57 protein-coding genes and 1 tRNA gene (2 of these 58 only partly in view) are annotated in these 55305 nt (G+C 61.7%); 36 read left to right on the top strand and 22 right to left on the bottom strand.

Annotation, left to right across the window (positions count from 1 at the left end):
- Nucleotides 1–56 carry the 5' portion of a hypothetical protein gene (locus LGT41_RS04310; RefSeq protein WP_274128839.1) on the bottom strand. The gene continues 412 nt to the left of window position 1, outside the view, so only the first 56 of its 468 coding nucleotides appear in the window; it begins with the start codon at nt 54–56; the stop codon falls past the left edge of the window.
- A gap of 89 nt (nt 57–145) precedes the next feature.
- On the opposite strand from LGT41_RS04310, the gene LGT41_RS04305 reads away from it, so the two are divergent.
- On the top strand, nt 146–2323 hold the full coding sequence (locus LGT41_RS04305) for a hypothetical protein (protein ID WP_274128838.1): 2178 nt from the start codon (nt 146–148) through the stop codon (nt 2321–2323).
- Nucleotides 2320–3522: a twitch domain-containing radical SAM protein gene (locus LGT41_RS04300; RefSeq protein WP_274128836.1), complete on the top strand. Its 1203-nt coding sequence runs from the start codon at nt 2320–2322 to the stop codon at nt 3520–3522. The genes LGT41_RS04305 and LGT41_RS04300 overlap by 4 nt, the downstream gene beginning before the upstream one ends.
- Before the next feature lie 19 nt (nt 3523–3541).
- Here LGT41_RS04300 and LGT41_RS04295 read toward each other — a convergent pair whose 3' ends face one another.
- Both LGT41_RS04295 and LGT41_RS04290 read right to left on the bottom strand, forming a co-directional pair.
- Entirely contained in the window at nt 3542–4177 is a 636-nt protein-coding gene (locus LGT41_RS04295) for a glutathione S-transferase (protein WP_274128835.1), read from the bottom strand.
- A 21-nt stretch (nt 4178–4198) separates the two neighbouring features.
- Entirely contained in the window at nt 4199–5086 is an 888-nt protein-coding gene (locus tag LGT41_RS04290) for a YihY/virulence factor BrkB family protein (RefSeq protein WP_274128833.1), read from the bottom strand.
- A gap of 170 nt (nt 5087–5256) precedes the next feature.
- Between LGT41_RS04290 and LGT41_RS04285 the strand changes: the two genes are divergently transcribed.
- Together LGT41_RS04285 and LGT41_RS04280 are read left to right on the top strand one after the other, a co-directional pair.
- Nucleotides 5257–6663 (top strand): mechanosensitive ion channel family protein, encoded by a 1407-nt coding sequence (locus LGT41_RS04285; RefSeq protein ID WP_274128832.1) that lies wholly within the window; start codon nt 5257–5259, stop codon nt 6661–6663.
- 99 nt (nt 6664–6762) lie between these two features.
- A tRNA-Thr gene (locus tag LGT41_RS04280) sits at nt 6763–6838 on the top strand.
- Between the two features lie 74 nt (nt 6839–6912).
- On the opposite strand, the gene LGT41_RS04275 is transcribed toward LGT41_RS04280, so the two are convergent.
- The 4 genes from LGT41_RS04275 to hemC all read right to left on the bottom strand — a co-directional run bounded on the left by LGT41_RS04275 (nt 6913) and on the right by hemC (nt 11346).
- On the bottom strand, nt 6913–8406 hold the full coding sequence (locus LGT41_RS04275; protein ID WP_274128831.1) for a heme biosynthesis protein HemY: 1494 nt from the start codon (nt 8404–8406) through the stop codon (nt 6913–6915).
- Nucleotides 8403–9638 carry a COG4223 family protein gene (locus LGT41_RS04270; RefSeq protein WP_274128829.1) on the bottom strand — a complete coding sequence of 412 codons (1236 nt, stop codon included), beginning with the start codon at nt 9636–9638 and terminating at the stop codon, nt 8403–8405. The genes LGT41_RS04275 and LGT41_RS04270 overlap by 4 nt, the downstream gene beginning before the upstream one ends.
- Before the next feature lie 99 nt (nt 9639–9737).
- Entirely contained in the window at nt 9738–10421 is a 684-nt protein-coding gene (locus LGT41_RS04265) for a uroporphyrinogen-III synthase (RefSeq protein ID WP_274128828.1), read from the bottom strand.
- A complete protein-coding gene (hemC, locus tag LGT41_RS04260; protein ID WP_274128826.1) occupies nt 10414–11346 on the bottom strand; it encodes a hydroxymethylbilane synthase in 933 nt (310 codons plus the stop codon). Before hemC ends, LGT41_RS04265 begins: the two co-directional genes overlap by 8 nt.
- A 52-nt stretch (nt 11347–11398) precedes the next feature.
- On the opposite strand from hemC, the gene tsaD reads away from it, so the two are divergent.
- Genes tsaD through LGT41_RS04235 form a run of 5 tightly spaced genes read left to right on the top strand, consistent with a single transcriptional unit; the run spans nt 11399 to nt 14879 of the window.
- The gene (gene tsaD, locus LGT41_RS04255; protein WP_274128825.1) at nt 11399–12481 is read left to right on the top strand and encodes a tRNA (adenosine(37)-N6)-threonylcarbamoyltransferase complex transferase subunit TsaD; all 1083 of its coding nucleotides are present in this window, start codon (nt 11399–11401) and stop codon (nt 12479–12481) included.
- Nucleotides 12478–13446, top strand: coding sequence for an NAD(P)H-dependent glycerol-3-phosphate dehydrogenase (locus tag LGT41_RS04250; RefSeq protein ID WP_274128824.1), 969 nt, complete (start codon nt 12478–12480; stop codon nt 13444–13446). The genes tsaD and LGT41_RS04250 overlap by 4 nt, the downstream gene beginning before the upstream one ends.
- Complete coding sequence (locus tag LGT41_RS04245; RefSeq protein ID WP_274128822.1) at nt 13447–13866, top strand: EVE domain-containing protein; 420 nt, start codon at nt 13447–13449, stop codon at nt 13864–13866.
- Between the two features lie 20 nt (nt 13867–13886).
- A complete protein-coding gene (locus LGT41_RS04240; RefSeq protein WP_274128821.1) occupies nt 13887–14294 on the top strand; it encodes a DUF1761 domain-containing protein in 408 nt (135 codons plus the stop codon).
- A 3-nt stretch (nt 14295–14297) separates the two neighbouring features.
- On the top strand, nt 14298–14879 hold the full coding sequence (locus LGT41_RS04235; RefSeq protein WP_274128820.1) for a DMP19 family protein: 582 nt from the start codon (nt 14298–14300) through the stop codon (nt 14877–14879).
- 121 nt (nt 14880–15000) lie between these two features.
- Here LGT41_RS04235 and LGT41_RS04230 read toward each other — a convergent pair whose 3' ends face one another.
- Nucleotides 15001–16047 (bottom strand): M42 family metallopeptidase, encoded by a 1047-nt coding sequence (locus LGT41_RS04230; RefSeq protein WP_274128819.1) that lies wholly within the window; start codon nt 16045–16047, stop codon nt 15001–15003.
- Between the two features lie 389 nt (nt 16048–16436).
- The gene (gene ahcY / locus LGT41_RS04225; RefSeq protein ID WP_274128817.1) at nt 16437–17828 is read right to left on the bottom strand and encodes an adenosylhomocysteinase; all 1392 of its coding nucleotides are present in this window, start codon (nt 17826–17828) and stop codon (nt 16437–16439) included.
- Nucleotides 17829–17929: 101 nt separating this feature from the next.
- On the opposite strand from ahcY, the gene LGT41_RS04220 reads away from it, so the two are divergent.
- The 5 genes from LGT41_RS04220 to LGT41_RS04200 all read left to right on the top strand — a co-directional run bounded on the left by LGT41_RS04220 (nt 17930) and on the right by LGT41_RS04200 (nt 21197).
- Nucleotides 17930–18748 carry a hypothetical protein gene (locus tag LGT41_RS04220; protein WP_274128816.1) on the top strand — a complete coding sequence of 273 codons (819 nt, stop codon included), beginning with the start codon at nt 17930–17932 and terminating at the stop codon, nt 18746–18748.
- Between the two features lie 46 nt (nt 18749–18794).
- A complete protein-coding gene (locus LGT41_RS04215; protein ID WP_274128814.1) occupies nt 18795–19361 on the top strand; it encodes a hypothetical protein in 567 nt (188 codons plus the stop codon).
- Nucleotides 19362–19442: 81 nt separating this feature from the next.
- Nucleotides 19443–20345: a thioredoxin gene (gene trxA / locus LGT41_RS04210; protein ID WP_274128813.1), complete on the top strand. Its 903-nt coding sequence runs from the start codon at nt 19443–19445 to the stop codon at nt 20343–20345.
- Between the two features lies 1 nt (nt 20346).
- A complete protein-coding gene (locus LGT41_RS04205) occupies nt 20347–21006 on the top strand; it encodes an LON peptidase substrate-binding domain-containing protein (protein WP_274128811.1) in 660 nt (219 codons plus the stop codon).
- The gene (locus LGT41_RS04200) at nt 21003–21197 is read left to right on the top strand and encodes a Trm112 family protein (RefSeq protein ID WP_274128809.1); all 195 of its coding nucleotides are present in this window, start codon (nt 21003–21005) and stop codon (nt 21195–21197) included. The genes LGT41_RS04205 and LGT41_RS04200 overlap by 4 nt, the downstream gene beginning before the upstream one ends.
- Here the strand turns inward: LGT41_RS04200 and LGT41_RS04195 are convergent.
- The 5 genes from LGT41_RS04195 to htpX form a co-directional block, all read right to left on the bottom strand.
- Nucleotides 21194–22318 (bottom strand): MFS transporter, encoded by a 1125-nt coding sequence (locus LGT41_RS04195; protein WP_274128807.1) that lies wholly within the window; start codon nt 22316–22318, stop codon nt 21194–21196. The two genes, LGT41_RS04200 and LGT41_RS04195, sit on opposite strands and share 4 nt — an antisense overlap.
- A 1-nt stretch (nt 22319) precedes the next feature.
- Nucleotides 22320–23909: a bifunctional phosphoribosylaminoimidazolecarboxamide formyltransferase/IMP cyclohydrolase gene (purH, locus tag LGT41_RS04190; RefSeq protein WP_274128805.1), complete on the bottom strand. Its 1590-nt coding sequence runs from the start codon at nt 23907–23909 to the stop codon at nt 22320–22322.
- A 42-nt stretch (nt 23910–23951) separates the two neighbouring features.
- Nucleotides 23952–25679, bottom strand: a complete 1728-nt coding sequence (locus LGT41_RS04185; protein WP_274128803.1) for a heparinase II/III family protein — start codon at nt 25677–25679, stop codon at nt 23952–23954.
- 69 nt (nt 25680–25748) lie between these two features.
- Entirely contained in the window at nt 25749–27047 is a 1299-nt protein-coding gene (locus LGT41_RS04180; protein WP_274128801.1) for an RsmB/NOP family class I SAM-dependent RNA methyltransferase, read from the bottom strand.
- On the bottom strand, nt 27044–27964 hold the full coding sequence (gene htpX, locus LGT41_RS04175; protein WP_274128800.1) for a zinc metalloprotease HtpX: 921 nt from the start codon (nt 27962–27964) through the stop codon (nt 27044–27046). Before htpX ends, LGT41_RS04180 begins: the two co-directional genes overlap by 4 nt.
- Before the next feature lie 67 nt (nt 27965–28031).
- Here htpX and LGT41_RS04170 point away from each other — a divergent pair, with 67 nt between their 5' ends.
- The 11 genes from LGT41_RS04170 (at nt 28032) to LGT41_RS04120 (ending at nt 40061) form a co-directional block, all read left to right on the top strand.
- On the top strand, nt 28032–28217 hold the full coding sequence (locus tag LGT41_RS04170) for a DUF1674 domain-containing protein (RefSeq protein ID WP_274128799.1): 186 nt from the start codon (nt 28032–28034) through the stop codon (nt 28215–28217).
- 69 nt (nt 28218–28286) lie between these two features.
- Nucleotides 28287–28652: a nitrogen regulation protein NR(II) gene (locus tag LGT41_RS04165; protein ID WP_274128797.1), complete on the top strand. Its 366-nt coding sequence runs from the start codon at nt 28287–28289 to the stop codon at nt 28650–28652.
- A gap of 147 nt (nt 28653–28799) precedes the next feature.
- Nucleotides 28800–29426, top strand: a complete 627-nt coding sequence (gene rimP / locus LGT41_RS04160; RefSeq protein WP_274128796.1) for a ribosome maturation factor RimP — start codon at nt 28800–28802, stop codon at nt 29424–29426.
- Between the two features lies 1 nt (nt 29427).
- Nucleotides 29428–31053, top strand: a complete 1626-nt coding sequence (gene nusA, locus LGT41_RS04155; RefSeq protein WP_274128794.1) for a transcription termination factor NusA — start codon at nt 29428–29430, stop codon at nt 31051–31053.
- Between the two features lie 20 nt (nt 31054–31073).
- Nucleotides 31074–31745 (top strand): RNA-binding protein, encoded by a 672-nt coding sequence (locus LGT41_RS04150; RefSeq protein ID WP_274128792.1) that lies wholly within the window; start codon nt 31074–31076, stop codon nt 31743–31745.
- Nucleotides 31746–31764: 19 nt separating this feature from the next.
- Nucleotides 31765–34257, top strand: coding sequence for a translation initiation factor IF-2 (gene infB, locus LGT41_RS04145; protein WP_274128790.1), 2493 nt, complete (start codon nt 31765–31767; stop codon nt 34255–34257).
- Between the two features lie 106 nt (nt 34258–34363).
- Nucleotides 34364–35467 (top strand): class I SAM-dependent methyltransferase, encoded by a 1104-nt coding sequence (locus tag LGT41_RS04140; protein WP_274128788.1) that lies wholly within the window; start codon nt 34364–34366, stop codon nt 35465–35467.
- 71 nt (nt 35468–35538) lie between these two features.
- Complete coding sequence (gene hslV, locus LGT41_RS04135; protein ID WP_274128786.1) at nt 35539–36111, top strand: ATP-dependent protease subunit HslV; 573 nt, start codon at nt 35539–35541, stop codon at nt 36109–36111.
- Nucleotides 36104–37186 (top strand): hypothetical protein, encoded by a 1083-nt coding sequence (locus tag LGT41_RS04130; RefSeq protein ID WP_274128784.1) that lies wholly within the window; start codon nt 36104–36106, stop codon nt 37184–37186. The genes hslV and LGT41_RS04130 overlap by 8 nt, the downstream gene beginning before the upstream one ends.
- Nucleotides 37183–38493 carry an ATP-dependent protease ATPase subunit HslU gene (hslU, locus tag LGT41_RS04125; RefSeq protein ID WP_274128783.1) on the top strand — a complete coding sequence of 437 codons (1311 nt, stop codon included), beginning with the start codon at nt 37183–37185 and terminating at the stop codon, nt 38491–38493. The genes LGT41_RS04130 and hslU overlap by 4 nt, the downstream gene beginning before the upstream one ends.
- Before the next feature lie 77 nt (nt 38494–38570).
- Nucleotides 38571–40061, top strand: coding sequence for a DUF2125 domain-containing protein (locus LGT41_RS04120; protein WP_274128782.1), 1491 nt, complete (start codon nt 38571–38573; stop codon nt 40059–40061).
- A gap of 42 nt (nt 40062–40103) precedes the next feature.
- On the opposite strand, the gene LGT41_RS04115 is transcribed toward LGT41_RS04120, so the two are convergent.
- The 3 genes from LGT41_RS04115 to LGT41_RS04105 are packed head-to-tail and all read right to left on the bottom strand — an operon-like array spanning nt 40104 to nt 42417.
- Entirely contained in the window at nt 40104–40706 is a 603-nt protein-coding gene (locus tag LGT41_RS04115; RefSeq protein WP_274128781.1) for a Smr/MutS family protein, read from the bottom strand.
- Entirely contained in the window at nt 40703–41764 is a 1062-nt protein-coding gene (gene mltA, locus LGT41_RS04110) for a murein transglycosylase A (RefSeq protein WP_274128780.1), read from the bottom strand. The genes LGT41_RS04115 and mltA overlap by 4 nt, the downstream gene beginning before the upstream one ends.
- Entirely contained in the window at nt 41761–42417 is a 657-nt protein-coding gene (locus tag LGT41_RS04105; RefSeq protein ID WP_274128779.1) for a Tim44/TimA family putative adaptor protein, read from the bottom strand. The genes mltA and LGT41_RS04105 overlap by 4 nt, the downstream gene beginning before the upstream one ends.
- Nucleotides 42418–42516: 99 nt before the next feature.
- Between LGT41_RS04105 and LGT41_RS04100 the strand changes: the two genes are divergently transcribed.
- Complete coding sequence (locus tag LGT41_RS04100; RefSeq protein WP_274128777.1) at nt 42517–42972, top strand: FxsA family protein; 456 nt, start codon at nt 42517–42519, stop codon at nt 42970–42972.
- A 55-nt stretch (nt 42973–43027) separates the two neighbouring features.
- Complete coding sequence (gene secB, locus LGT41_RS04095; protein ID WP_274128775.1) at nt 43028–43537, top strand: protein-export chaperone SecB; 510 nt, start codon at nt 43028–43030, stop codon at nt 43535–43537.
- On the opposite strand, the gene dnaQ is transcribed toward secB, so the two are convergent.
- Genes dnaQ through LGT41_RS04075 form a run of 4 tightly spaced genes read right to left on the bottom strand, consistent with a single transcriptional unit; the run spans nt 43534 to nt 46265 of the window.
- The gene (gene dnaQ, locus LGT41_RS04090) at nt 43534–44226 is read right to left on the bottom strand and encodes a DNA polymerase III subunit epsilon (protein WP_274128773.1); all 693 of its coding nucleotides are present in this window, start codon (nt 44224–44226) and stop codon (nt 43534–43536) included. The two genes, secB and dnaQ, sit on opposite strands and share 4 nt — an antisense overlap.
- The gene (coaE, locus tag LGT41_RS04085) at nt 44219–44827 is read right to left on the bottom strand and encodes a dephospho-CoA kinase (RefSeq protein WP_274128771.1); all 609 of its coding nucleotides are present in this window, start codon (nt 44825–44827) and stop codon (nt 44219–44221) included. Before coaE ends, dnaQ begins: the two co-directional genes overlap by 8 nt.
- Nucleotides 44824–45669 carry a shikimate dehydrogenase gene (locus tag LGT41_RS04080; protein WP_274128769.1) on the bottom strand — a complete coding sequence of 282 codons (846 nt, stop codon included), beginning with the start codon at nt 45667–45669 and terminating at the stop codon, nt 44824–44826. Before LGT41_RS04080 ends, coaE begins: the two co-directional genes overlap by 4 nt.
- Nucleotides 45666–46265 carry a Maf family protein gene (locus LGT41_RS04075; RefSeq protein ID WP_274128768.1) on the bottom strand — a complete coding sequence of 200 codons (600 nt, stop codon included), beginning with the start codon at nt 46263–46265 and terminating at the stop codon, nt 45666–45668. The genes LGT41_RS04080 and LGT41_RS04075 overlap by 4 nt, the downstream gene beginning before the upstream one ends.
- Between LGT41_RS04075 and LGT41_RS04070 the strand changes: the two genes are divergently transcribed.
- From LGT41_RS04070 to LGT41_RS04030, 9 genes are all read left to right on the top strand, one after another.
- Nucleotides 46253–46630, top strand: a complete 378-nt coding sequence (locus LGT41_RS04070) for a hypothetical protein (RefSeq protein WP_274128767.1) — start codon at nt 46253–46255, stop codon at nt 46628–46630. The two genes, LGT41_RS04075 and LGT41_RS04070, sit on opposite strands and share 13 nt — an antisense overlap.
- Nucleotides 46621–47658, top strand: a complete 1038-nt coding sequence (gene hemE, locus LGT41_RS04065; protein ID WP_274128765.1) for a uroporphyrinogen decarboxylase — start codon at nt 46621–46623, stop codon at nt 47656–47658. The genes LGT41_RS04070 and hemE overlap by 10 nt, the downstream gene beginning before the upstream one ends.
- 4 nt (nt 47659–47662) lie before the next feature.
- Nucleotides 47663–48118: a protoporphyrinogen oxidase HemJ gene (gene hemJ, locus LGT41_RS04060; protein WP_274128763.1), complete on the top strand. Its 456-nt coding sequence runs from the start codon at nt 47663–47665 to the stop codon at nt 48116–48118.
- Between the two features lie 108 nt (nt 48119–48226).
- The gene (gene rho / locus LGT41_RS04055; RefSeq protein WP_274129660.1) at nt 48227–49510 is read left to right on the top strand and encodes a transcription termination factor Rho; all 1284 of its coding nucleotides are present in this window, start codon (nt 48227–48229) and stop codon (nt 49508–49510) included.
- 32 nt (nt 49511–49542) lie between these two features.
- The gene (gene mnmE, locus LGT41_RS04050; protein ID WP_274128762.1) at nt 49543–50838 is read left to right on the top strand and encodes a tRNA uridine-5-carboxymethylaminomethyl(34) synthesis GTPase MnmE; all 1296 of its coding nucleotides are present in this window, start codon (nt 49543–49545) and stop codon (nt 50836–50838) included.
- A 12-nt stretch (nt 50839–50850) separates the two neighbouring features.
- A complete protein-coding gene (mnmG, locus tag LGT41_RS04045; RefSeq protein WP_274128760.1) occupies nt 50851–52713 on the top strand; it encodes a tRNA uridine-5-carboxymethylaminomethyl(34) synthesis enzyme MnmG in 1863 nt (620 codons plus the stop codon).
- Nucleotides 52713–53342 carry a 16S rRNA (guanine(527)-N(7))-methyltransferase RsmG gene (gene rsmG / locus LGT41_RS04040; protein ID WP_274128758.1) on the top strand — a complete coding sequence of 210 codons (630 nt, stop codon included), beginning with the start codon at nt 52713–52715 and terminating at the stop codon, nt 53340–53342. The genes mnmG and rsmG overlap by 1 nt, the downstream gene beginning before the upstream one ends.
- Entirely contained in the window at nt 53329–54165 is an 837-nt protein-coding gene (locus LGT41_RS04035) for a ParA family protein (protein ID WP_274128757.1), read from the top strand. The genes rsmG and LGT41_RS04035 overlap by 14 nt, the downstream gene beginning before the upstream one ends.
- Nucleotides 54152–55045: a ParB/RepB/Spo0J family partition protein gene (locus LGT41_RS04030; protein ID WP_274128756.1), complete on the top strand. Its 894-nt coding sequence runs from the start codon at nt 54152–54154 to the stop codon at nt 55043–55045. Before LGT41_RS04035 ends, LGT41_RS04030 begins: the two co-directional genes overlap by 14 nt.
- On the opposite strand, the gene LGT41_RS04025 is transcribed toward LGT41_RS04030, so the two are convergent.
- Nucleotides 55042–55305, bottom strand: partial view of a YbaN family protein gene (locus tag LGT41_RS04025; protein WP_274128754.1) — the 3' portion only. The gene runs 111 nt beyond the window's last position; 264 of the gene's 375 nt are visible here — the last part of the coding sequence; the start codon falls outside the window, past its right edge — the gene reads right to left on this strand; the stop codon is at nt 55042–55044. The two genes, LGT41_RS04030 and LGT41_RS04025, sit on opposite strands and share 4 nt — an antisense overlap.

Genomic DNA, 55305 nt, shown 5'->3' with positions numbered 1-55305 from the left:
CGCGCCGCGCGGGCGGCCTCCAATGCGGCGGCAAATCTCTTGCCAAGTGCTGTCATGTGGCGCGGCCCCGGTTTGGTGTTTGGTCCTGATGGATTTCTGGCATAATATTGCAACAGGATGGCGCGACACATGGCCCGGGGCAAGTATGCATTTTGACATTATCGCGGTTGGTGATCTGCGCTTTCCCGGCGGTAGCTCGACCGCTTTGGCAGGCGAGCTGGCAGCACTTGCCAATGCGGGCTATCGTGTGGCGCTTATGGCGATGGCGGGCGAGGTGCTGCGCTATCCGCACCCGGTTCACCCCGAAATTCGCGCGCTGCTTGATGCGGGCAAGGCTTGGCTGGTGCCGCCCGATACCGCGGTCGAGGCGCGGCTTTGCCTTTTGCACCACCCGCAGGTTTTTACGCGCTGGCCGCAGACCCCGCCGCGCATCAAGGCCGGGCGAACCCTTCTTGTCGCCCATCATCCGCTGATGGATGCGACCGGCACCCCCTATTACGACTGGGCGCAGATCGATACGGTCACCACCGCGTTGTTTGGCGATGTTGAATGGGCGCCGGTCGGCCCAAAGGTGCGTGCGCAGTTTGCCCGCGCCGCCAATGCCCCCAAACTTCATGCGCAAGACTGGCTGAATGTGGTGGATTGCGATACCTGGGCGCTGCCGCGCGCGGGCTTCATGGGGGCAAGGCCGCGCATTGGCCGCCATTCGCGCCCCGATCCGATGAAATGGCCGCAGGACCGTGAAAGCTTTCTGGCCGCCTATCCCGATGATCCGCGCATTGATGTGCGGCTTATGGGCTGGGGGCCGGAGCTGGAGGCGATTGTGGGCCGGCTGCCGCGCAACTGGCAGGTTTCGCCCTTCAACGCCCAAAGCCCGCGCGCCTTTCTGGCGCAGGTCGATATGTTCGTCTACCACCACCATCCGCATTGGGTCGAGGCCTATGGCCGCTCGATTCTGGAGGCGATGGCCAGCGGTGCCGTGCCGGTTCTGGCCCCGCATTTCCGCCCGCTTTTTGGCGATGGCGCGGTTTACTGCACGCCGGATGCCGTGCGCGATACGGTGTTGGACCTGCATTCCAGCCCGCCGCGCTTTTTGGCCCAGGCCGAGCGCAGCACCGCCTGGGCGCGCGAATTTGGCGACATAAAGCTGCTGGTTGCGCGCGTCAAAAACCTGATCGGCCCGCCAAAAGGCCGGCAGGTGGCGGCACCGCAGCGGCCAGGCCGCGCGCCAAAGGTGATGTTCTTTACCTCAAACGGGGTGGGCATGGGGCATCTGACCCGCTCGCTGGCACTGGCACGGCGGCTGCCCGAACGGGTTGAACCCGTATTCCTGACTCTGTCCAAAGCCTTTGGCCTTGCGGCGCGCGACGGGATTCACGCCGAATATCTGCCCTATCACAAATCCATCGGGATGCCGTTCGAGGAGTGGAACATCCATCTGGAACGCGAGGTGCAGGCGGCGCTGACCTTTCACCGGCCCGATGTTTTCATGTTCGACGGCAATGTGCCCTATGGCGGAATGCTCGCGGCCCTGTCACGGCACGCGAATCTGTGGAAAGTCTGGATGCGGCGCGGCTTTTGGGCCCCCGGCACGGGCGAGGAGACGATTGGCCGCGAAGCAGCGTTTGACGCGGTGATCGAACCACAGGACATTGCGCAAAGCTGGGACAGGGGCATAACCACCAGGCACCGCGCCAAAACCTTTGCCGTGCCGCCGGTGCGCTATCTGAAGGATGAGGAGCTTCTCAGCCGCGCCGAGGCACGCGCCGCGCTGGGCCTGCCGGATGACGGTCTGGCTGTGCTGGTGCAGCTTGGCGCGGGCAATAATTTTGACATGTCGCGCGTCCGCGCCCATGTGCTGAACCGGCTGGCCGCAACCGATGGCCTGCATGTGGTTCTTGCCGATTGGCTGATCGCCGAGAAAACGCAAGATCTGCCCGCCGGTGTCACGCGCTTGCAGGAATTTCCGCTGCCGCGGCTGTTTGCGGGGTTTGACTGTTCGATCAGCGCGGTCGGCTATAACTCTTACCACGACCTTCTGGCCGCGGGCCTGCCCAGCCTGTTCATTCCCAACGAGGCGGGCGAGCAGGATGAGCAGGCCCGGCGCGCGCAATATGCCGCCATCAACGGCATGGCGCTTCATGCGTCGAGCTTTGACATTCATGCGGTGGATGACGGGTTGTCGGCATTGCTGGATGAGACGGCCCGCGCCGATATGCGCGCCGCTTGTGCGCGGCTTGGCAATGAAAACGGCGCGGAAATTGCCGCGCGCTACATTGCCGATCTGGCCTATACCCGCCGCCAGCACGAGGCGGTGGCATGAGTGACAGCAGCCCCAAACGCCCGCTTTGCGCCGCCCCCTTCGGGTCGATTTCGGTCAACGCGTCCGGGCAGGTGCGGCCCTGTTGTCTGTATGAGGGCGACCTTGGCAAGCTGCGCGATGGCGATATGGAAAGCCATTGGAACGGCAAACCCTTTGCCGAGCTTCGCGCCGCAATGGAGCGCGGCGAAAAGATAAAGGCCTGCTGGAAATGCTGGTCGGCCGAAGATGCCGGGCTGAACAGTTTGCGCATGGATTTCAACCGCAATTTTGCCGATATTCTGGAAGACGGGCAACGCCCGAAAAACCCCGTGCATCTGGACCTGCGTTATTCAAACCTGTGCAATTTTCGCTGCCGAAGCTGCCATCACGGCGCATCGTCGCGCTGGTTTGCCGATGCCAGGGCGCTGGGGATCAACCTGGGCGATACGCCGCTGCTTTCGGCGTTTTCCTCGGCTCAGGACGGGCTGGCGCAGTTCCAAAAAATCGGCAACGAGGTGCGCACGCTCTATTTTGCCGGTGGCGAGCCGCTGCTCGAACGCCAGAATGCCGACATGCTGCAATGGCTGATCGATGAGGGCCGCACCGATATCAACCTAGCCTATAACAGCAATCTTTCGGTGCTGGAGGTGGAAAAAACCCCGCTTCTGCCGCTGTGGAACCGGTTCAAGAGTGTCAGCATCGAGGCGAGCGTTGATGCCGCCCATGCGGCCGGTGCCCTTGTGCGCAGCGGGTTTGACTGGGCGCAATTCGTCGCCAATATCGCGCAATTGCGCAAGGCCTGCCCGCATGTCAGGCTGACGGCCGGGGTCACGGTTTCGGCGCTCAACCTTGCGCGGCTGGCAGAGCTGTTTGTGGCGCTTGAACGTGATTGCGGCATCAGCCATGACAAGGTGAAGTTCCACGCATTGCAACTGCCCGCCTTTTACGATGTGACGATCCTGCCCGCCGATCTGCGCGAAAAGGCGGCGGTGGATCTGGCAGCACTTGGGCGCGACCATGCCGCGCGCCATACCGGCAGCGTGATGCCCGCGCGGTTTCGCAAGTTCATCGCGCGGCTGGAGCCTGAATCCATCGGCTATTGGCCTGCGCATATCGACTATCTGCGCCGCGAATTCCGCAAGATGACCAAAAAGCTCGACGCATTGCGCGGCGAGGATACGGCCAGTGTCTTGCCGGAGCTGGCCGGGCTGCTGGCATAGACCGACTTTCGAGATTTGATCAGCCGCCAAACCATAGCGGGGCGGCACCCGGCCGCCAGGGAGCATATTTTGGCATGATCCGCGCAAAGGCATCGCTTGCCATGAAGCGGTTCAGATAGGCGTGCAAACCGGGCCAGGGCTGCGCCGCAAACCAGGCGCGGTCGATATGGGCGAATTGGCGCAAGAAGGGCAGGACAGCCAGATCGGCCATCGTGTCGCGCGCGCCAAACAATGCGGGCTTTCCTTGCAACCGCGCATTCAGATCATCCAGCACGGCTGCGGCCTTGGCACGTTCGGCGCGCGGGTCAAGATCGGGGTAGCGCACGGCATATTTGGTGTGGTCGAGCGCCGCCTTGAACGGGCCGTCATTGCGCGCAATCAACTGCCAGCCCTCGTCGGGCATGTCCAGCAGGCGCTGCGGGTCGCGCTGCTTCAGCGCCCAGACCATGATATCGAGGCTTTCATCCAGCACCTTGTCTCCCAGCCGCAAGGCCGGCACGGTGGCGCTTGGCGAGGTGTTTAGAAAGGCCTGCGGCTTGTCGCGCAGCACGATCTCGCGCAGTTCGACCTTCAGGCCCGCACCAAGAACGGCAAGCCGCGCGCGCATCGCATAGGGGCAGCGCCGGAAGCTCCAGAATATGGGGTGGTTGCACATTCCAAAGCCTTGCCAGCGAAGTCAGCTGCCGTCAACATCTGCGGTGGTCTGGAGGGCTGAACGCTCCAACTCGGCATTCAGGAGCGCGCCCAGCAGAACGATATAGGCGCTGATATAGAACCAGAACAGCAGCCCGACAATGGCCCCGAGCGAGCCGTAAACCTCGTTGAAACTGCCGAAATTCCGCAAATAGGTCGACAGGGCGAATGACCCGGCCGCCCAGACGACCAGCGCCAGAACCGCGCCCGGCGTAACAAAGCCCGGCTTTGCCGCGCGCCGGTTGGGCCCGAAGCGATAGAGCAGCCCAATGCCGAAAAACACCGCCACCAGCAAGACCAGCCATTTGGCGGTGGTGATGGTCATTTCCAGCCCGACCGGAATTTGCACATAGGCCAGAATTGCCGGAATGACCACCACGGCGGCAAAGGCCAGAAGGGCGATGAGGATCAGCAAAAAGGTCAGCCCCAGCGCCATTGCATAGCGTTTGAGCGCGGTATGATGGTCTGCGCGATAGATGACATTGAGCCCGCGAATGACCGTCGCAACCGCGTTGCGCGCTGTCCAGATGGCCAGCAGAATCGACAGGATACTGGCCAGTTGCAATGTCGAATTATTGGCGGCAATCAGGGCCGAAACCTGATCGTTCAGCAGCTTGAACGCATCATCGGGCAACAATTGGCGGGCCAGTTCCAACTGGTCTTGCATGACCAGCGGATCGGCCACAAAGCCCCAGATGCCGATGGTTGCGGCCAGCGCCGGAAAAATGGACAGCATCGCATAAAAGGCGACACCCGCCGCCAAGGGCCCCAGGTTGAACCGGTCTGCCGCCGCCATGACCCGGCGCAAAACCCGCCACCAGACCCTGGGGCTGACCTGCGGCTTGCGCCTTTTATGCTGCGATCTGTTCACGCGACGATGTCCTTGCACTGCCTGACGGCAGTTTGTGGGGTTGGCGCCATTATCACCACAAGCGCGGCGATGGCCACCAGCAAAGCAAAAACACTTCGGGCCCGCACAGCCCTGTGGTGACACCGCGCCAGCGTTTGGGCATAGTGGCGCAAAACAACGGGACGGTCTGAATGCCTATTCGCTTCTCTTTTCATAGCCTTGTCATGGTGGCCGCTGCGCTTTTGACACTTGTCGCCACACCGCTTGTTGCACAGGATGCCCCTGCCGAACCCGATGCCGAGATCACCGCATCCGATCAGAATGTCACGGTCGATCCGATTGCACCGGATCTGCGCATCGGCGCGCGCATCGCCGATATTCTGGCGGCGACCGGCTGGTATGATGCGCTGGATGTGCGGGTTGAAAACGGCATTGTCTTTCTGAATGGCACAGCGGGCAGCGAGGCGCAGAAGGCCTGGGCGCGCGATCTGGCCAATAAAACCGACGGGGTTGTCGCCGTTGTCAACCAGATCGAAATTGCCGCCGAGATTGACTGGAATTTCGACCCCGCCGTGAAGGAACTGCGCCGCCTGGTGGAAAGCAGCGCCGCGGCCCTGCCGGTTTTGCTGCTGGCCCTGGTCGTTCTGCCACTGGCCTGGTATATTGCCCATCTGGTGGCGCGGCTCATGCGCTGGGTTTTCGCGCGGCGGATCAGTTCGCCGTTTTTGCGCAGCATCGTGGCGCGGGCCATATCATTCCCGGTATTTCTGATCGGGCTTTACATTGTTTTGCAGGTGGCGGGGCTTACGCAGCTTGCACTGTCGCTGGTTGGCGGTGCCGGTATTCTGGGTATCGTCATCGGTTTTGCCTTTCGCGACATTGCCGAAAACTTCCTTGCCAGCCTGCTGCTGAGCGTGCAGCGCCCCTTCAAGCGCGGCGATTTCATCAAGGTCGATGGCCAGCAGGGCGTGGTGAAAAGCATGACCACCCGCAGCACCCTGTTGATATCGGTCGAGGGCAACCACATTCAAATTCCCAATGCGACGATTTTCAAAAGCACGATCGAGAATTTCACGGCCGATGCCCAGCGCCGGGGCGATTTCGTGATTGGGGTGGGTTATGATGCGGTGATTTCCGATGTGCAGCAGATCATCCTTGCGGTGTTGCAAGACCATCAGGCGGTGCTGAACGACCCGCCCCCGATGGCGCTGATCGACAATCTGGGTGCCTCGACGGTGAATATGCGGGTCTATTACTGGTTTGACGGGCACGCCTACTCATCGCTCAAGATCAAATCGGCGCTGTTGCGGATGATCATGGGCGCCTTGAGCGAAGCCGGCGTCTCAATGCCCGACGAGGCGCGCGAAGTGATCTTCCCGCAAGGGGTGCCGTTTATCAAGATGGATGAAGCCGCGCCCGGCGCCGCCCCGCCAACCGCCCCGTCAACTGCCTCGCCAACCGCCCCGGCAAAACCCGCCGCGCCAATGCTTTCAGAGGCGGAACAAGACCTGACCGCCGAAACCCAGGATATCGAAAGCCAGACCGTGCTGGACAAGCAGGATGCAAGCGAAGACCTGCTTGGCAATGGCGGAGCTTAGCAGGCCGGCGTGCAATGCCCCGGCAAGGCCCGGCCACCAGACCGCATCGGATTCCGCCTTGCACGGTGTGCGCGAAGCGTATAAACGAACAGCCGCAAAGCCCCAATAGCTCAGCCGGTAGAGCAACTGTTTCGTAAATAGTAGGTCGGCGGTTCGAATCCGTCTTGGGGCACCATTTTCCTGATACCGCACTGCCCGATATTGGCCCGATCTTGACCATTGCGCCGGTGGTTCCAGCAGCGCCCCGCGTCAGGTCTGCCGGTTCTCCGCCTCATCCGCGGCTGCGGTGCCATCGGAAGCCTCCGGCTCCTCATCCTCGGGCATGATCTCGGCATCGAGCGGCGTGTCTTCATCCGCAGCCTGAAGGGTCTGGCTTTTGGCCAGAAGGGCAAGCATCGAGGGGGAAAGCTCGGCGGCGCTGCCTTCCGGTGGCAGGGCCCAGTGCAGGGTGTCGAGCCCTTGGCAGTTTTCGCAAAGCGGCGCCCATTTGGCGTGCAGATGGTTGCAGCTTTCGCAGACCCAAGTTTCGCCGCGCGGGGCGGCAAGCGCGCGGGCGAGCCAGGCGCGCACCTCGTGTTCCTCACCGCCTTCGCCCTGCACGATGGCCGCCATCAGCGACAGAACGCGCCCGTTCGGGCTGGTGCTGGCAAGGTTACCAAGCGCACGGCGGGCGGCGGGAAAATCTTCGGCTGCAAGCTGCAATTCACAGTCCAGAATGCGCGATTCCGCATGGTCGGGGGCAAGCTTGAGCAGCGGTTGAAAGCGCGCAATACGCGCCTGAGCATCTGCATCATCGGCCAGACCATCCCAGGCGGCGGCAAGGTCGGGGTGGGGCTGCTGGCCCCAGGCCTTGCGCAAAGCGGCCGTGGCGGCGCGCATATTCCCATCGCCCGCATGAACTTGCGCGGCCAGCACGGCGGCGGGCACAAGGCCGGGGGCGGCGCGGTTGGCCGAAAGTGCGTCGGCACGGGCGCGCGGGCCATCGCCGGCGGCATGGGCCTTCATCGCATCGCCCAGCAGCAAAACCGCCTCGCGCCGCTGCGCAACATCGCGCGGCAATGTGCCGGATTTCACCTTGTAGCGCAGCGTTTGGCGCGCCCCGCCCCAATGACCGGCCCTGATTTGCAGATCGAACAGCGTGTCCTGCATCAGCTTGTCGCGCGGGCGCAGGGCAAAGGCGCGCTCGGCCAGTTGCAGAGCGGCTTTGGTATCATTTGCGGCCAGCCGCGCCTTCATCAGCCCGACAATGCCCACATAGCGGGTGGATTTATCGGCTAAAAGCACCTTGTAATGCTCTTGTGCGCCGCTGGTATCGCCCGAAAGCTCGGCCGCCTGGGCGGCCAGAATGCGGGTAAGCTCGGGCCTGGCAAGCAAACGGTCGGCCTTGGCGGCACGGGCCGTGGCACGCGCGCCATCGCCCGCAGCCAGCGCGATCATGCCATCTGACAGGGCCGCATAGCCGCGCCGTTCGCGCGATTTGTCGAAATAGCGGCTCAGCGCGGTTTCATCGCCGGTGAGAAAGCGCAACACGGCCAGCACCAGCCCGACAAGCTTGATGACCAGCCAGAAAGCCACAAACAGCACCAAAAGCGCGATGAGAAAGGCCAGTGGCGTCAGCTCACGCTCGCGCCCGGCAAAGGCGAAGGTGATCACGCCGGGCGTGTCCTGCACATAGGCAGCGCCCCAGGCGAGCGCGGCGGCAATGGCCACGAACAGCGCCATCTTGAGGATAGACCAGATCATTGCGCGCCCTCCAGCAGGGTGGATTTGAGCGTGCTGTAATCGGCCAGAACCGCCTGGCGCTGCGCGGCGGCCTCCATCCAGCCGGCAAACACAGCTTGCGCATGGGCGGGCAGACTTTGCATTTCACCAATTGCTGCGGCCAGATCATCGGCGCGCAAGGCAGCCTCGGCGCGGCTGAGGATGGCATCGACGCTATCGCCCTGCTGCGGGGTCAGCGAGCGGCTGGCGACCTGCGATTCCAGGAAGGCGCCAAACTGGCCAAGCGTCGTTTCAGCCCCGGTGCGGCGAATGTCGATGCGAATCGCCTCATGCGCCAAGCTGGGGAAACTGTCGAGCAATTCGGCGGTGCTGGTCACGCCACTGGCGGCCTGCGCGGCAAGTTCGGCCGGAATTTCGGCGCCCTGCATGGCGTTCAGCCATTCCAGCGTGCCCGCATAGGGCAGGCCATCGGCCAGGGCGGCTTCCAGCGCGATCAGCGCGGCCTGAAGCTCGGAACTGGCGCGCGCGGCGGTGGCATCGGCAATGGCGGTTTCCGCCTCGTTGCGGATTTCAGCGGTAATCGCATCCATGCGCGCGGCCTGAGCGGCAAGCTGTTCATCAAGGTCGGCAATGCGGCTGCGCAGCGCCTCGATCGTTGCGCCATAGGCGGTAATATCGGCGGCGGCCTGGCTGTCGCCCGCCATGCCCGCTGTCACCAGATCGCGCAGTTGCGTTTCAAGCCGGGCTTCCATCGCCTCGGCGGCTTCAAGGCGCGATTCGACAAGCGCAATCCGGTCATCCAGATCGGCGGGCAATGTTTCGAGCGCGCTCAGCTTTTCGTTCAGCGCCGCGATTTCTGCCGCCATGCCGGCCAGATTGGGGGAAGCCGCGATGCGCGCATCAATCGCGCCTGCATCAATTTGCGGGGCTTGCGCGGCGAGCCGGGCTTCAAACGTGCTGCGCAATTCGGCAACCTGTGCTTCGGCAAGGCTGGCGCCCGGGGTCAGCCAGCGGGCCACCGCCCCCATGCCGCTGGGCAGGTTCGGGGCAAGGCGCGGGCCGGCCCAAAGCGCCAGCGCGCCACCCACCACGAGAATGGCCAGAATTTGCAGGCTGCGCGCGGCCAGCGATACATGATGCTCGTCAAGCTCGCCCTCATCCTCGTCGATGTCATGATGTTCAACCGCCTGAACCTCATTCGCCTCTTGAACCACGTCTTCACCACGTGTGCTGGACTCGTCGCTTCCGCTCATTGCGCGCCTTTGCTCATCGGGCACGAATGTGCCGGTTTAGCTAAGTTTAGGGGCTAGGCCGCGCAGCAACAAGGCGGGGCTTGCGGCAAAACGCTGTTTTCAGCGAAATCGGCCCGCACTTGCGCCGATTATCGCCAATAGCGCCGCCGCGCTTGGTTCGGCGGCAACGCTGCTTGTGCCAAGGCCTTGCGCCGCATCTGCCACATTCTGCGACAAACAAAAGCAATGCAGCAAAGCGCCATCGGGCAGGGATTCGGCCAGAAGCCGCGCGGAACGGGGCGAAAACAGGGCAACCGCATGGATCTTTCCCGCCGTCAGGGCGCGCTGTGTCGCCGCATCCAGCCCACGGGCCTGCTGGTCGTAAATTGCGTGGCTTTGCAAGAAATGGCCGCTGCCCGCCAGCGCCTGTGCCAAATCGCCGCTGACATGCCTGCCATGCAGATAAAGCAGGTTTTGCGCGGGCTGTAGCGCCAACAGGGCGGCAAGGCTCGGCAAATCGCCCTGCGCGGCAATCGCACGCAAGCCAAGGCTTTCGGCCATGTCTGCCGTGGCCGGACCCACACAAAAGGCGGGCAAATCGCGCAGCGCCCAGCGCGATGCAAAGCTGCGCACGCCGTTTTGCGAGGTGAAGACCAGCGCATCAGCCTGTGCGAAATCGGGCGAAGCGGGCAGGTCGCGCATGTCCTGCATGGGTGCGATATGGGCGCGCCAGCCTTGGGGCAGGCGGGCGGCGAAGGCCTGCGAATCGGCCAGGGGCCGGGTTAGAAGCAGCGTTCTAGTCAAGGAAGCCCGGCCCGGCGCGCTGTTTCAGCTCTTGGCCAGCCGCTGCACCCATTGCGGCCGCCTCATCGGGGGCGCAGTCCCACACCCCGGCATGGCGGATACTGCCATCGGGGCGCAGAATTTCACCGTGAAGCTGCAACCTGTCGCCCACACGCTGCGCCAATGCGGCGATCGGCGTGCGGCAGGAACCATCGAGCGCCGCCAGAAACGCGCGTTCCGCCGCCAGTTGCAGCCGGGTTTCACCGTGGTCGAGCAAAGCAAGCAGCCTAAAGACAGGATCATCGCCAATGCGCTGTTCAATGCCAATCGCGCCCTGGGCAACGGCGGGCAGCATATCGCGCGCATCAATGGGTTTGGCGATTTCCGCCATCCCCAGCCGGTTCAGCCCGGCACAGGCCAGAAACGTCGCCTCGGCCACACCTTCATCGAGCTTGCGCAGGCGGGTTTGCACATTGCCGCGAAACTCCACCACCCGCAAATCGGGGCGACGGGCCAAAAGCTGGGCGCGCCGTCGCAGGCTCGATGTGCCAACCACGGCGCCCATTGGCAGCTCGGCAATGCCCGCAAACCGCCGTGAAATGAACGCATCGCGCATGTCTTCGCGCGGCAGATAGGTGCTGAGCGCCAGCCCATCGGGCAGAAATGTGGGCATGTCCTTCATCGAATGCACGGCGATGTCGATGCTTCCATCCAGCAGCGCCTCTTCGATTTCCTTGGTAAACAGCCCCTTGCCGCCAATTTCGCTCAGCGATCGGTCTTGCACAGCGTCGCCCGTGGTCTTGATCACCACAATCTCGAACTGCGCGGCCGCCATGCCATGCGCCGCCATCAGCCGGTCGCGGGTTTCATGCGCCTGTGCCAGCGCCAGCGGGCTGCCGCGCGTGCCGATTTTCAGAAGTCTGGATGTGTTGTATTGAATGCCCATAGGCTGGGTGTTACCCCGATAGTGACTTTGGTGCAATTGCCGGAATGGCCGCATGTTGATCAAGACGATCCTTGGCATTGAAAGCTCGTGCGATGACACGGCCGCCGCCCTTGTGCGCAGCGATGGCAGCGTGCTGGCCAGCATTGTGATGGGGCAGAATGCCCTGCACGAAGGCTTTGGCGGTGTCGTGCCGGAAATTGCCGCCCGCGCCCATGCCGAACGGCTGGATATTGCCACGCAGGCCGCGTTGGACAAGGCGGGGCTGAAGCTGGGCGATGTCGACGCGCTGGCCGTAACCGCCGGGCCGGGGCTGATCGGCGGCGTGCTGTCGGGCGTGATGTTCGCCAAGGGGCTGGCCGCGGCCACGGGCAAGCCGCTGATTGCGGTGAACCATCTGGCGGGCCATGCGCTGACCCCGCGGCTGACGCACCGGCTTGCCTATCCCTACCTGATGTTGCTCGTCTCTGGCGGGCATTGCCAGTTTATTGCCGTTAGCAGCGCCGAAAGCTTTCATAGGCTTGGCGGCACGATCGACGATGCCCCGGGCGAGGCGTTTGACAAGGTCGCCCGCCTGCTGGGCCTGGGCTATCCCGGCGGGCCATTGGTCGAGGCGGCGGCCAGGTCCGGCGATGCGACCCGCTTCAAGCTCCCCCGCCCGCTGGCCGACCGTGACGGTTGCGATATGTCCTTTTCCGGCCTCAAAACCGCTGTGCGGCGGCTGCGCGAAAAGCTGGAGGCAGACCAAGGCGGGCTTTACCCGCAAGACATTGCCGATATTTGCGCAGGCTTTCAGGCGGCTGTGGCCGAAAGCCTGGCCGCCAAAACCCGCGCGGCGTTGCAGGAATTTGAACACCGCTTTGGCAATGCGGCGCGGCTGGCCGTGGCGGGGGGCGTCGCCGCGAATGAAACCATTCGCGCCGCCATTGGCGCGGTTGCGGCCGAGGCGGGCGCCGGGCTTGTGTTGCCGCCGCTGCCGCTCTGCACCGATAATGCCGCCATGATCGCCTGGGCGGGCCACGAGCAGCTGGCCCGGCGTGGCCCCGATGGCCTGGCCTTTTCCGCCCGCCCGCGCTGGCCGCTGGACGCAATCGCCGCGCCCATGCTCGGCTATGGCAAGAAGGGGCCTAAAGCATGAGCATCGCGGTGATTGGCGCCGGCGCATTCGGCTCGGCCCTTGCCGTTGCCATAGCGCGCAACGGGGTGGATGTGCGGCTTTGGGGCCGAAATGCAACAGCTATGGCCGAAATGGCACAGGCGCGCGAAAATACCCGCTATCTGCCGGGTGTCAGCCTGCCCGCAAGCCTGAACCCCACCGCCACACTGGCTGATCTTGCGCAAACCAGGGCCATTTTGCTGGCGCTGCCCGCTCAGCAAAGCGATGGATTCCTTGCCGAACAGGCGCAGAACCTGCCCGATGCGCCGCTTGTGCTGTGCGCCAAGGGCATTGATGCAACACATTTCGCCACACAGACCGATATTGCCGCGCGCCATACCAGCGCGCCGCTGGCCGTGCTGACCGGCCCCGGCTTTGCAGGTGAAATCGCCCGTGGCCTGCCCGCCGCGCTGGTGCTGGCCTGTGCCGACAACGCGCTGGCGCACAGCCTGCAAACGCGGCTTTCAACCGACCGGCTGCGCCTCTACCTGTCGGCCGATACGACCGGCGCGCAGCTTGGCGGCGCGCTCAAAAACGTCGTTGCCATCGCCGCGGGCATGGCCATTGGCGCCGGGCTTGGCGAAAGCGCACGCGCCGGGCTTGTCACCCGCGGTTTTGCCGAAATGCGCCGGCTTGGCGTGGCCCTTGGCGCAGATGCGGAAACCTTTGCGGGCCTGTCCGGCCTTGGCGATCTCATGCTCACCTGCGCCTCGGCCCAGTCGCGCAACTTCGCCGCCGGTCTGGCGCTGGGCCAGGGCCTGCCGCGCCCGGCGGGCAAAACCCAGGAAGGTGTTGCCACGGCGCGCGCTGCCGTGGCACTCGGGGGCACATGCGGGGTGGAAATGCCTATCGCAGCCGCCGTCGCCGCCGTGCTAGAAGGACAGATCAACATTACCGGCGCGATGAGCGAGTTGCTCGCCCGCCCTCTCAAATCAAACGAGGCGTGAATGAACTACTGGCTGTTCAAATCGGAACCCGAGACATGGGGCTGGGATGCGCAGGTCGCGCGCGGCGAAGCTGGCGAGGAATGGGACGGCGTGCGCAACTATCAGGCCCGCAACAATATGCGCGCCATGCAGCTGGGCGATCTGGGGTTCTTCTACCACTCGATCAAGGAAAAGCGCGTGGTCGGGGTGGTCAAGGTCATCGCGCGCGCCCATCCCGACAGCTCCACCGATGATCCGCGCTGGGAATGCGTGGATATTGCCGCCGTCGGCCCCTTCCCCAAGCCGGTAACGCTTGATGATTGCAAGGCCGAACCGCGGCTGGCAAATATGGTGCTTGTCAACAACACGCGCCTGTCGGTGCAGCCGGTCACGCCCGAGGAATGGCAGATCGTCTGCGCTATGGGCGGCTATCGCGGTTAATAGTCTGAAAGGTATAAAGCATGGAATATATTATCGTTTTGGGTGCGGCTTTGGCCAGTTTTGCCTTTGGTGCCGTCTGGTATATCGCGCTGGCCAAACCCTGGCAGGCGGCTGCGGGCATCGACGTTGAAAAGCTGCGCGCCGAGGGCAAGGGCGGTGGCGCCTTCACCTTCGTGGTCGCCTTTTTGTGCAGCGTTGCGGTGGCCGGCATGATGCGCCACATCTTTTACGGTGCGCAAATCCAGACAATCGGCGGCGGCGCGCTCGCCGGGCTTGGCCTTGGCCTGTTTATCGCCACGCCCTGGACAGTGATGAACAACATGTTCGGCATGAAGCCGCGCGCCCTGACGCTGATCGATGGCAGCTATTCCACAATCGGCTGCATGATCATGGGCGCGGTTCTCGGCGCCTTTCCGGCGGTCGCATAGGGCATGAAACACCTGAAATCCGCCTTCAACCTGCTGATGGTCATCCCGGCAACCATTGGCCTGCTGCTGATGGTGCCCTTCATCATCATCCTGCGGCTGATCAATATCAAGCTGGTGAGACAGCCCGGCTATACCGATATCTACACCCCCTTTTACGACCAGCTCGACCCCTATCACGGCCCCGCGGCCTGGGAAGCATCCAAAGCCGGCGTGCCGCAAGCCGCGCTGGATCTCTACGCGCTGCACTGGGCTTTTACCGAGGTCACGGCGGGCGGGTTTTCGCAATTCTTCAACAGCCCCACCGGCCTTCTCGCGCCCGAGGCGCGCGACGGTTTTGCCGCCATCGGCATGGAAGAGGTTGCCGCAACACTTCAATCAGCAATGGACAGGCTCGCCACGCCCTTCCCGCTCGAACTTGAAGCCCGCCAGCAGCGCATCAAATTCGACACGGCGCGCATGAAGTTTGAAGAAACCGCCAGGTTCAAGGCCCAAACCGGCAACCATAACCTCATCGGCGGCGCCGCGCTCTACCTGGGGCCCGCCGATGCCTATGCCGCAAAACACCGGCAGACAAACCCCGCCTGATCATCTTTTGCTCTCAAATATCCCACGGGGGTCTGGGGGTGTGAAACCCCCAGCTTCCAGCATCGGGTCTGGGGGTGTGAAACCCCCAGCCTTGGTCGTGGGTCTGGGCGCTGAACAGCGCCTAATGCGCGCCCAGCCAGGCCGCCAGAATATCGCGCGCGGCCACCAGGTCGGATTTGGCCGCCATTTCCGTGACCGTGTGAATATAGCGGGTGCCAACCACAATCCCCATTGCGCGCGCACCGGCCGCGGCCTGCTGTGCCGCCGCGCCATCCTGCCCGCCGGCGCGCAAGATCGTGCGCTGAAACGGAATGTTGCGCGCCTTGGCCAGCGCCTCGACCTCTTCCACCAGCGCGATGTCGGAAATGAAGCTGCTGTCTTTCACATGCAGGCCAACGCCTTCGCCCTGCACGGTAACCGTGTCCTGCTTGGGCACGCCGGGTGTATCGCAGGCCAGGGTCACATCGATGCCGAAACCGATATGCGGCTTGATATGGTAGGCCGAGGTGCGCGCCCCGCGCAGGCCAACCTCTTCCTGACAGGTAAAGGCCACCCAGATTTCGCATTCATGTGTCGCCTGATCGGCCACCAGCTTGCGGATCACCTCGATCCCCAGCCAGCAGGCGATACGGTTGTCCAGCGCCTTGGACACCACCTTTTCGCCCATATCGACAAAGGGTTCCTCCATCACGACATAATCGCCGATCTGGATCTTGTCAGCCGTCGCCTTGCCCATGCCGCAATCGAGCATGAATTCCGAAACCTGAGGGATTTTCTTGCGGTCTTCGGGCGTGGAAATATGGATCGGCCGGCCGCCGGGATTCATCACGGCGGGGTAGTCGCCATCGGGTGTGCAAATGCGCACACGGCGCGAAAACAGGTTGCGCGGGTCGAACCCGCCAACCGGGTCGACATAGATGAACCCATCGGCATCGATATGGCTGACCAGAAAGCCGATCTCATCCATATGGCAGGCCAGCATTACGCGCTGCACCTCGCCATTGGCGGGTTTGGTCGGGGCGCGGCGGCACAGAAGGTTGCCCATCGCATCGGTTGTGACCTCGTCAAACAGGCCCTCGACCTCGCGCATGATCAGCGCGCGCACGCGGTCTTCGCGGCCGGGCACGCCGGGGGTTTCGCACAGGCTGCGCAGAAGTTCGATATTCATAATGGCTCCGCTATCTGGAAAATTCCGCCCAGCCTAGCGCCGCGCCCAAACGGGTGCAACCAGCCGCAAATGAAACGGGAGAGCGCGGCCTACGCGCCCTCCCGCACCCCAGCACCGCCATCAAAAGCTGGTGCCTCGCCCACGTGAATGCCCCTTGGGGCAAATGGCGTAAAGGATTTGTAACTTTGGGGATTCTCCCGATGGGCTTCACCCATCAACCGGTTGCCCGGCCCGAATTCTTCGGCATCTAGGCCCGTTTATCGCGCAACTGCCCGCAAATGCACAAGCAGATTATAGGCAGCATTTGACGCAAATATGCGGGCCGTTTTTAACCCGAAGTAAACAAAAGGCCGGGGCAGTTTCCCACCCCGGCCGCAGTGCTTGCCCGCTTAATAGCGGTAATGTTCGGGCTTGAACGGCCCTTCGGGCGATACGCCGATATAATCGGCCTGTGCCTTGTCAAGCCTGGTCAGCTTCACGCCAATCCGGTCCAGATGCAGGCGCGCAACCTTTTCATCCAGATGCTTGGGCAGGATATAGACCTCGTTCTTATAGGCATCGCCATTGGTCCAAAGCTCGATCTGCGCCAGAACCTGATTGGTGAAACTGGCCGACATCACAAAGCTCGGATGGCCCGTGGCATTGCCAAGGTTCAGCAAACGGCCCTGGGAAAGCAGGATAATCCGGCTGCCGGATGGCATTTCGACCATATCCACCTGGTCCTTGATATTGGTCCATTTGTGGTTGCGCAACGCGGCCACCTGAATCTCATTGTCGAAATGGCCGATATTGCCGACAATCGCCATATCCTTCATCTCGCGCATATGCTCGATGCGGATGACATCCTTGTTGCCGGTTGTGGTCACAAAAATATCGGCGCTGGCAACGACATCTTCCAGCAGCACAACCTCGAACCCGTCCATCGCGGCCTGAAGCGCGCAGATCGGGTCGACCTCTGTCACCTTCACGCGCGCACCGGCACCGCGCAGGCTGGCGGCGGAACCTTTGCCAACGTCACCATAGCCGCAAACGACGGCAACCTTGCCGGCCATCATCGTATCGGTGGCGCGGCGAATACCGTCGACCAGCGATTCCTTGCAGCCATATTTATTGTCGAATTTCGATTTGGTGACGGAATCATTCACATTGATCGCCGGGAAGGGCAGTTGTCCCTGCTTCACCAGTTCATAAAGCCGATGCACACCCGTGGTGGTTTCCTCGGAAACGCCCTGAATGGCCTCGCGGGTTTTGGTGAACCAGCCGGGGCTGGCGGCCATGCGCTTCCTGATCTGCGCAAATACCGCCTCTTCTTCTTCCGAGGTCGGCACGGCGATAAGATCGGTTTCACCGGCTTCAACGCGCGCACCCAGCAGCACGTAAAGCGTGGCATCGCCGCCATCATCAAGAATGAGGTTCGCGCCTTCGGGGAACATGAACGAGCGGTCAAGATAGTCCCAATGCTCGGTCAGGCTCTGGCCCTTGATGGCAAAAACCGGCACGCCGGATTGCGCAATCGCCGCAGCCGCATGGTCCTGGGTCGAGAAGATGTTGCAGCTTGCCCAGCGCACATCGGCCCCCAAAGCCACCAGGGTTTCGATCAGCACGGCGGTCTGGATGGTCATATGCAACGAGCCGACGATGCGCGCGCCGCTCAAGGGTTTGCTTTCGCCAAATTCGGCGCGCAACGCCATCAGGCCCGGCATTTCGGTTTCGGCAATATCCAGCTCTTTGCGGCCATAGGCGGCGAGCGCAATGTCTTTGACAATGTAATCGGCAGGCATGGGTGGTTCCCTATTCTGTTTCGCGCGAAGATGTAACCTGTGCGCAGCCCTACGGCAAGGCTTGGGGTGATCTTGCCGCAGCCCCCGCGGCGCGATATTGAATGACGCAGGGCAGGTCAGCCAAACGGCGGCATGAATCGGGTTGGGCGCGTATGTATGAATCGGTCAAGATCATGGGCGAGCGCAATAGCGGCACCAATTTCCTGCAATCAGCCGTGTATCAGAACTTTACCGCGCATGTGCATCTGGAATCCGGCAGGCTGAGCCGGGCGCAAAGCCTGCAGGTTCAGGCCGAACCCACGCCCAAGGCGCGCGCGCTGCTTACCGAAAAGCTGCTCGACGCCCTGCATCTGGAACAGGCCATGCTCAACGGTGGCTGGAAACACGCCGCCTTGCACATAGATGCGCTCGATCGGTTTTCGCAAACGCGCGGCGTGTTGTTCCTGTGCATCACCCGCCACCCGGCCACATGGCTGCGCGCAATGCACCGCGCCCCGTTTCACATGGTTGGCCCCGCTGCAAAAGCCTTTTCAGACTTCATCCGCCAGCCCTGGCAAACGCGCTTGCGCGATGACCTGGACATTGCCTTGCTGCCCAGCCCTGTGGCGCTTTGGGTGCAGAAGAACCGGCTGTTTCACCGTGCAAACCGGGCGCGTGAAAATGTGCGCCTGATCCGCTATGAAACGCTGGTTGAAGCCTTCGAGCCCACGCTTGCAGCCCTGCCCCTGGCGCGCCGTGCGCGCACGGAGCTGTTTGTGCCCATCGCCAATGCCCGCAGCTTCATGCCGGACAAGACCGACTATCATACCTACAAGGCGCGCATTGCGATGGACCCCTGGGCGGGTTACACCGATGCGGACAAGGCGCATGTTCTGGCCGAACTCGATGCAAACCTGATGAGTGAGTTGTCCTATCACTAAACCGCGCAGCCCTGCCAAATCCGCCCCGCCACGTGCCTGGCAGCGTATGCTTTCGGGCCGTCGGCTTGATCTGCTCGACCCCTCGCCGCTGGATATCGAGATCGAGGATATCGCCCACGGGCTTGCCTTTGTGGCGCGCTGGAACGGGCAGACACATGGCGAATACCCCTATTCGGTGGCCGAACATTCGCTGCTGGTGGAACGGCTGTTTGCCAAGCTGAACCCGCGTGCGACCACCGCCGCGCGGCTGATGGCGCTTTTGCACGATGCGCCGGAATATGTGATCGGCGATATGATATCGCCCGTCAAATCTGCCGTCGGGCCGGGCTATGGTGCGCTGGATGACCGGCTAATGGAGGCCGTGCTGCTGCGCTTTGGCCTGGGGCGGGTTATTCCGCCGCGCATCAAAACCCAGATCAAGAAGGCCGACAGGCTTTCGGCGTGGCTGGAGGCCACCCAGATTGCCGGCTTCGATGCACCCGAAGCCAACCGCCTGTTCGGCAAACCCGATGCGGCAACGGCCCAGATCCGCCTGGCCCCCTTGGCGCCGCGCGCCGCGCGCGATGCGTTTGTGGCGCGCCATAACGCATTATTTGCCGGGCTCAACCCTTGACCCGCGCAACATGAAGGCGCACTTACCTTTCAAACTGTGCATAATGGGCGGCAGATGCGCCCGCAAAATTACGGAGCCGAAATGGACCTTACTGCAAATGTGCCCGCCGATCTGATCAAAGACGGCAACGAGGCGAACTTCATGGCCGACGTGGTCGAAACCTCGAAAACCGTGCCGGTGATTGTCGATTTCTGGGCCCCCTGGTGCGGCCCGTGCAAAACGCTTGGCCCGGCGCTGGAAGCCGCGGTGACCAAGGCGCGCGGCAAGGTCAAGATGGTCAAGATCGATGTGGACCAGAACCAGGGCATTGCCGGGCAGTTGCGCATCCAGTCCATTCCCACCGTCTATGCCTTTGTGAACGGCCAGCCGGTCGACGGGTTTACCGGCGCGCAAACCCCGGCCCAGATCGACGCTTTCATCGCCCGCGTTGTGGCCCAGTCTCCCGCCGGCGCCGATGACGGGCTCGACGAGGCGCTGGAGGCGGCCGCGCAAATGCTTGAGGCGGGCGAAATTGACGATGCCGTGCAAACCTACGCCGCCATTCTGGGCGAGGATGAGGGCAATGTCGCCGCGATTGCCGGGCTTGCGCGCTGCTATGTCGCCCAGGGCTTGCTGGACGATGCCAGGGGCATTCTCGACAAAGCCCCGATGCAGAAGGCCAATGATGCCGCCATTCTGGCGGTTAGGGCGCAGATCGACCTTGCAGAAGCTGCCGCTGGCGCGGGCGATCTTGGCGAGCTTCAGGCACGGGTCGATGCCGATGCAAGCGACCATCAGGCCCGGTTTGAACTGGCCGAAGCCATGCTTGCCAACCGTCAGACCGAAGCCGCAATCGAGCAGTTGCTCGAACTTTACCGCCGCGACCGGGACTGGAACGAGGCCGCCGCCAAGACCCAGCTCATCAAGGTGTTCGACTCGCTCGGGCCAAAAGACCCGCTGGCGCTGAAGGGCCGTCGTCGCCTGTCATCGCTGGCCTTTGCCTAGCATGGCGCGCGCGCATACGTTGGGGCCGCTGCCCGAAACGCTTGCGCTGTTTCCGCTGCCCGGCGCGCTGCTCTTGCCACATGCCCGCCTGCCGCTGAATATTTTCGAGCCGCGCTATCTGGCAATGGTCGATGATGTGCTGAAAACCGACCATCGGCTGATCGGGATGATCCAGCCGATGGCCGCCCCTGAAGGGATTGACGCCAAGGGCCGTTTGCAGCGCATTGGCTGTGCGGGGCGGATCGTGGCCTTTATGGAAACCGATGATGGCCGCTACCGGATCACGCTTGGCGGTGTGTCGCGCTTTCGGCTTGGCGCGGCGATCGACAGTTTCAGCCCCTATCTGCGCCACAAGGTCAGTTGGGACAGTTTTGCCGAAGACCTCGACGCCGAAGCAACCGATATCGCCTTTGACCGTGCCGAGTTTCTGGACCAGCTTGCGCGCTATTTCAAGGCCACGGGCTATGCGCCCGACTGGGAATCGCTGAAAGCCGCACCGGCCCCGTTGCTGATCAACGCGCTTTCGGTGCTGTGCCCGTTCTCAACCGATGAAAAGCAGGCGCTGCTGGAAGCCCCAAGCCTGACAAACCGCCGCGAAACCCTGCAAACCCTGCTGGAATTTGCAGTGCGCGGCCCTGATGATGAAAGCCCGCTGCAATGAGCGACGAAACCCAGGACACCCGCATCGATGCGCGCCTGCTGGAGGCGCTTGTCTGCCCGATTACCCGCGCCACGCTGATTTACGAGCCGGACACGAACGAGCTTGTCAGCCCGACAACGCATCTGGCCTTTCCCATTCGCAGCGGCATCCCGGTCATGCTGGTGGACGAGGCGCGGCGGATTGAAGACTAGCGCCGAAGCGCGCCGCCCAGCAGCACAATGGCCAGGGCCAGCACGCTCAGCACCAGAAAGGCGGTCGACAGGCTGGTGGCATCGGCAATGAAGCCGATGATCGGCGGTCCAAGCAGAATGCCGCCATAGCCAAGCGTGGCCACGCTGGCAATGCCCGCGCCGGGGCCGATATGCGGATCGTTTGCAGCGCGCGAAAAGGCGAGCGGAAAGATTGTGGCATAGCCAAGCCCCATCAGCGCAAAACCGACAAGCGTGGGAATGAAGCCGGGCACGAACACCGCCACAAGCGTGCCGATAAAGGCCACGGCGCCCGATGCACGCGCCACGCCCACCATGCCGAACCGGCCGACAAGCCTATCGCCCATCAGCCGCATGGCCACCATCGCGGCGGAAAACACCGCATAGCCAAGCGCGGCCTTGGCCTCGGTCACACCGCCCACGGCGATCAGGAAAATCGCGCTCCAATCGGTCATCGCGCCTTCGCCCATCGAGGCACAAAGCGCCATGATGCCCACCGCCACCAGCGGCCCTTTGGGCAGGGCAAAAAGCGGGGCTTTCTTCTGGGCGCCCGGCGGCAGGTCTTGCCAGGGCACCATTACGAGCCAGCCAACCGGCCCGCCCAGCAAAATGACCGCCAGCAGGAAATGCACCGGCACCGAAAGATCAAAGGCCACGGCCCCATAGCCCGCCGCCGCGCCCACCCCGGCACCAAGGCTGAAAATCGCATGAAAAGACGACATGATCGCCTTGCCCATCTTGCGTTCGACCGCCGCCGCCCAGGTGTTCATCGCCACATCCAGCGCGCCGTGGCCCGCGCCAAAGAACAGCAAGGCCACGGCCAGCACCCAGACATTGGGCGCAATCGCCACCACAAGAAGCGTTGCACAGTAAAACGCCGCAAGAATACGCGTCAGCCGCGCCGCGCCGAATTTGTCCGACCCCCAGCCAGCCAGCGGGAAGGAGATGATCGCCCCCGCCGCGATGCAGAGCAGCAGCAGGCCAAGCGTGGTTTTTGAAAGGTCGAGCGCGCCTGCCACCGCCGGAATGCGCGATGCCCAGACCCCGACCAGCGCGCCGGACAAAAAGAAGGCGGCAGAAACAGCTAGGCGGGGGCTGCGCATGTCAGTGCCTGAAATGGCGCATACCGGTGAAGACCATCGCCAGGCCAGCGGCATCGGCGGCGGCAATCACCTCGTCATCCCGCATCGACCCGCCGGGCTGGATAATGGCGGTCGCACCCGCCTCGGCGGCCGTGATCAGCCCATCGGCAAAGGGAAAGAACGCATCGGATGCCACAACCGAACCAATGGTCGGGCTTTGTTTCAGGCCAAGGTTCTGCGCCATGTCTTCGGCCTTGCGCGCGGCAATGCGGGTAGAATCCACCCGGCTCATCTGCCCCGCGCCAATGCCCACGGTCGCACCGTCTTTGGCATAGACGATGGCGTTGGATTTGACATGCTTGGCCACACGCCATGCAAACAGCAGATCGGCCAGTTCAGCCGGGCTTGGCGCGCGTTTGCTCACGACCTTCAGATCATCGGCGCTGATATGGCCAGTGTCGCGGTCCTGCACGAGATAGCCGCCCGAAACCTGCCGCCAGACCTGAGCCGCCGCGCGCATATTTGGCAGCCCGCCCGTGGTCAGCAGGCGCAGGTTTTTCTTGGCGGCGAAAACCTCACGCGCCGCTTCGCTCACACTGGGGGCGATAACGACTTCGGTGAAAATCTCGCAGATCGCCGCCGCCGTCTCGCCATCAAGCGCGCCATTCAGCGCCACGATCCCGCCAAAGGCCGAGGTCTGGTCGCAATGATAGGCGGCGCGGTAGGCTTCCAACAGGCTCGATGCGCGCGCCACACCGCACGGGTTGGCATGTTTGATGATCGCACAGGCCGGCCCGTCTTCAGGCGCAAATTCGGCCACAAGTTCGAAGGCGGCATCGGTATCGTTGATATTGTTGTAAGACAGTTCCTTGCCCTGATGCTGTTTGGCGCTGGCCACGCCGGGGCGCGCCGTGCCATCGGTATAGAAGGCCGCCGCCTGATGCGGGTTTTCGCCATAGCGCAGACTTTGGGCCAATGTGCCGGCCTGGGCACGGCAGCGCGGATTTTCAGCGCCAATTGCACCCGCCATCCAGGTGGAAACCGCTGCATCATATGCGGCAGTGCGCGCATAGGCGGTTTGCGCAAGCCCCTGGCGAAAGGCCAGCCGTGTGCCGCCATGTTCACCCATCTCATTCAGCAGTGCGGCGTAATCCTCCACATCGACCACAACGCTGACAAAGCCATGATTCTTGGCGGCAGCCCGGATCATCGCTGGCCCGCCAATATCGATATTCTCGATGCAGTCGTCATAGCTTGCACCCGCCGCCACCGTGGCCTCGAACGGGTATAGGTTGACGACCAGCAGATCAATTTCCGGAATATTATGTGCAGACATAGCGGCGCGGTGTTCGGCATTGTCGCGCAGCGCCAAAAGCCCGCCATGCACGGCAGGGTGCAGGGTTTTCACGCGCCCGTCCATCATTTCAGGAAAATGCGTAACCTCGGCCACATCGCGCACCGCAAGCCCGGCCTGGCGCAGCGTCGCCGCCGTGCCGCCGGTCGACAGGATTTCAACGCCCTGCCCGGCAAGTGCGGTGGCAAATTCCACCAGTCCGGTTTTGTCTGACACCGAGATCAGGGCGCGCTTGATGGGCGTGACGGGAAGGCTCATGACATCTCCGGACAGGTTTGGTGTGTTGTGTTGCGCCCCGCTTTAGGTGGTTTCATCCTCTGGGGCAATATCGCGTGTATTGCGGCCACCATCCTGTGCGCGCATGAAACTCCACGAAATGCGGCCCGCAAAGTTGACCGCCCGCCCCATGACGACGATCTGCTTGGTCATGCGTGGCTTCAGGCGGCGCTGGTCCAGAAACACCGAATCCTCGAGCCGCAGCAGCCCACCTTCCTGGCGGAACACCCAGACTTCGTTGCTTTTGAGCGTGAGCGACACCGCCTGACCATCAAGGTCGATCGAGGGCGTCACATCGGGGTGAATATGGAAATGCGCCACAAAGGCCACGCCAAGCGTGGGTGTATCGCCAAGCGATTCGGTGAAGCGCGCGCGCTGGGCGGGGTCATCGGCGCGCAAGGCATCTTCGCCCTTGAAGCTGCGCCCGTCAAAGGACAGAAACAGCCGGCGTTCATGCTTGAGCCCGAAGGAAGCCGCATATCCGTCATGGCTGGCGGCCAGCCAGGTGCCGCTCATGTCCTGGGCGCGGGTGACATCCACATTTTGCGGCCCCGCGACAAGCTGGCCATGATTGCCCGCACCGATGGTGCTGGAGGATACGCGTTCGAGCGCCACGGTATTATGCGCCGCCGTTGCCCGGCAGGCGCGGCGCCAATCGGCCCCGAACCGACCGCCCGCACCGCAATTCATCAGGATCGGCCGCCGCCCGGAGGACATTTCAAACCCAAGGGTCGAGGCATGGGCGTTGATCCCCAGCGCGCCCTTGGGGGGTGGGGCGCAATCCATGACAATTGTCAGGCGCCCGGCGGACAGGCGTTCAAACCCCATCAGGTTTTCCTGGCGCGGCACGGGGCGCAAACTGGCATCGGCCAGGGCCTGGTCAAGCCGCCCCGGCTCGCCCCGTCGCCCGCCGTGGAACCGCGCCAAGGCGCCATCGCCAAGGCGCAACCCGCGCAGGGTGGGCGCCATGCGCAGCAAGGCGGCCTGGTGGCGTTTGTCAACCACGCGCCGCGCTTCGGCCAGCGTGCGCGCCGCCCATGTGAGCAGCACAAAGCTTTCCATCAAAGCCTCGGGGTTGCGGGTGGGCAACCCGCCATGCGCATCGATCACCCGCTCGCATTCACGCCCGATTGTCGCTGAAATGGGCGCAACCAGCGGCGCGCAGCCATCCAGCGAAATGCCCGCATAAAGCAGGCCGGTCAGCGCCTCGAACCGTTCCTGCCCCGGCGCGGCACTGGGCCAGCGGCGGCGCAAATAGCGCACCTGCCGGCCAAGCGCACGGAAAATGCTGCGCGATTGCGCGGGCGACAGGCCCTTGAGGATGAACAGCGCATGGCTGCACCAGCGGATAAGCCGCCGCCCGGCCAGATCGGGGCGCCAGCCTTCGCCCTTGCCCGCGCCGGCCGTGGCGATCCATTCAAACAGCCAGCGCTGTGCCAGTTTGCGCGCCGGGGCATCGCCCACCGCCGCCAGATCATCGAGCCAGCCAAAGCCTTGCAGGGCGGCGGCGAAATCTTCGGAAGGCGGGTCGATCGCCCAGATCGAGCTGCCGGGCGCTTCCACCAACTGCCCGGCGAACAGGAAATTCCCGCTCATCAACTGCCTGCCCACCGCGTAGGAGCCTATGCTGCGCGGCTCCAGATGATAGCTGAACACGCGCGGCGCCCGCCCCAAAGCAGCCAGCCGCGCCGCCAGTTTGTTGCGCAGCCCATTGCGGTTGGGGGATGCCGTTGAAACATGCTTGTGCGCCATAGGGGTGCGGCGGCCTTGCTTTGGTTGTTCTGCACGTCTTGAACGTGCCGGAATTCGTGGTTTGCACCGCTAGGGCTGTGGTGCTGACCCGGCCTGTAGCACAGCAGCAAAGAAGCCGTCCATCCCCCCCTTGGCCGCCCAATAGTCCGGGCGCAGGCGCAAATTGCCCGCCGCATCCATCCAGCCGGGCTCCAGCCCTTCGGGCAGGGCGGGGCGGATCTGTGGAAACTTGCGCCGTTTGGCCAGAAGCCTGGTGATCTGCGCCTCGCCCTCGGCGGGCAAAAGCGAGCAGGTGCAGTAAATCAGCCGGCCGTTCGGGGCAAGCCAGCCCAGCGCGCGGTTGAGCAGCGCGGCCTGAAGCTCCAGCAACGGGCGAATGTCCTCCATCGTTTTGATGAAGGGCAGGTCGGGGTGGCGGCGAATCGTGCCGCTGGCCGAACAGGGCGCATCGAGCAAGATCAGATCGAACGGCACTTGTGGCGCCCATATTTGCGCATCGGCGGCGATGATTTTGGCGGAAAGCCCGGTGCGGGCAAGGTTTTCGCGCAGCCGCAGCAGACGGTGTTCGGAATTGTCAAGCGCGGTGACATCGGCCCCGGCGGCGGCCAGTTGCAGGGTTTTGCCCCCCGGTGCGGCGCAAAGGTCAAGCACACGCAGCCCCGAAACATCGCCTGCAAGCCGCACGGGCTGGGCGGCGGCGACATCCTGGACCCACCAATCGCCGCTTTCAAAGCCGGGCAGCGCGCTGACCTGCCCCCAGTCGCGCAGCCGCAAGGTCGTGGGGGTCAGGATGTCCGCGCCGAGTTTTTCAGCCCATTCGGCGGCCCGAGCAGGCTCTTTCAGCGAAATATCCAGCGGCGGCAGTTCGGCCTGCACGCGCATCATCTCGGCCAGTGCCGCTTTGCCATAGCTGCGCGCCAGCGGGCCGGAAAGCGGTTTGGGCAGGTCTTGCAGCGGAAGTTCCTGCCAATCGGCGGGCAGGCCATCGGCGGCAACGCGGCGGGCGACGGCATTCACCAATCCTGCTGTGCGGCGTGTGCGGCCCGCGCCTTGCGCAAGTTGCACGGCGCTATCGACAACCGCATGGGCGGCCACCCCGTCGCGCAGGCATTCCCAGGCGGCGAGGCGCAGAATATCCAGTGTTGCCGGCTCGGGGCGGCGCTCCATATAGCGCGCCAGCACCGCATCGAGCCGCCCGACATCGCGCAACACCCCGCGCGCAAGGCTTAGCGCGCGCGCCTTTTCGGATGGTTCCAGCCGGGCAAAGGGTGCGGCCACCTCGTCAAGCATCTGCCCTTCAACCTGCACGGCGTGCAGCAGGCCAAGGGCGGCGCGGCGCGCGGCCAGGCCGGGAGCGTCTGCGCTCATGCCCAAGGACCCTTGCGACGGCGCACAAGGGGAACGGACCCGGCGCGCCGCGCCGTTTCACGCGGTTGCCGGCGCGGCATGGTTTCGGCCAGCGCCCGCAAAGCCGCGATGCGGTTTTCGGGGTTCGGATGGGTCGAGAACAGGTTATCCATGCGCGCGCCACTCAGCGGGTTCACAATGAACAGATGCGCAGATGCGGGCGCGCGTTCGGCGGTTTCCATTTCAATACGCCCGGCGCGCGCGGAAAGTTTTTGCAAGGCCGAGGCCAGCGCCAGCGGTGCGCCCGAAATTTCCGCCCCGCGCCGGTCAGCCACATATTCGCGCCCGCGCGATACCATCATCTGGATCAGCATGGCGGCAATCGGGGCCAGAATTGCGCCCAGAATGACACCGATGATCCCGAAAGCCCCCCGGTCGCGGCCGCCACCAAAGAACAGCGCAAACTGCGCCAGCATCGAGATTGCCCCGCCAACCGTGGCGGCAATGGTCATGGTCAGCGTGTCGCGCTGCTCGATATGCGCAAGCTCATGCGCGATCACACCGGCAAGCTCGTCGCGGTCCAGAATGGCCAGCAGGCCGGTTGTCACGGCAACCGTGGCGTTATCGGGGTTACGCCCCGTGGCAAAAGCATTGGGCGCATCGGCGCTGATCACCGCCACTTTCGGGTGCGGCAACCCGGCGGCATCGGCCAGCTCGCCAACCAGCCGAAACAGGTCGGGGTTGTTCGCGCCGCTGATCATTTCGGCATTATGGCGCGACAAGGCGAGCGTGTCGGAGTTCCACCACGCATAGAAATTCGTGCCCATCGCGAAAATCAGCGCGATAACCACACCAAACCCGCCGCCCAGAAGCCAGCCAAGGCCCAAGAACAGCGCGGTCAGTGCCGCAAGCAGCAAACTTGTGCGAAAATATCCCATATCCCGCTCCATATCCTATCTGAAAGCAGACTTGTCCAGCACGCATGGCGCGCGCTACACAGGATATATGAACGAAGATGTTAAGCAAAAAGAGGCGCGCATCAAAGCCGCCGCCGCCCGCGCCCTAGCCGAAGCCGAAGCGCGGCGGGCTGAACCCGTGGCCGAATTGCCCAAGGAGTTGGGCGGGCGCGACGGCCCCGAACCCGTGCGCTATGGCGATTGGGAGAAGAAGGGCATCGCGGTGGATTTTTGATCGCGCGCATCGTAACCGCTTTTTAGCACTTCACGGGCAAGCTTGGGGCAAACCCCAGCGAGGCCCGCCATGAATATTGAAACCATTGCCAAACCCCATGCTGCGCTGCTCACCCAGGGGCTGATCTGGTTCAATGGGCAGGGCCATGTGGTGGATTTGAACCTTCATGCGGCGCGGATGTTGCGGGCCGATCCGGGGTGGATGCTGATGCAGGATTTCTTTTCGCTCTGCGGCCAACCCAACCCCGATGCAGCCTTGCAGGGGGAATGGCGCAAAATTCTGGCGGGCAGTATGACCAGCGTTGAGCGTGTATTCATCGCCGCCAATGGTGCAAAACTGCCGGTATCGCTGAGTTTTTCGCAAAGGCCCGGCGGGGCGGCGGGGCGAAGTGACCGGATTTTGGCGCTTGTCCTGAATCTCGACGGGTTTGCCTAGGCCCATTTGCGGCTTGCATTTCATGCGGGCCGGGCGTATATGCCCCCTTGATAGCGGCGTCGGCGTCCAAACCCGATACCACCGAAACATTGAACGGGCCGCGCGCCCGTTTTTTTGTGCCCCGTTACCTGCCTTGCGCTTCCTGAGATGAAACAGCCCGAACCCATGCCCGAACCCATGCCCGAACCCATGCCCGAACTCATTGCCAAAGCGGCCATCGACCGCCGCATCGCCGACCTTATCACCCCGACCATTGAAGGTTTGGGCTATGAGCTTGTGCGTCTGCGCCTGATGGGCGGCAAATCGACCACGTTGCAAATCATGGCCGAACGCCCCGAAGGCGGGATCGAAATTGAGGATTGCGCGAAAATCTCGACCGCAATCTCGGCGCTGCTCGATGTCGAAGACCCGATTGTCGAGGAATATACGCTTGAAGTGTCCTCGCCCGGCATCGACCGGCCGCTGACCCGCCTGAAAGACTTTGAAACCTATGAAGGCTATCAGGTGAAGCTGATGACATCCGAACTGATCGACGGGCGCAAACGCTTTACCGGCGTGCTGCGCGGCGTCGAGGATGGCGAGATTCTGATAGATATCCCCGAGGGCACAATTGGGTTACAATTTGACTGGCTGACCGAAGCCAAACTTGTGCTGACCGATGAGCTGATCGCCGAATCCTTGCGCGCCCGCAAAGACGCCGGCACCTTCAATGAAGCAGATTTTGACGAGGTCGAAGAATCGACCGCCGATTCGACCACAGAAGAGGACAACTGAAATGGCCGTAACCAGCGCAAACCGCTTGGAACTTTTGCAGATCGCCGATGCGGTCGCCCGTGAAAAGCTGATCGACCCCGGCTTGGTGATCGAAGCGATGGAAGAGAGCATGGCCAAGGCCACGCGCCACCGCTATGGCAGCGAATATGACATCCGCGCCCATATCGACCGCAAGTCGGGCGAGTTGACGCTGACCCGCTGCCGCACGGTTGTGGAGGAGGTGGAAAACCACTTCACCGAAATCACGCTGGAAGAAGCGCGCCTTGACAAGCCCGATGCCGAGCTTGGCGAGGTTCTGTCGGATATTCTGCCGCAGCAGGATATGGGCCGTATCGCCGCACAGGCCGCCAAGCAGGTGATCATGCAAAAGGTGCGCGAAGCCGAGCGCGAGCGCCAGTTTGAAGAATTCAAGGACCGTGTCGGCACCATCATCAACGGTGTCGTCAAACGCGTGGAATATGGCAACGTGATCGTCGATGTCGGCCGGGGCGAGGCGATTTTGCGCCGCGACCAGCTGATCAACCGCGAACCCTTCCGCAATGGCGACCGCGTGCGCGCCTATGTGAAAGATGTGCGCTCTGAAGTGCGCGGCCCGCAGATTTTCCTGTCCCGCACCGCGCCGGAATTTCTGGCCGAGCTGTTCAAGATGGAAGTGCCGGAAATCTATGACGGCGTGATCGAAATCAAGGCCGTGGCGCGTGACCCCGGCAGCCGTGCGAAAATCGGCGTGATTTCTTATGATAACTCGATCGACCCGGTCGGCGCCTGCGTCGGGATGCGCGGCAGCCGCGTGCAGGCCGTTGTGAACGAGCTTCAGGGCGAAAAGATCGACATTATCCCGTGGAATCAGGACGCGGCCACCTTCCTGGTGAACGCGCTCCAGCCCGCCGAAGTGTCCAAGGTCGTGCTGGATGAAGAGGCCGACCGGATCGAGGTTGTCGTGCCCGACGAGCAGCTATCCTTGGCCATTGGCCGCCGTGGCCAGAACGTGCGCCTTGCCAGCCAGCTGACCGGGTTCGATATCGACATCATGACGGAATCCGCGGAAAGCGAGCGCCGCCAGACCGAATTTACCGAGCGCACGCAGCTGTTCATGGACGGGATGAACGTTGATGAAATGGTCGCGCAGCTTCTGGTCTCCGAAGGCTTTGCCACGCTGGAAGAGGTGGCCTATGTCGATAGCGAAGAGCTTGCCGCGATTGATGGTTTTGACACCGACACCGCCGAAGAGTTGCAGGCCCGCGCCCGTGAAAGCCTTGACGAGATCAACCGTCAGGCGCTGGACAAGGCGCGCGAGCTGGGTGTTGACCAGTCGCTGTTTGACTTTGAGGGCCTGAGCCCCCAGATGTTTGTGGCATTGGCGGAAGATGGCGTGAAAACGCTGGAAGATTTCGCCCAATGCGCCGACTGGGAACTTGCCGGTGGTGTTACCACCGATGACGATGGCAAGCGCGTCAAAGAGGTTGGCCTGCTCGAAAAGTTCGATGTGAACCTTGAAGAAGCGCGCGCGCTGGTCATGAATGCCCGTTTGCTGATGGGCTGGGTCACCGCAGAAGACCTTGCTGCCGATGCAGCCGCCGCCGAGGCTGAAGCTGCCGGCGACGATGACGCGGAGGCGGAGGCCTGATGCCCGGCCTCTGAGACCCTATGACACGAGGCGGCCGCAAGGACACAGACCAGGAAAGCGAACGCCGGTGCATTACCACCGGCGATAGCGGCCCCAAATGCGGGCTTGTGCGCTTTGTGCTGGGCCCGGATGGCATGATCTGGCCCGACCTTGGCGAAAAGCTGCCGGGGCGTGGCATTTGGGTTTCGGCCGACCGTTCGGCCATTGAGAAGGCCGCCAAAAAAGGGCTGTTTGCCCGTGGTGCGAAGGCCGCCGTAAAGGTGCCGGACGATCTGGCCGAGCAGGTGGAAGCCGGGCTTGCACGCCGCCTTGTCGACCTGGTGTCGCTGGCGCGCAAGGCCGGGCAGGCCGTATGCGGTCTGGAAAAGACCAAGGCGGAACTTGTGGCCGGCAAAGCGGCGCTGCTTTTGCAGGCCTCAGACGGTTCAGCCCGCGGAAAAACCGCCCTGCGGCCGCCCGAAGGGGCAAATACCCATATTCTTTGCCTTTCGGCACAAGAATTGGGCATGGCCTTTGGGCGGGAGACTGTGATACATGCCGCGCTGACACCGGGCGGTATAGCGAAACGCATCAGGCTTGAAGCGACGCGATTGTCTGGTTTGCGTTCTGCCAACCTGACTGGCGCAATGCCAAATGGCGCAACGCCAAAAGTTGTGACGAATGCAAAGACCCTGCGCGATCCGGCGCAGTGAGGAAAGGTTAAGGCGAAGAATGAGCGATCAGAATAACGGCGACGGTAAAAAGACCCTGAGCATCAAGGGTGGTGCCGGCACGGTGAAGCAAAGCTTCAGCCACGGCCGCACCAAAAGTGTCGTTGTTGAAACGAAACGGCGCAAGGTTGCCATTCCCAAACCCGGCTCGACCGCGGCCAAGGTTGCCAATGCCCAGGGCGCTGTGGCGCAAAACCTGTCGGATGCCGAGTTTGACCGCCGCAAGAAGGCGCTGGAAGCCGCCTTGGCCAACGAGGCCGACCGCGCCGCCAAGGAACAGGAAGAAGCCCAGGCCCGCGAACGCGAACGTGAACGGCTGCGCGCTGAAAAGGATGCAGAAGCCCGCGCCGCCGAAGAGGCGGAAGCCGAACGGCTGGAAGCGGAACGCAAGGCCGAGGCCGAAGCCGCCAAGGCCGCGAAAATTGCCAAGACCAAAAAGGTTGCGGCGGAACCTGATCCGGTTGCCGATGCGCCCCTGGGTGACAAGCCCGTGCGCTCGCGCGACAAGGCCCCGACCGATTCGGCCCCGGCCGCCAAACGCACCGACCGCGATGAAGACAAGCGCAACACCCGCGCAAAAACCGAAGACAACCGCCGCCGTTCGGGCAAGCTGACCATTACGCAGGCTCTGGGCGATCAGGGCAACCGCCAGCGCTCTATGGCCGCGATGAAGCGCCGACAGGAGCGTGACAAGCGCAAGATGACCGGCAGCGGCGAGCGTGAAAAGGTCAGCCGCGATGTGCAGGTGCCCGACGCGATTACCGTGCAGGAACTTGCCAACCGCATGGCCGAACGCGCGGCCGCGGTGGTCAAGGCGCTGATGACCAATGGCATCATGGCCACGCAGAACCAGTCGATCGACCATGAAACCGCCACGCTGATCGTTGAAGAATTCGGCCACCGCGTTGTGCGCGTCTCCGACAGCCAGGTCGAGGATATCATCGTCGCAACACCCGATGATGACGAAGCCGCGCAGGTGCCGCGCCCGCCGGTTGTGACCATTATGGGCCATGTCGACCACGGCAAAACCTCGCTTCTGGATGCGATTCGCAAAACCACGGTTGCCACGGGTGAAGCCGGTGGCATTACCCAGCATATCGGCGCCTATCAGGTGGAAACCGAAAGCGGCGCTGTGCTGACCTTCCTTGATACGCCGGGCCATGCGGCCTTTACCTCGATGCGGTCGCGCGGCGCGCAGGTGACCGATATCGTTGTGCTGGTCGTTGCCGCTGATGACAGCGTGATGCCGCAAACGATTGAGGCGATCCAGCACGCCAAGGCCGCCAAGGTGCCGCTGATTGTTGCCATCAACAAATGCGACAAACCCGATGCCGACCCCAACCGTGTGCGCACAGCCCTGTTGCAGCATGAAATTGTTGTCGAGAAAATGTCGGGCGATGTGCAGGATGTCGAGCTGTCCGCCAAAACCGGCAAGGGCATTGATAACCTGCTTGAAGCCATTGCGCTGCAATCCGAACTGCTGGAGCTGACGGCCAACCCCGCGCGCCCGGCAGCCGGTGCGGTGATCGAAGCCAAGCTCGATGTCGGTCGTGGCCCGGTTGCCACCGTTCTGGTGCAATATGGCACCTTGCGCAAAGGCGATATTTTCGTGGTCGGCGAGCAATGGGGCCGTGTGCGCGCCCTGATCGATGACCAGGGCGACCGCGTTGACGAAGCGGGCCCCTCGGTGCCTGTCGAGGTGCTGGGCCTGAACGGCACGCCCGAAGCCGGTGATACGCTGAACGTGGTGCCCGACGAGGCGCGCGCCCGCGAAATTGCCGAATATCGCGCTGGCGTTTCCAAGGACAAACGCGCCGCAGCCGGTGCCGCCACCACGCTTGACCAGTTGCTGGCCCAGGCCAAGGCCAATGAAAACGTTATCGAATTGCCGGTTCTGGTGAAGGCCGATGTGCAGGGGTCTGCCGAAGCCATTACCCAGGCGCTGGAAAAGATCGGCAACGAGGAAGTGCGCGTGCGTGTTCTTCTGTCGGGCGTTGGTGCGGTTACGGAATCCGATGTGACGCTGGCCTCGGCCTCGAATGCGCCGATCATCGGCTTCAACGTGCGCGCCAACAGCCAGGCGCGCGAAAGCGCCAACCAGAAGGGGGTCGAGATCCGCTATTACTCGATCATCTATGACCTGGTAGACGATATCAAACTGGCCGCGTCGGGCATGTTGACACCGGAAATCAAGGAAACCTTTGTCGGCAATGCCGAAATCAAAGAGGTGTTCAAGATCACCGGTGCTGGCAAGATTGCCGGCTGTATTGTCACCGACGGCTATGCCCGCCGCCATGCCGGTGTGCGCCTGTTGCGCGACAATGTGGTCATTCACGAAGGCAAGCTCAAAACCCTCAAACGCTTTAAGGACGAGGTCAAAGAGGTGCCATCGGGTCAGGAATGCGGCATGGCCTTTGAAAATTACGAAGATATTCGCGTGGGCGACGTTATCGAGATTTTCACCACGCAGGAAATTGAACGCAGCCTTGCCTAGGGCCGCGTTTGCAAAAAATCGGGCGCGCGGGGAACCGGGCGCCCTTTTTTTATTGAATTCCTGGCGAATCTGCTAGGCTTGGCCTTTGACAGCCAAAGATTTGACTATGGATAATGATCGTAAAATCGCCGCCAAACTGGCCCTTTTGGACGGTGAAATTGAAAAACTGGCCGCGCTGATCGACCGCGCCGTTGCCCTGATCGCCACCCCGCTCAACCCGCCGCCTGCCGCCGAGGGGGCCGCATTGCTTGGCGATATCGACGCGCTGGAATCGCCGTTTCGGCGCGCAACCCGTGGGCTGGAATTTGAGCTGCGCCGTAGCGGCAATTTCATCGCCTCGCCCAGCGCCGTGCATTCCGGCCCGCTGGTCAACCGCGTTCAGCATATTTCGCGCCGCAGTTTGCGCGCCTGGAATGCGCTGCGCGCCTGTATGGCCCGCGCGCTTGCCGGTGACGAGGCCGAGATCTACCCGTCATGGCTGCAAGACATGGCCGATACGCAGGTCGATGCGCTTGCCCGCGCCTTTGTGCTGGTCGACCAGATTTTGAACGCGGTCGACCAGGATGATGCCGCCGCCGCCTTTGGCGCCTATCGCGATATTCCCATGCTGCCGCATCTCTATATGGCGATGATGCATGGGGCGATGCGTGCCAAGGCCGCCGCCGCGCATGAAAAACCGCTGCGTTATCTTGATGTTGGCAGCGGGCGCGGCACAACCTTGCTGATGGCCGCGCGGTTTTTTCCGCTTGTGCATGGAATCGAGTTCGACCCCGGCTTTCACGAGCGCGCCAACCGCTTGCTGAACACCGAATATACGCTCAACTGCCGCTCGATCCTGGCCAATGCGCTGGAATTCGAGGATTACGATGAATATGACATCATCTATTTCTACAAACCCATGTCGGATATCGACCTGCTGGCCGAGATGGAGGCGCGGATTGTTGAACAGGCCCGCCCCGGCACGCTGCTGATCGCCCCCTATCTGGGGTTTTTCGACCGGCACGAGGCGGCGGTAAGCAAGGTCGACTGGCATATCTATCTGCGCAACGGGGCGGGCTATTCTGGCAAGGATATCCGCAAGGCCATCCCCCGTATCGGCCCGTTTGTGCGCCATCCGGATACCGCGATTTCCAGCAAGGTCTGCGGCCATTGGGCGCCGTTGGTGCGCGCTTTGTCCGCCCGCGGCTTCCGCCCGGCCACGCTGGAATAGGCGAAACGCAAAGCAGCATTTGCAATTTGCGGCCACACACCCTAGGTGACAGTCCAAACAAGGGGTTATTCATGCAGGGTAAAGACGCGTTTCCGGGCTGGCACGGCACCACGATCATCGGGGTGAAGAAGGGCGGCAAGGTTGTTCTGGCGGGTGACGGGCAGGTGAGCCTTGGACAGACCGTGATCAAGGGCTCGGCCCGCAAGGTGCGCAGGCTAACGCCAAGTGCTGCCCCCGGCGCGCGCGATGTGGTCTGCGGTTTTGCGGGCTCTACCGCCGATGCCTTCACCCTGCTTGAGCGGCTCGAAAAGAAGCTGGAAGCCGCCAGCGGGCAGTTGGCGCGCGCCGCCGTTGAACTCGCCAAGGATTGGCGGATGGATAAATATCTGCGCAACCTCGAAGCCATGCTGATTGTCACCGATGGCCGCGATCTGTTCGTGCTGACAGGTGCCGGCGATGTGCTGGAGCCCGAACACGGCATTGCCGCCGTTGGCTCGGGCGGGAATTACGCGCTGGCGGCGGCCCGCGCCCTGATGGACAGCGATCTGGACGCCGAGGCGATTGCCCGCAAGGCAATGGCGATTGCCGCAGAAATTTGTGTCTATACCAACGGCAATATTACAGTGGAAACCATTGATGGCTGAAATGGATCTGAACGATCTGCGCGCCGCTGTGGCCGCAGATATCATTACCGAAAAGCAGGCCACGGCGATGCGCGTGATGATTGAAAAGCGCATCGGCTATCGCGACTTCATGAAGCGCGAGGATGAACCTTTCGAGTTTTTCTCGGGTTTTGCGGAAATTTTTGTCACCGTTGGCCTGTCAATTCTGTTCACCGGCATTTTGGGCCTGCTGATGGTCAGCCGACAATTCGGCTTTGTCGCCTTCAGCGGCGCGGGCCTTGCCTTTGCACTGGCGTTCTACTTCACGCTCAACCGCCGGATGAACCTGCCAAGCATGTGGCTGGCCACGGTTTTTGCCGTCAGCATCGGCTTGTTCTTTGGCTATCTGCTCTTTGACCCAATCAGGTTTGACGAAACTGACTTTTTGATCGTGTCGCTTATCGGCTTTGGGGCCATGCTGGTCTGGTATCGCGTGTTTCATTTGCCCTTCACCATGTTTCTGGTGGGGATTTACGGCATTGCGGTTACCTTTTCGCTGGCCGCGTTGATCGAACCTTCGGCCTTTGCCTATAGCCGCGCCTGGTATGAAAACCCGTTTGATTTGAACGGCTCGTCGGTGTTTTCCTATGCCACGCTGGCCTTCGGGCTGGTCGCTTTCGTCGTGGGCATGTGGTTTGACACGCAAGACCCTTACCGCATTGGCCGCAAATCCGCTGCCGGCTTCTGGCTGCATCTGATTGCGGCACCGGCTTTGGTGAACACCATTGCGCTGAGCCTTTACAATATGGGCGGCACAACCGGCTATCTGCTTACCGCGCTGGCGCTCACGCTCATCTCGCTGATGGCGCTGATTGTCGACCGGCGCTCCTTTCTCACCGCCGGCATTCTTTACATGGCCGCCTTGCTGGTTGCCGCCTTTGGCGACACGTCCAATAAAGGCTGGTCCTATGTGCTGACCCTGCTTGTTCTTGGCGTGTTCATCACCGTGCTGGGCACATGGTGGGGGGCAATCCGCGCGGGCATCATGCGCGCCCTGCCGGGCTTTCCGCTGAAACACCGCCTTCCCCCTTATGATACGATAATGGATACCGAATGACCGACCTGACCCCCCGCGAAATCGTTTCGGAGCTTGACCGTTTTGTCATTGGCCAGGCCGATGCCAAGCGCGCGGTAGCCGTGGCCCTGCGCAACCGCTGGCGCCGCCAGCAGCTTGCCGATGATCTGCGCGACGAGGTTTACCCGAAGAATATTCTGATGATCGGGCCAACCGGCGTGGGTAAAACCGAGATCAGCCGCCGCCTGGCGAAACTGGCGCGCGCGCCCTTCATCAAGGTCGAGGCAACAAAATTTACCGAGGTCGGCTATGTCGGCCGCGATGTGGAACAGATCATCCGCGATTTGATGGATTCAGCCATTGTCATGGTGCGCGAGCATATGCGCGAAAATGTGCGCGCCAAGGCGCATGAGGCCGCCGAAAACCGTGTGATCGAGGCACTGGCCGGCGACGGCGCGCGCGAACAGACCCGCGAGATGTTCCGCAAGAAGCTGCGCGACGGCTTGCTCGATGACACCGAGATCGAGGTTGAACTGCCCGAATCCGCCAGCCAGGGCCCGGCAATGTTCGACATTCCCGGCCAGCCCGGTGCCAGCATGGGCATGATGAACCTTGGCGATATGCTGTCCAAAGCAATGGGCGGGCGCACAAAAACCCAGAAGATGAAGGTGAAGGACAGCCACGAGATTCTGCTCGCCGTCGAGGCTGACAAGCTGCTCGACGAGGAGGCGGTGACGCGCGAGGCGATTGCTGCTGTTGAGGAAAACGGCATCGTGTTTCTGGACGAGATCGACAAGGTCTGCGCGCGTGCCGATGCGCGCGGTGGCGATGTCAGCCGCGAAGGCGTGCAGCGCGACCTGCTGCCGCTGATCGAGGGCACGAGTGTATCGACCAAATACGGCCCCGTGCGCAGCGACCATATCCTGTTCATCGCCTCGGGCGCCTTTCATGTGGCCAAACCATCCGATTTGCTGCCAGAATTGCAGGGCCGCCTGCCCATTCGGGTTGAACTGCGCGCATTGTCAGAAGCGGATTTCGTGCGCATCCTGACGGAAACCGACAATGCACTGACCCGCCAATATACCGCCCTGATGGCCACCGAAAACGTGGATGTGACCTTTACGGAAGATGGAATTGGCGCGCTCGCAAAAATCGCCGCCGAGGTAAATTCTGCCGTTGAAAACATTGGCGCACGCCGCCTTTACACGGTTTTAGAGCGTGTATTCGAGGAATTGAGCTATTCTGCCCCTGATCGCAGTGGCGAATCGGTCACTGTCGATGCAGAATTTGTGGATAAACATTTGGGAGAGTTGGCCCGCAACACCGATATCAGCCGCTATGTGCTTTAGGGTTGCGCCAATAGACTTTTCGCGCGCATGACGCGCGAAGATAATTGAAACAAAAAGACTAAACGAAGGGAAGTCTCATGAAAAAAGTGATATTGGCGTCATCAACCGCGCTTGGTCTGATCTGGGCGGCACCCGCGCTGTCGCAAGCCCAGCTTCCGGCACTGCTGGAAGGCGTCGAGGCAATGGCTGGCCAGAATGATACCCGCATTGCCTATGACAACAAGAAGGTCGGCGACGATTATTCGGTCGAATATTCCGGCCTGCGCATCGAAGAAGATGCCGAAAACGGCACTGTCATCGAAATTGACTGGCTGCGCATTGAACCCAGCGCATCGGTGCCCGGACAGGTGACGATCTCGGTTTCGCCGCGCGTCAATGTGACCATAAATGAAAACGACATACCGCCTTACACGATCGAAGTGCTGAGCGATGGTGTGACCGCCACGCTCGACAATATCATCCCCGGCGCTGGTGGCGATGCCGCCGCGACATGGAACTATGTGCTGAACATTCCAAGCCTGCAACTGACCGGCTCGGGTGAGAACCCGATCTTCAACGAGCTGAGCTTCGCCATTACCGGGCTGACCACCATGTCGAGCTTCACGCCCGCCAGCATGACCGTGGCATCGGAAGGCGGCTGGGATGCGTTCGTTTTTGCTTTCGATGTCAACACCTATGACGGTCAGCGCGTGGCGGAATCGGGCAATATGGTCGATTTCGCCTATGATCTTGCCTTTGACGCGGTCGATGAGCGTCAGATGCCCGACTATATGAAGGGTGAGCGCAACGCGTCTTTCAACTTCACCGCGGGCAGCCAGTCCATCGAGATGGCCATTTCCGGCCCCGACGTTACGGTTGATATGACAGCGCAATCGGTTGAAACCGAACTGTCCGCGACGATGACAGACGGAATCTTCGCCTTCAATTCGCGCAATGGTGTTGCAAACTACCAGTTCAACGAGCTGGTGATCGAAGGCACGCCCGTGCCGCCCTTCATGATCGCGCTGACCTCTGCCGATATGGGCCTGCGCCTGCCGCTGATCAATTCGGGCGATGTCGAGGAAGCCAGCTTGAAACTGTCGCTGGAGAACCTGACCATGCCGGAATCGCTTTTGGCAATGATCGACCCCGGCCAGAGCATTCCGCGCACGCCGCTGAACCTGAATATCGATGTTCTGGCGAATGTGATCAGCCGGATCAACTGGGACGACCCGGACTCATCGTTTGACAGCGGCAACCCGATGGATGTGGCCGAAGTGCAAGACATCACCATTCGCCAGATCCTGCTGGCAGCCGGTGGTGCCGAAGTTTCCGCCACGGGGGATGCGACGGTCGACAATTCGATGGGCTTCCCCTTTCCGACCGGGATGGTGACAATCACCGCCAAAGGCGTGCAGACGCTGGTGAACGCACTTGTGCAGATTGGCCTTGTGCCCCAGCAGCAGGCCGGTATGGCGATGGGTATGATCATGGGTTTTGCCCGCGCCGAAGGGGCCGATCATTACGTCTCGGATATCGAGTTCTCGCCCAATGGCATTACCGCCAACGGCAACGCGCTGCCCTTCTAGGCCGGTTCTGATAAACGAAAGCCCCCGCTTTTGCGGGGGTTTTCATTTGGCCGAACGGCGCAGCCAGATATACCAGGCCCCCGCGCCGCCATCGCGCGGCTGTGCCGGCACGATACGCAAGATCATGGGTGCCAGGGCGGGTGCCGCCAGCCATTGCGGCAAAGCATGGCGCAACACCCCGCGGCGGTGTGGCGTGTGGTGAAACGCATGATCAACCTGCCGGCCTTTGCCTGTGATCACCAGAACCATCTTCTTGCCCTCGGCATGGCTGCGGCGGATAAACCCGTTCAGCGCGTCATGCGCCTCGTCCAGAAACATGCCATGCAGATCCAGCCGCGCCTGCGGGCGTTCGCGCCCCGTGCGCAGTTTCGCCATTGTGCGACGGTCAAGCTGGCTGACGCCGGGCGCCTGGGCGGGGTCGGGTGCCGTATCGATATGCGTGGTCGCCGCACGGCTTGCACCTGTGCGAAATCGGGCAAGTTTTTGCACATCCACCGGGCGCGGATGCACCACGGGGGGGATGGGCGTGGCCAGGTCCGGCACCATTGCGGCGGGCGAGGCTGCGGGCTTGCGCAGCGATTTGCGCACCTCATCCCACAACGCGCGCTCTTCCGCCGTCAAGACGCGCTTGCGCCGCCGGCTCATTGCAACCGCGCCGCGGCCGCCCGCGGCAACAGGGTAATGGCCCGCCCGCCATAGCGGATGACCCCGGCGCGCAAGCCGATCTCGGCGCCTTCGCCAAAGTATATGTCGGCCCGTTGCGCGCCACGCACATCGCTTCCGGTATCTTGCGCCAGCATCAGGCTGCGCAGGCTTTCACCACCGGCATTCATTTCCAGCCAGACTGGCGCGCCAAGCGGAATATAGCGCGGATCAACCGCGATAGAGCGCATGGCCGTCAGCGGCACCTGAAACGCCCCGATCGGGCCAAGCGACGGATCGAGCTGGATTTCGCGAAAGAAAATGTAGGACGGATTGTGCAGCAACGCCGCCTCGCCCCGGCCCGGATTGGCCCGCACCCACTGTTTGAGCCCGTCTGGCGTGGCATTGTTCGGGCTCAGCACGCCAATGCGGATAAGTTCGCGCGCCGCCGATTGGAACGGATAGCCATTGCGCCCGGCAAAAGCGATACGGATGAGCGACCCGTCGGGCAGGCGGATGCGCGCCGAACCCTGCACATGCACATAGAACGCATCGACCGGATCATCGAGCCAGACAAGCTCCAGCCCGCGCCCGCGCAACAGGCCCTGGGTTTCAATCTCGGCGCGGCTGGCCCAGCGCCGCCCGCCAGCAACTTCGGGCGGCGGGCGGTAAAGCGGATAACGGAAGCGTTCGGTGCGCTGGCGCGAGCCGGGCAGTTCCGGCTCGAAATAGGCGGTAAACTGCGGCGGGCTGCCATCGGAAATCAGCGCCGGCTGGAACCAGCTTTCAAAGAACAGCCGCGCCGGATAGGGCGCATCCAGCACACCCGAGGCCGCAGCGCAGGGCAGGCTCCAGTCTTCTGCCTGGCTGTAACGGTTGCCGCGAATGCGCCCGCAACCGGCGCGAAACATGCGCAATGCTGCAAGATGATCGTCGTTTTGCCAGTTTTCGAGCTGGTCAAATGTCAGCAATTGCAACGATTGTGCGGCACCGCCATGCGGCACCGCCAGCCCAAGGCCGGCCAGAAGCGCAAGGCGCCGGAACCAGCGCCCTGCCGTCATTCCCCGGTTGCGACCAGTTGCCAGTTCGGGTCATCGCTGCCCATGATGCGCGCAAATGTCCAGTCCGAGACCTCGCGCCGCACGGTGGTATCGTCGCCCTCGACCACATTGCCATCCTGATCGCGCACGATCGAGGTCATCTCGGCAATGAAATGCAGGCTTAGCTCGGCATGGCCGGAGGATTGGTTGTAGCTGGCGCTCGACAGCCTGGCTTCGCGAATGCCAATGAAATTTGCCTCGACCGTCAGGCCCTGATCGGCGCGCGCATCAATACCGGCTTCAAAGGCCGCCAGCACATCGGGGGCCAGAAAGCCGGTGACGCTGCTCAAATCGCCGGATTCATAGGCCATCAGCACCATTTCATGCGCGGCGCGTGCCCCGCGAATGAACTCGTCCACCGAAAAGCCCGGCTCGACCCGCTTCATGGCGGTCAGCGCCTTGCCGGTTTCGCTATCGGCCGCGGCAAAATCGGTGATATCATGGTCGGGCGTACCGTCGATTACCTCAAACCGGCGCCGCGGGTCCGCTGCCGCCGGGCGCGCCTCGTCATCGGGTTCAAACCCGTCACGGGTGCCCAATACGTTTTTGATGCGTAACACCAAAAACAACAAAACAGCGGCCAATATGACCAGTTCTATCATCTGAGCAGACATGCGAGCCTCAAGCTTGGGTTTATTTCTGTTCTTACGCTTCCTATGTAAGGTGCCATGCGCCACAAGTCTATGGCAGGGCGCGCCAAGAAAGGCTGGAAGATGCTGTTATTTGTCCTGTTGGTTGCAATCCCGATCATCGAAATCGCGCTGTTCATTCAGGTGGGTGGGGCGATCGGGCTTTGGCCAACGCTGGCGATTGTCGTGGCCACGGCCTTCATCGGCACATTCCTGATCCGCGCGCAGGGAGCCGCTGCAATGGAACGGCTGCGCACAGCCCTGTCGCGCGGGCAAGACCCAAGCGGCGCTTTGGCCGACGGTGCCGCCATACTTCTGGCCGGTGCTTTGCTGCTGACGCCAGGGTTTTTCACCGATGCGCTGGGGCTTGCCTTGCTGTTTCCGCCCACACGGTTCCTTATTTTTCGCGCCATCCGTTCGCAGGTGAAGGTGGCGGGTTTTGCGCAAACCCAGCGCGGCCCCGATGTGGTTGAGGGTGAATTCGTGGAAATCGACCCCGATGCGCCCCAGCCCCAGCCCCGCAAACCCAATGATGATTGAGGATTGCCGCCAGAGGTGCTAAGCCGCGCCAATGGCAAAAACCGAAGGAAAAATCATGGCCGATGACCAAAACGCCGCCCCGACACAACCCAGCCAGCCCCAGCCCACCCAACCCCAGCCCCCCAGGCTGAATGTTCTGGCGCAATATATCCGCGATCTGAGCTTTGAGAATATCACCGCCCAGAAAGGCAACGCCCAGCAGGGCAAGCCGGAATACAAGGTGCAGGTCGGGCTCGACGCCAAGAAGATTGCCGACAAGCGGTTTGAAGTGGCCATCAAGCTGAAGGTCGACGCCGCGGTTGCCGAAACGCCGATCTTCATTCTTGAGCTGGATTATGCCGGGCAGTTCATGGTCGACAATGTGCCCGAAGCACAGATGCACCCGTTTTTGATGATCGAATGCCCGCGCATGATTTTCCCCTATCTGCGCCGCATTGTCGGTGACATCACGCAAGATGGGGGCTTTTTGCCGCTGAACCTCGATTCAATGGATTTCCTGAATATCTACCGCCAGGAAGTGCAGCGCCGCGCGCAGGCCGAAGCCGCAAACGCGACGATCAGCTAAGACTTGTTCCAAAGCGCGTCATCGCCCAGCTCGGCAATAAAGGCCGCATGGGCGGTGCGCTCGGCCTCGGTAATGCGCGCCGGCAGGGGTTTTGGCCGTTGGCCAGGTGTGGCGGTGCCTTGTGCCGTGCTGTTCGTGCCGGAATTGTTGGCCACGAGTGACAGGCCAAAATCCGGCTGCCGGCCGCCAATCAGTTCCAGATAGACCTCGGCCAAAATCTCGGAATCGAGCAATGCGCCGTGCAGAACGCGCGATGAATTGTCGATATTGAAACGCCGGCAAAGCGCGTCGAGCGAGTTTTGCGCGCCCGGATATTTGCGCCGCGCGATTTCAAGCGTATCAAGCGCCTGGCTCATCGGAATGGGTGCAAGCTCGGCCCAGCGCAGCTCGGCATTCAGGAATTTCATGTCAAAGCTGGCATTGTGGATGACCAGCTTGGCCTCGCCGATAAATTCCAGAAACGCGGGCGCAATGGCGGCGAAAACCGGCTTGTCAGACAGGAATTCTTCCGAAAGCCCATGCACATTGAACGCGCCTTCGGGCATATCACGCTGCGGGTTGATATATTGATGATAGGTATTGCCGGTCGGCATATGGTTGAACAGCTCGACACAGCCAATTTCAACGAGCCGGTCGCCCTTGTCAGGGTCTAGCCCCGTGGTTTCGGTATCAAGAACAATTTCACGCATGGGGCGCAGCTTCCTGCAACCGGGCGATAAGCGCAAGCACGGCTTTGCGCACGGGTGTGACTCCGTTTCCTGTGTCGAACACCCAGTCGGCGCGGGCGCGTTTTTCGGCATCGGGCATTTGGCGGGCAAGGATGTTGTTCAGAAAATCATCGCTCATCCCCTTGCGCGCAAGAACGCGGGCGCGCTGGATTTCGGGCGTGGTGGACACAACAAGCACACCATCGAGCCAGGTTTGGGCATTGGTTTCGAACAAAAGCGGAATATCGAACAGCACCAGCGGGGCGCGGGCATGGCGTTCAAGGAAAGCCGCGCGGTGCGTGGCGACAAGCGGGTGAATCGCGGCTTCGATCTGCGCCAAAAGCGGCGGGTCTTTCTGGATTTCGCTGCGCAAAGCCGCACGATCAACGCCATTGTCACCAACAGCGCCGGGCACGAGTTCCGCAAGTGCCGCAACGCCGGCACCGTCTTTTGCATAAAGCGCGTCAACCGCTGCATCGGCATCCCAAACCGGCACGCCCGCCGCGGCAAACAGCGCCGCCGTGGTCGACTTGCCCATGCCGATTGACCCGGTGAGCCCCAGCCGATAAGGGCGCTGGCTCATTCCAGCATATGCGCGCGCAGCGCATCATCCACTTCGGGGCGCTGGCCGAACCAGTTTTCAAAACCCGGCACGCCCTGATGCAGCAGCATCCCCAGGCCATCGACCACTTGCAGCCCGCGCGCGCGCGCCGCCGCCAGAAACGGGGTTTCGATCGGGGTATAGACCAGATCAGTCACCAGGGCGTTGCGCGGGGCGGCATCCAGCGCGAAAGGCAGATCGGGCTGGCCATCCATCCCCAGGGCCGTGGCGTTTACAATGGTTGCCGCGCCTTCCATCGCATCGGCCGAACGGTTCCAGTCGATCACCTCGACACGCGCACCAAAATCTTCGGCCAGAATTTCGGACCTTTGCCGTGTGCGGTTCGAAAGCAGTATTTTCGGCACCCCTTCGCCCAGCAGGGCCGCCACCACCGCGCGCGCCGCCCCGCCGGCACCGATGACCACGGCAGGGCCGTCTTTTGGCTGCCAGCCGGGCGCGTTCTGGTGCAGGTTCTGAATAAAACCATAACCATCGGTATTATCGGCACGGATCGAGCCATCGGGTTTGATGAAAATCGTATTGGCCGCACCAATAAGTGCGGCGCGGTCGGTCGATGTATCGGCCAGTTGCAGCGCGGCAATCTTGTGCGGAAGCGTTACATTCAACCCGCGAAACCCCAGTTTCGGAAGGGTTTTGAAGGCATCAGCCAGATCGGCCGGGCGCACCGACATCGGAATGTAATAGCCGCGTATCTTGTAGTTTCGCAGCCAATAGCCGTGCAGACGCGGCGATTTGCTATGCCCGATCGGATGGCCGATGACCCCGGCCAATTGGGGTGGCTGAATTTCCGGCGTGTCATTCATTGTTGGCAAATCTTCCTGGCGCGCAAAAAATCTAACAATTCGAGCAGGGGTAGCCCCAAAATCGAAAAATAGTCGCCCGCGACCGAAGTGAAAAGCTGTGCCCCGCGATATTCAAGCCGATATGCGCCAACTGTTGCAAACAAGTTGCTACCTTCACGGCCAAGATAGTCTTCCAGAAAGGAATCGCTGAAATCACGCATCACAAGTTCGGCCCGCCCGATATGCCGCCAAATCGGCCGCCCTTCATGAAAGATGACTGCTGCGGAAAGCAAGACATGCCTTTGCCCGCGCAACTGTGCAAGCTGGTCGCGCGCCATCTCTATTGTATCGGGCTTGTCAAACAGCACATCATTGCAAACCAGAACCTGGTCGGCACCCAGCACAATGGCATCGGGGCGCTTTTGGCCGATGCGCCGCGCCTTTGCTTCGGCCATGGCATCGGCGATATCGCGCGCGGGCGCGCCTTCGGCCAGAAGCGCGGCCTTGATGGCGGCTTCATCCACCCGCGCGGGGGCAATTTCAACCGAAAGACCGGCCGCGCGCAGCATATTGGCGCGGGTTTCCGATGATGAGGCAAGAATGAATGGCATTGTCATGGACTGCTCTTAGCACAGGTGCGAAAATTCGCCAGCATGATGCGCCAATCCCGCCTGTGGATGAAACCGGGGGTAAGCCCAGGGAGAAGTCTGGTGGTAAAATTGCAGCACCGGATTTGTGGCGTTTCATACCCGTCACGCGCACAGCCCGGCCCCAAGCCAGCCACAGGGGAGCGTTTCGTCCACTGTTTATGGTTTTGGTTGAAAACCAGCAAAAACTTTGTCGATTCAACGGATTTAGCACCAGATTTCATGTGGAAAACTCTGTGCAAAACCTTTGTTTTACGGTAATCCCCATAACTCATAGGGTTCTACAACAACCTCTATTTTTCTATATCTTAAGAAAGAAGAAGGCATGGCAGTAAAGATCGAAAAAAGCCTGCTCCGTGTGTTGGGTGGCGAGGTTCTGGCCATGCCGCCGGTTTGGCTGATGCGCCAGGCAGGGCGGTATCTGCCGGAATATCGCGCAACCCGCGCGACAGCGGGCGGATTTCTGGAACTGTGTTATTCGCCCGACCATGCGGTCGAGGTCACGCTCCAGCCAATTCGCCGTTTTGGCTTTGATGCGGCGATTCTATTTGCCGATATCCTGCTCTTGCCGCAAGCTTTGGGTGCCAAGCTGTGGTTTGAAACCGGCGAAGGCCCGCGCCTTGTGCCAATTGTGACCCGCGATGACCTTGAGCGCCTCAATCCGGTTGAGGCAATTCATGATACATTGGCGCCGATCTATGAAACCGTGCGCAGGCTGACGGCGGAACTGCCGAAAGAGACGGCGCTGATCGGCTTTGCCGGCGCGCCCTGGACCGTTGCCACTTATATGATTGCCGGGCGTGGCACGCCCGACCAGGGCCCGGCGCGGCGGATGATGTATGATGATCGCGCACTGTTCGCCGATCTGATTGATCTGCTGACCTTGGCAACAATCGAATATCTGGCCAGGCAAATCGAAGCTGGCGCCGAGGTTGTAAAGCTGTTTGACAGTTGGGCCGGTGCGCTTTCGGGCAGCACATTTGAAGAATTTGCGCTGAAACCGGCACAAAAAATTGCCCGTGCGCTGAAATCCCGCTTCCCGCATGTGAAGGTGATCGGGTTTCCGCGCGGCGTGGGTGGCGGCTATGAGCAATTCGCCAGAACCGGCGATTTTGACGCCCTGGCGCTCGACAGTTCGGTGCCCGCGCGCTGGGCGCGCGATGTGCTGCAACCCGATGTTGCCGTGCAGGGGAATCTTGACCCGATGTTGCTGGTTACAGGTGGTGCGCAATTGCGTCACGAGGTGGAGCGATTGCAGGAAATTCTGGGCAACGGGCGCTGGATTTTCAACCTCGGCCACGGCATAACACCCGAGGCAGACCCGCGACATGTTGAAGAATTATTGAATATTATCAAAGGTTAGTGCGATGATTACCGATTTTCTGGCCGATGCCTATCGCTGGATTCTGGCGCTTCACATCATGTCGGTGATTGCCTGGATGGCGGGCATGTTCTACCTGCCGCGTCTGTTTGTTTACCATGCCGAACGCGCCCCCGTGGGCAGCGAACAATCGGAAATCTTCAAAGTGATGGAGCTGAAACTGCTGCGGGTGATCATCAACCCCGCAATGCTCGCCACGTGGTTTTTTGGCCTCTGCCTTGTCTTTACCCCCGGCGTGGTGGACTGGGGGCAGGTCTGGCCCTGGGTCAAGGCGGCAATGGTTCTGGCGATGAGCGGCTTTCACGGCTGGCTTTCAACCCGGCGCAAGGAATTTGCGCGCGATGAAAACACCCGCAGCGGCAAAACCTACCGGCTGGCCAACGAACTGCCCACGGTTTTGATGGCGGTGATCGTCATTATGGTGGTGATCAAGCCGTTCTGATTGACATTTCGCCACGAATCTTCATAGTGCAGCCACCTGGTCGTTCTGACCCTATGGTTTTTCCCCCTGAAGTTGGAGAGCGTGGCATATGTGCCACCACGTATGTTGATGTTTGAAACCGCCACAATCGAGCGTTTGTCGCTTGCCGAGCTGAAAGCCAAAACCCCGTCCGACCTGCTGTCGATGGCCGAGGAGCTGGATATCGAGAACGCCGCCTCGATGCGCAAGGGCGAGATGATGTTCGAGATCCTCAAGGAAATGGCCGAGGAAGGTGTCGAGATTTCTGGCGATGGTGTGCTGGAAGTGCTGCAAGACGGTTTTGGCTTCCTGCGCTCGCCCGTGGCCAACTATCTGGCCGGGCCCGATGATATTTACGTTAGCCCCGCGCAAATCCGCAAATTCTCACTCCGCACCGGTGATACGATCGAGGGTGTTATTCGCGCACCGGGCGAGGGTGAAAATTACTTCGCGCTGGTCAAGCTGACCCAGATCAATTTCGACGACCCCGAGGTTGCCAAACACAAGATCCACTTCGACAACCTGACCCCGCTTTACCCCGATCAGCGCTTCAACATGGAAATCGAAGACCCGACGATCAAGGACCGTTCGGCGCGGATTATTGACCTTGTCGCCCCCATCGGCAAAGGCCAGCGCTGCTTGATCGTGGCGCCGCCGCGCACCGGTAAAACCGTTCTGCTTCAAAACATTGCGCATTCGATTGAACGCAACCACCCGGAATGTTTTCTGATCGTTCTGCTGGTTGACGAGCGCCCCGAAGAGGTGACCGATATGCAGCGCAGCGTGAAGGGCGAGGTTGTTTCCTCGACCTTTGACGAACCCGCCACGCGCCATGTGGCCGTTGCCGAAATGGTGATCGAAAAAGCCAAGCGACTTGTAGAATGCAAGCGCGATGTGGTGATCCTGCTCGACTCGATCACGCGCCTGGGGCGCGCGTTCAACACGGTAGTTCCAAGCTCGGGCAAGGTGCTGACCGGCGGTGTTGATGCCAATGCACTGCAACGGCCAAAGCGCTTTTTTGGCGCGGCGCGCAACATCGAGGAAGGCGGCAGCCTGACGATTATCGCCACCGCGCTGATCGACACCGGCAGCCGCATGGATGAGGTGATTTTTGAAGAATTCAAAGGCACCGGCAACAGCGAAATCGTGCTTGACCGCAAGGTTGCCGACAAGCGCGTCTTCCCGGCGATCGATATTCTGAAATCCGGCACGCGCAAGGAAGACCTGCTGGTCGACAAGGCCGAACTGACGAAAATGTTCGTGCTGCGCCGCATTCTCAACCCGATGGGCACGACCGATGCGATCGAATTCCTGCTCGGCAAGCTCAAGCAAACCAAATCCAACAGTGATTTCTTTGATTCGATGAATGCCTGAACGGGCAGGCTGACAACAAGGCTTTGGCCGCGATGGATGACACGATTTTTGCTTTAGCCTCGGCGCGCGGCCGGTCTGGCGTTGCGGTCGTGCGCATTTCCGGACCGCGTTCGCAAGCCGCGCTTGCGGCGCTTGGCGCTGAAATGCCCGCACCGCGCGTGGCGGGTTTGCGCAAGTTGCGCCAGGGCGATGCGGTTCTGGACGAGGCTTTGGTGCTGGCCTTTCCCGAACCAGGCTCGTTTACCGGCGAGGATGTTGTCGAACTTCACCTGCATGGCGGCACGGCGGTGGTGGCATCGGTGCTGGCGGCATTGGCCGCGGTTGATGGTTTGCGCCATGCCGAAGCGGGCGAGTTTACCCGCCGCGCGCTGGAAAATGGCCGCCTGGATTTGGCGCAGGTCGAAGGCCTGGCCGACCTGATTGATGCCGAAACCGAGGCGCAACGGCGGCAGGCGATGCGGCTGATGCAGGGCGATCTGAGCCAGAAAACCGCGCTTTGGCGCCAAAATCTGGTCCGCGCGCTTTCGCTTCTGGAAGCCTCGATCGACTTTGCCGACGAGGATGTGCCGGTAGATGTTTACCCCGAAGTGAACACGCTTTTGCGGGGCTTGGTTGAAATATTCAATAAGGAAATCAAAGGTGTAGGCGCAGCCGAGCGGATTCGTGACGGGTTTGAGGTGGCGATTCTCGGCCTGCCCAATAGCGGCAAATCGACCCTGATGAACAAGATCGCGGGGCGTGAAGTTGCGCTGACATCTGAAATTGCCGGCACAACGCGCGATGTGATCGAGCTGCGAATCGACCTGGGCGGCTTGGCGGTGACATTGCTCGATACGGCCGGGCTGCGCGAAAGTGGCGATGCGATAGAGACGATGGGCGTTGAACGCGCGCGCAACCGGGCCGAAGGCGCCGATCTGCGGGTGTTTCTGCTTGGCGAAATGGGTGAACTGGATGCACTAGGTGTTGCTTTTCGTGAGGGCGACGAGGTTGTATTCGCCAAGGCCGACCGCGCACCCAAGGAAGGCCCGGCGGTTTCGGGGCTGACGGGCGAAGGGATTGACGCGCTGCTTGCGCGTATTGGCGCCACATTGCAGCAGCGCACGGCGACGATTGGCACGGCTGTCAAACAGCGGCATATGCTGGCGCTGCAACGTGCCGCAACCGCGCTGAATGCGGCGAGCGCGCAGCTTGAATGGGGCAGCGCACATGCCGAACTGGCGGCGGAAGACCTGCGTGTGGCATTGCGCGCCCTTGACTCATTGATCGGTAAGGTGGATGTCGAACAGGTGCTGGATGTGATATTTTCCAGCTTCTGTATTGGCAAATAGGATGTGTTTCACGTGAAACATTATGATGTCATCATTGTGGGCGGTGGCCATGCTGGCGCCGAAGCCGCACATGCCGCCTGGCGCCGTGGCGCGCGCACGGCCCTGGTCACCCATCGCTTCGACCGGCTTGGCGAAATGTCGTGCAATCCGGCAATTGGTGGGTTGGGCAAGGGCCATCTGGTGCGCGAGATTGATGCGCTAGACGGGTTGATGGGCCGCGCGGCCGATAAATCCGGCATCCAGTTTCGTCTGTTGAACCGCAAGAAAGGCCCGGCGGTGCAGGGCCCGCGCACCCAGGCCGACCGCAAGCTTTATCGTCTGGCGATTCAGGACGCGTTTCGTGGCCTCGACGGGCTGGATGTGATCGAGGCCGAAGTTTCGGATCTGCGCGTGGAAAACAACGCCATATCCGGCGTGATTCTGGGTGATGGCGCTCAAATTCATGCCCGCGCGGTCGTGTTGACAACCGGCACGTTTCTGGGTGGCGTCATCCATATCGGCGACAAACGCCATACGGGTGGACGGATGGGTGATGGCGCTGCCATTCCGCTGGCCACGCGCCTGCGCGGGCTGGGCCTGCCGATGGGGCGGCTCAAAACCGGCACGCCGCCGCGGCTTGACGGGCGCACGATTGACTGGTCGGTGCTAGAAAGTCAGCCGGCCGATGATGACCCGGTGCTGTTTTCATTCCTGTCCAGCGCGCCGACAGCGCGACAGATAAGTTGCGGCATCACACATACCAACCCGCAAACACATGATATTATTCAGAATAACCTGTCCAAATCCGCAATGTATGGCGGCCATATCGATGGTGTTGGTCCGCGCTATTGCCCGTCGATCGAAGACAAGGTTGTGCGGTTTTCCGACAAGTCTTCGCACCAGATTTTTCTGGAACCCGAGGGGTTGGACGATCCGACGATCTATCCGAACGGCATTTCAACCTCGCTGCCCGAAGATGTGCAACACGCCTATGTGCGCTCGATCAAGGGGCTGGAAAATGTCACGATCCTGCAGCCGGGCTATGCCATTGAATACGACTATCTCGACCCGCGCGCGCTAAGCTCCACGCTTGAATTGCGCGCGATTGGCGGGCTGTTTCTTGCCGGGCAGATCAACGGTACAACGGGTTATGAGGAGGCCGGTGCGCAGGGGCTGGTTGCCGGGCTGAACGCGGCCGCATATGCGCGCGAACTTGCACCGGCGATGATCGACCGGGCAAGCGGATATATCGGCGTGATGATTGACGATCTGGTCACACGCGGCGTGGCGGAGCCTTATCGGATGTTCACCTCGCGCGCCGAGTTTCGCCTGTCGCTGCGCGCCGATAATGCCGATCAACGGCTCACGCCACTGGGGATTGCGCTTGGCTGTGTATCGGCCAAGCGGCGCAAGGCCTTTGAGCGGAAGATGAGCGAACTGTCCGCGGCGCGGGTTCTGTGCGAATCGCTCACCACCACACCGAAGGCGGCCGCTACGGTCGGGCTGAACCTCAACCAGGATGGCCAGCGTCGTTCGGCGCTCGACCTGCTGCCGCGACCCGATACAAGCCGGGCGCAGCTCTTCGCCCTGTGGCCAGAACTGGCTGCGGTCGCGCCACAGATCCTGACGCAGCTCTCCTATGATTCTCTTTACGCCAGCTATATCGAGCGGCAGGCGCTGGATGTTGCGGCCATGCGGCGCGACCTTGCCCGGCGCATTCCCGACGGGTTTGATTATGCCAGCATTGCCGGGCTTTCGGCTGAATTGCAGGCGAAACTTGGCAAGGCAAGGCCGGAATCTCTGGAACATGCCCAGCGTATCGACGGGATGACACCGGCCGCACTTACCCTGATTCTGGCGCGGCTCAAATCAACGCCCATGCGGGCAAGTGCCTGATGTCTAATGATAATGTCGGGCGTTCTCAGTTTCTGTCGCGCTTTTATGTTTCACGTGAAACATGCGCGCGTCTGGATATCTATCATGCCGAGCTGGTCCGCTGGACCGAACGGATCAACCTGATCAGCCGTGCCAGCGTTGCCGAAATCTGGCAACGGCATTTTGCCGATTCCGCGCAGCTTTTGGCATTGGCCGGCACCGCGCAGGGCCAATGGGCCGATTTTGGGGCCGGGGCGGGGTTTCCCGGCCTTGTCATTGCCGCGCTCGACCCCACGCGCCAGATGACACTGGTCGAGAGCGACCAGCGCAAATGCGCCTTCTTGCTGACCACCGCACAGAAAATGGGGCTTTCGGTGAATGTGGTTTCCAAGCGAATCGAACAGTGTCCGCCGCTTCAGGCACAGGTCATTTCCGCCCGGGCGCTGGCTGCGCTTGACCAATTGCTTGCCTATGCCGAGCGACATCTTGCCAAAGGCGGTATTTGTCTGTTTCCCAAGGGCATTCAGGCCGAATCGGAATTGACCGCAGCCCGCAAGGCTTGGCATATTGTCTGTGACCTGGTGCCAAGCCAGAGCGACCCGAATGCAACAATCCTGAAAATCCGAGAATTTGCCCGTGTCTCAGCGTAACTCGAACCGCCAGCGCCAGATTATTGCCGTTGCCAACCAAAAGGGCGGTGTGGGTAAAACCACGACCGCTATCAATTTGGGCACGGCCTTGGCCGCCGTCGGGCGGCGTGTGCTTATTCTTGATCTCGATTCACAGGGCAATGCCTCGACCGGGCTCGGCGTCAATCAGGCACAGCGCGATTTGACCACCTATGATCTGCTTTTGGGTGAGGCGAGTTTGGCCGATGTTTCGGTTGAAACCGTCGTGCCCGGTCTGTTCGTTGCGCCCTCAACGGTCGACCTGTCATCGGCCGATGTTGACCTTGTGGAAGACCGCAACCGCGTATTGCGGATGCGTCGTGCGCTGAACACGCCCGAGGCATTGGCTTGCGATTATGACTATATTCTTATCGACTGCCCGCCATCCCTGAACCTGCTCACCGTCAACGCGATGGTCACCGCCAATTCCGTGCTGGTGCCGCTGCAATGCGAGTTCTTTGCGCTGGAAGGGCTTTCGCAGCTCATGCTGACAATTCGTGAGGTGCGTCAAACACTTAACCCCGGATTATCGATTCAGGGTGTCGTGCTGACCATGTATGACAAACGCAACAACCTGTCACTGCAGGTCGAGGCGGATGCGCGTAAAAACCTTGGTGATCTGGTTTATGAAACCACGATTCCGCGCAATATCCGGCTCAGCGAAGCGCCCTCGCATTCCGTGCCCGCGCTGATCTATGATCATCGGAGTTCCGGCGCCGTCGCCTATCAGAAACTGGCCGGTGAACTGCTGCGCCGCCTGAATGACCCGATTACGCAAGAGGAAGAACTCCATGAGCAAACCTAGCCCCCGCAAAAACCTGGGTCGTGGATTGTCGACCCTGCTGGCCGATGTCGATCTGAATGCCGACACCCCGTCGGCCACCCGTGCCGAGGGGCGCGCGCGCGCTGCCGATACCACCCTGCCGATTGAGAAGATCGCGCCCAATCCCGACCAGCCGCGCCGCAGCTTCAAACCCGAAGATCTTGACGAGCTTGTCGCCTCGATCCGCGAAAAAGGTGTGTTGCAGCCGCTGATCGTGCGGCCCGACCCGCATGTATCGGGGCGCTACCAAATCGTGGCGGGCGAACGCCGCTGGCGCGCCGCGCAGCGCGCACAATTGCACAGCCTGCCGGTCATCATCCGCGATTTCACCGATGCCGAGGTGCTGGAAGTCGCGATTATCGAAAACATCCAGCGCGCCGATCTGAACCCCGTGGAAGAGGCGGCCGGCTATCGGCAGTTGATGGACAGTTTTGGCCATACACAGGAACAGCTGGCCATTGCGCTGGGCAAGTCCCGCAGCCATATCGCCAACCTGCTGCGCTTGCTGAACCTGCCTGATTCCGTGCTTGAACATCTGCGCGCCGGGCGGCTTTCGGCGGGCCATGCGCGCACGCTCGTTACCGCCGATAACCCGGACTCGCTTGCGAAAATCATCATCCAGAAGGGTTTGAATGTCCGCCAGGCCGAGGCTTTGGCCCGTCAGGGGCAGGCCCCCGTTGCCAAACGCGTGCTAAAGCCCGGAAAAGACAGCGATACACGTGCCATCGAGGCGGATCTGACCGCGCATCTGCGCCTGAAGGTCGATATCAGCCACCGGCCGGGGGGTGAATCGGGCGCGATCACGATCAGCTACAAAACCCTCGAAGAGCTTGACGGTCTGTGCCAGCTACTTTCGCGCTAGCGCGGCTTGGTGTCGGGGCGGGTCCAGATGAACAGGCACGCGACGCCAATGGCAACACTTTGAATAATAATAATAATCCACGATAGTTGCGCCAGGAAACTCACGCCGATCCCCGCCGACATCGTGAGCGTCGCAATCCATTTCGTGCGCCGCGAGATCGCGCCGCTCTCCTGCCAGTCCCGGATTGGCGGGCCGAAAATCCGGTGGTTCACCAGCCAATTGTGGAAGCGTTTGGATGAACGGCTGAAGGCAAAGGCGGC

The organism is Abyssibius alkaniclasticus, from assembly GCF_020447305.1.
Lineage (GTDB): Bacteria > Pseudomonadota > Alphaproteobacteria > Rhodobacterales > Rhodobacteraceae > Abyssibius > Abyssibius alkaniclasticus.
Note: the sequence above shows the minus strand (reverse complement) of the source record. Positions and strands in the feature narration are given on the sequence as shown.

What these genes read in the sequence shown, in the direction of transcription:
- LGT41_RS04305 (WP_274128838.1), top strand. Translation starts at nt 146, where the DNA reads ATGCATTTTGACATTATCGCGGTTGGTGATCTGCGCTTTCCCGGCGGT.
- LGT41_RS04300 (WP_274128836.1), top strand. Translation starts at nt 2,320, where the DNA reads ATGAGTGACAGCAGCCCCAAACGCCCGCTTTGCGCCGCCCCCTTCGGG.
- LGT41_RS04295 (WP_274128835.1), bottom strand. Translation starts at nt 4,177, where the DNA reads ATGTGCAACCACCCCATATTCTGGAGCTTCCGGCGCTGCCCCTATGCG.
- LGT41_RS04285 (WP_274128832.1), top strand. Translation starts at nt 5,257, where the DNA reads ATGCCTATTCGCTTCTCTTTTCATAGCCTTGTCATGGTGGCCGCTGCG.
- LGT41_RS04275 (WP_274128831.1), bottom strand. Translation starts at nt 8,406, where the DNA reads ATGATCTGGTCTATCCTCAAGATGGCGCTGTTCGTGGCCATTGCCGCC.
- LGT41_RS04270 (WP_274128829.1), bottom strand. Translation starts at nt 9,638, where the DNA reads ATGAGCGGAAGCGACGAGTCCAGCACACGTGGTGAAGACGTGGTTCAA.
- hemC (WP_274128826.1), bottom strand. Translation starts at nt 11,346, where the DNA reads ATGGGCATTCAATACAACACATCCAGACTTCTGAAAATCGGCACGCGC.
- tsaD (WP_274128825.1), top strand. Translation starts at nt 11,399, where the DNA reads ATGTTGATCAAGACGATCCTTGGCATTGAAAGCTCGTGCGATGACACG.
- LGT41_RS04250 (WP_274128824.1), top strand. Translation starts at nt 12,478, where the DNA reads ATGAGCATCGCGGTGATTGGCGCCGGCGCATTCGGCTCGGCCCTTGCC.
- LGT41_RS04245 (WP_274128822.1), top strand. Translation starts at nt 13,447, where the DNA reads ATGAACTACTGGCTGTTCAAATCGGAACCCGAGACATGGGGCTGGGAT.
- LGT41_RS04240 (WP_274128821.1), top strand. Translation starts at nt 13,887, where the DNA reads ATGGAATATATTATCGTTTTGGGTGCGGCTTTGGCCAGTTTTGCCTTT.
- LGT41_RS04235 (WP_274128820.1), top strand. Translation starts at nt 14,298, where the DNA reads ATGAAACACCTGAAATCCGCCTTCAACCTGCTGATGGTCATCCCGGCA.
- LGT41_RS04230 (WP_274128819.1), bottom strand. Translation starts at nt 16,047, where the DNA reads ATGAATATCGAACTTCTGCGCAGCCTGTGCGAAACCCCCGGCGTGCCC.
- ahcY (WP_274128817.1), bottom strand. Translation starts at nt 17,828, where the DNA reads ATGCCTGCCGATTACATTGTCAAAGACATTGCGCTCGCCGCCTATGGC.
- LGT41_RS04220 (WP_274128816.1), top strand. Translation starts at nt 17,930, where the DNA reads ATGACGCAGGGCAGGTCAGCCAAACGGCGGCATGAATCGGGTTGGGCG.
- LGT41_RS04215 (WP_274128814.1), top strand. Translation starts at nt 18,795, where the DNA reads ATGCTTTCGGGCCGTCGGCTTGATCTGCTCGACCCCTCGCCGCTGGAT.
- trxA (WP_274128813.1), top strand. Translation starts at nt 19,443, where the DNA reads ATGGACCTTACTGCAAATGTGCCCGCCGATCTGATCAAAGACGGCAAC.
- LGT41_RS04205 (WP_274128811.1), top strand. Translation starts at nt 20,347, where the DNA reads ATGGCGCGCGCGCATACGTTGGGGCCGCTGCCCGAAACGCTTGCGCTG.
- LGT41_RS04200 (WP_274128809.1), top strand. Translation starts at nt 21,003, where the DNA reads ATGAGCGACGAAACCCAGGACACCCGCATCGATGCGCGCCTGCTGGAG.
- LGT41_RS04195 (WP_274128807.1), bottom strand. Translation starts at nt 22,318, where the DNA reads ATGCGCAGCCCCCGCCTAGCTGTTTCTGCCGCCTTCTTTTTGTCCGGC.
- purH (WP_274128805.1), bottom strand. Translation starts at nt 23,909, where the DNA reads ATGAGCCTTCCCGTCACGCCCATCAAGCGCGCCCTGATCTCGGTGTCA.
- LGT41_RS04185 (WP_274128803.1), bottom strand. Translation starts at nt 25,679, where the DNA reads ATGGCGCACAAGCATGTTTCAACGGCATCCCCCAACCGCAATGGGCTG.
- LGT41_RS04180 (WP_274128801.1), bottom strand. Translation starts at nt 27,047, where the DNA reads ATGAGCGCAGACGCTCCCGGCCTGGCCGCGCGCCGCGCCGCCCTTGGC.
- htpX (WP_274128800.1), bottom strand. Translation starts at nt 27,964, where the DNA reads ATGGGATATTTTCGCACAAGTTTGCTGCTTGCGGCACTGACCGCGCTG.
- LGT41_RS04170 (WP_274128799.1), top strand. Translation starts at nt 28,032, where the DNA reads ATGAACGAAGATGTTAAGCAAAAAGAGGCGCGCATCAAAGCCGCCGCC.
- LGT41_RS04165 (WP_274128797.1), top strand. Translation starts at nt 28,287, where the DNA reads ATGAATATTGAAACCATTGCCAAACCCCATGCTGCGCTGCTCACCCAG.
- rimP (WP_274128796.1), top strand. Translation starts at nt 28,800, where the DNA reads ATGAAACAGCCCGAACCCATGCCCGAACCCATGCCCGAACCCATGCCC.
- nusA (WP_274128794.1), top strand. Translation starts at nt 29,428, where the DNA reads ATGGCCGTAACCAGCGCAAACCGCTTGGAACTTTTGCAGATCGCCGAT.
- LGT41_RS04150 (WP_274128792.1), top strand. Translation starts at nt 31,074, where the DNA reads ATGACACGAGGCGGCCGCAAGGACACAGACCAGGAAAGCGAACGCCGG.
- infB (WP_274128790.1), top strand. Translation starts at nt 31,765, where the DNA reads ATGAGCGATCAGAATAACGGCGACGGTAAAAAGACCCTGAGCATCAAG.
- LGT41_RS04140 (WP_274128788.1), top strand. Translation starts at nt 34,364, where the DNA reads ATGGATAATGATCGTAAAATCGCCGCCAAACTGGCCCTTTTGGACGGT.
- hslV (WP_274128786.1), top strand. Translation starts at nt 35,539, where the DNA reads ATGCAGGGTAAAGACGCGTTTCCGGGCTGGCACGGCACCACGATCATC.
- LGT41_RS04130 (WP_274128784.1), top strand. Translation starts at nt 36,104, where the DNA reads ATGGCTGAAATGGATCTGAACGATCTGCGCGCCGCTGTGGCCGCAGAT.
- hslU (WP_274128783.1), top strand. Translation starts at nt 37,183, where the DNA reads ATGACCGACCTGACCCCCCGCGAAATCGTTTCGGAGCTTGACCGTTTT.
- LGT41_RS04120 (WP_274128782.1), top strand. Translation starts at nt 38,571, where the DNA reads ATGAAAAAAGTGATATTGGCGTCATCAACCGCGCTTGGTCTGATCTGG.
- LGT41_RS04115 (WP_274128781.1), bottom strand. Translation starts at nt 40,706, where the DNA reads ATGAGCCGGCGGCGCAAGCGCGTCTTGACGGCGGAAGAGCGCGCGTTG.
- mltA (WP_274128780.1), bottom strand. Translation starts at nt 41,764, where the DNA reads ATGACGGCAGGGCGCTGGTTCCGGCGCCTTGCGCTTCTGGCCGGCCTT.
- LGT41_RS04105 (WP_274128779.1), bottom strand. Translation starts at nt 42,417, where the DNA reads ATGTCTGCTCAGATGATAGAACTGGTCATATTGGCCGCTGTTTTGTTG.
- LGT41_RS04100 (WP_274128777.1), top strand. Translation starts at nt 42,517, where the DNA reads ATGCTGTTATTTGTCCTGTTGGTTGCAATCCCGATCATCGAAATCGCG.
- secB (WP_274128775.1), top strand. Translation starts at nt 43,028, where the DNA reads ATGGCCGATGACCAAAACGCCGCCCCGACACAACCCAGCCAGCCCCAG.
- dnaQ (WP_274128773.1), bottom strand. Translation starts at nt 44,226, where the DNA reads ATGCGTGAAATTGTTCTTGATACCGAAACCACGGGGCTAGACCCTGAC.
- coaE (WP_274128771.1), bottom strand. Translation starts at nt 44,827, where the DNA reads ATGAGCCAGCGCCCTTATCGGCTGGGGCTCACCGGGTCAATCGGCATG.
- LGT41_RS04080 (WP_274128769.1), bottom strand. Translation starts at nt 45,669, where the DNA reads ATGAATGACACGCCGGAAATTCAGCCACCCCAATTGGCCGGGGTCATC.
- LGT41_RS04070 (WP_274128767.1), top strand. Translation starts at nt 46,253, where the DNA reads ATGGCATTGTCATGGACTGCTCTTAGCACAGGTGCGAAAATTCGCCAG.
- LGT41_RS04075 (WP_274128768.1), bottom strand. Translation starts at nt 46,265, where the DNA reads ATGACAATGCCATTCATTCTTGCCTCATCATCGGAAACCCGCGCCAAT.
- hemE (WP_274128765.1), top strand. Translation starts at nt 46,621, where the DNA reads ATGGCAGTAAAGATCGAAAAAAGCCTGCTCCGTGTGTTGGGTGGCGAG.
- hemJ (WP_274128763.1), top strand. Translation starts at nt 47,663, where the DNA reads ATGATTACCGATTTTCTGGCCGATGCCTATCGCTGGATTCTGGCGCTT.
- rho (WP_274129660.1), top strand. Translation starts at nt 48,227, where the DNA reads ATGTTTGAAACCGCCACAATCGAGCGTTTGTCGCTTGCCGAGCTGAAA.
- mnmE (WP_274128762.1), top strand. Translation starts at nt 49,543, where the DNA reads ATGGATGACACGATTTTTGCTTTAGCCTCGGCGCGCGGCCGGTCTGGC.
- rsmG (WP_274128758.1), top strand. Translation starts at nt 52,713, where the DNA reads ATGTCTAATGATAATGTCGGGCGTTCTCAGTTTCTGTCGCGCTTTTAT.
- LGT41_RS04030 (WP_274128756.1), top strand. Translation starts at nt 54,152, where the DNA reads ATGAGCAAACCTAGCCCCCGCAAAAACCTGGGTCGTGGATTGTCGACC.